Below are 57,671 nucleotides of genomic sequence, written 5' to 3' on the forward strand. Positions count from 1 at the left end.
AAAGTATCTGCCTGATCCAATTGCTGTAATTGAGCAAATGAAAAAACTTTGGCACTGCCTTGGTTTTCATTCGCTGCATTGTGTTGCGCGCCATTTTTAAAAGCAGCAGCTTGAACATGGTAATGCTGTTCGATATATGCAATTACATCTTTAAACTGGATTTGTCCTGCTTTTAATTGCGCTAAAAGTTCGTGTGCCATATGCGTCTCAAAACATGAAATTTGCCGAGCAGCATAGCATTTAATCTATTTTTCTTAAAAGCATGTTGCTTGAATTTAGCGATAAAATATTGAAATGTCATGTATGCTGTTCTCAGAAAAAATACACGCCATTTTAAAGTGTTAAAGAGATGAATAAGCATCAACTGAAACTAGATCATTTACCCAGAATTACCCGTTACCTCCTGCAATTTTTGACTTGGCATGGTTTTATAAAGGCTCGGCGTTGGCTTATGCGTTACGTGCCGTTTATGAAGTTAAAAAGTGATGTCACCGATGTTGTGTATTTATCTTGGTTGGTCGATGTTAATGCGGTGATGGCAGAATATCCTGATTTTGTGCCATTTTGGCAAAAAGAGGGCAAAACCATTTTTACCATTTTAACCTATCAGCATCATCATTTTGGTTTGGCATTTTTAGGTCCGCTACGTAAATTTTTCCCTTCTCCAAAACAAAGTAATTGGCGTTTTTATTTAGCGCGATTGCATGCCAATCAAAGTGTTATTTTTGAGCAGGTGATTGTCGATCAATTGCTTTACGTTTTTGGTGGGCGCTTGGCCAGCGATGTCATGCCGGCTCAACTTGCGACTCAATTTAAACATCAAGTGAAGCAAGCGGCAGAGCAGACAAAAATTTCAACACAGATTGAATTGGACGATCAATATTCCTTTGCCGCAGAAGTCCATACAACCGATCAAGCTCAATTGCCTCAAGCATGGCAAGATTTGTTTAACAATTGGCAAGAAGCGGTACTGTTTTTAGCAGACCAAGCGCATGCATGGTCGCAGTGGAGTGATGATCCTACGCAGATGTCGCAAGGCGATATTATGATGCCAATTCAACTGAATCAGATTTCACCAGCACAAGTTAAAACCATAAATCCACCAGAAATTTTAAAACAATGGACAACACAGCCTGAACAAGAGGTGTTTGCTTTTGTGGTGTCTGATCTGTGCTTTCATGTACAAGGCGAGCGTGAATTATTCCAAAATAAAAAGAAGAAATAAAAAAAAAGCCTAAGAGGAGGGGCTTAGGCTTATGAATTAGATTTATTTTAGGAACGCTAACTTAAGCCAAAATTAAGAAAATGCTTCAAACTGTGCGGCTTATGTACGTGTTTCGTTGCAAATGTAAGTTTTGTCACGCATCACGATTTAAACCGTGGGTTTTGGCACAAGATCGCTCAATAAATCACTTAAATCATCCTGCATTTTTAAATGAATTAAATTCCAATAATGTCCAGAAACTGTACGATTGATCATCAGCGTCTCTGCTGAGGGTTTAAATACATCCCAATATTTGAGTGATTGTTTGGCCAGAATCATTGCATCGTGATGCGATGAATTTTCCTCGAAATTATACTGTGTTGTTAATGGTCTGAGCAGCACTTCTAGCCATTGCTTATACAGCATTTCTGGAAATTTACCCGTTTCTTCAATTACTTCGAGTTGTTTTAAATGTTGTTCAAGTTGTGGAATATTCGATTCTCGTGCAGCGTTAACTAAGGCACGATAATGCTCAACGGTTTGCTCGGATAACTGTTTAATACTACCGTAATCGTAAATAATGACGCTGCCATCTTCTCTAAAGGCAAAGTTACCTGGATGAGGGTCGCAATGAAACCGTTTCAGGTAGAAAATTTCTTGTCCAATGGCTTGAATTAAACGCCGTCCGAGTTGATTGCGTATTGGCAATGCCCATGTACTGGCCGTTTCAATCGATTCGCCCATTTCTAAACTTAAGGTGAGAATATGCCGTGATGAATATTCATGGAATACCTGTGGGATAATAATTTTTGAATCAATCGCTTGATGAAAATTGCGTGCAATTTCTAAATTATGCGCTTCAATTTGGTAGTTGAGTTCATTGTCTAGGCTGTCTTGAATTTCTGCAAAAAGCTTGTCCTGCAAGGTTTTATCAATTTTTAGCAGTCCCATCATGCGTAGTGCTAGGCGAACTTGTTTAAGGTCGCTTGCACAAGCTTCGTCCACACCGGGATACTGTACTTTCACAACAACCTGCTGGCCTGTATGTAAGGTTGCCCGATGCACTTGTCCAATTGAAGCTGCGGCAAAAGGTTCGGGCTCGAAGTCTGAAAAAATATGCGTAAGTGGTTTCCCTAAAGCGGATTCAACTTGCTTTTGAATGTCGCTAAAAGGCATGGCGGGTGCTTGCCGTTGCAGCTTGGCAATGGCATTGGAAACTTCTTTTGGAAACAGATCTTTGTATTGCGAGGCAATTTGCCCAACTTTCATCACCGCGCCTTTCATCTCACCTAATGTATCGGCAATTTGGATGCCAATTTCTTGAAAAAGCTGACTTTTTGCTGAGGTTTTGGCCTGATCATCAGCCTTAATGTTGCGGATAGAATGTGTGATGGTTTTACTGGCAATGGTTGCAGTCATTCCTGCGAGTTTTAGGAAACGACGCGTTGGGGTACTTGCAGATTTTGCCATGGTTCAGTCAGTCCTTTTGTTGGTATTATTGCTGGCATAATGATTTAAACTTAAATGAATTCTAGCATATCTGCTATGCGCTTTATGTTACTGCGCTTGCAGCAGATAAAACTTAAAAAAGTGGGCCTGCATTTAAACGCAAATTGAAAGATCAGACATAAAAAAAAGCGACCCCGAAAGGTCGCTTAGCCGTGCTTAAAATTAAGCTTGGCCTTCAGCCGCAGCTTGAGCATGTTGCATATTTGCTTCAAACTCTGCGTCAAAGTTGATTGGGGTTAATAGTAATTGTGGGAAGCTGCCTTTAGTTACTAATTCATTCACCGCTTCACGAAGGAATGGGAATAAAATATTTGGGCAGTATGCACCTAAGATGTATGGCAAGCGATCATCTTCAACGCCATCAATTAAGAAAATACCTGATTGGGTGACATCAACTATAAATGCAGTTTCGCCCGCATTTTGTGCTTGCACCACAACTTTCAAAGAAACTTCGAAGTGGTTAGCATCAATTTTTTCTGCTGCAGAAGAAAGGTTGATGTTTAATTCTGGTTGCCATTCTTTGGTAAAAACTTGTGGGCCTGGTACTTCAAATGAAGCGTCTTTAACATAAATGCGTTCTAATGCGAGTTGAACTTGTTGTTCTTCACTCATTGTAAAAGTCCTTAATTGAAGTGAGATTTAAACTAATAATTCATCTAATTTGCCATCACGCTCTAGGGCGTATAGCTGGTCAAAACCACCAATAAATTGGTCGTTAATAAAAATTTGCGGCACAGTACGGTGGTTGGTGCGTTGCATCAATTCTACGCGTACTTCAGGTGCTTCATTAGAAAGGTTAATTTCTTTAAATGCGACGCCTTTGCGCTCAAGCAATTGTTTAGCACGAACGCAGTAAGGGCATACTGTTGTCGAATAAATTGTTACTTCAGCCATTTGATGAATCCTTCTGGTCGATTATTTTGCTTTCACTAAAGGTAAGCCTTGAGCTTTCCAGTTTGCAACTCCACCGTCTAAGCGGTAGCTGTCGCGGTGTGCAACTTGTTGTAAAGCACTTCCTGCAACTTGTCCGATATTACAAATGAATACAAGCGGACGTTCAGAGGTTTTTAGCTCGTCAAGGTGGCTTGAAAGTTGGCTATATGGAATATTACGGCTACCACTGATGTGTCCTTCACGGAAATCTTTGGCATCGCGTAAATCAATCAGAATGGCATTTTTAACTTTCACTAAAATACCAAGTGACTGTGGGGAAATCTTACGGCCGCTACGTTGTCCTTCAAATACAAAGAATAGAACAATTAAAACCGCAAGCACACCAAACAAAAAGGGGTGATGCCCCATAAATTCAAACCAACGTTCCACAAAGTCACCTTATTACTATTTCTAAATGCGCTAGAGTATATCGTATATTAATAGTGATCAAAATCACTGCTTCAAGAGCAAAGCTCAAACAAATTTAATTTTTTTGCTGTGCATCCGAAATTTCATCATATAAACGTAAAAAACTGTCTAAACGGCGCGGTAAAATCTTGCCTGCTGTCGCTGCATTTTGAAGTGCACAGTTTTTAGCATTTTTATGGGTACAATTACGGAATTGGCATTGCCCTAATAAATCTGCAATTTCTGGATATCCTGCTTCAACCGCCGCTAAATTTAAATGCCACAGGCCAAATTCACGAATGCCGGGCGAATCAATTAATGCACCATTTTCACCAAAATCGACCAAGCGGGTCGAGGTTGTCGTATGTTGCCCAAGTGCTGAATTTTCTGAAATTACATTGGTTTTTTGCAAGGCATGCGGCGCGATGGTGTTAATAAGAGAACTTTTTCCAACCCCAGATTGTCCTACAAAGGCTACCGTTTCACCTTCTAAACGCTGTGCAAGATGACTTAAATCTGCTTTGGCGCTGGTTTGCATGACCTCATAACCTAAGTCTTTATATTCTTGTACTAAATTTAAAATAGGGTCATTTGGGGTCAATAAATCGGCTTTGTTTAAGACCAATAATGCGGGAATATCTGCATTTTTACAGGCCACCAAATAACGGTCGATAAGCATGGGCGCAGGTTCAGGTAATGCAGCAAAAACAATCACAATTAAGCTAATGTTTGCGGCAACAGGTTTAACTTTATGGTACCGGTCGGGGCGAGTGAGTAAAGAGCGTCTTGGATGAATTGCCGTAATAACGCCTAAACCCGTATTCGGATCGGCTTGCCATTTGACTCGATCGCCGGTCACGAGTAATTCTAAATTGGTTCGGGTATGGCAACGCCAAATACTCCCAATCTCAATTGGTTTCCAAAACGGTTCAGGTTCACCTTCAACAAATACAGGGGCAATCGGATGTGGGTCAGGTTGCGATAGGGCTTTTACTTCAAGCTGTCGGCCATAATGTTGCACCACCAAACCTTCCAAGTCTTGTGACGTATCGACTTCTTCTTGGCGAGATTGATGTTGTTTTTGAATCCGTCGTTGTTGTTGCTCAGTTAAACGACGTTTACGGATGAGAGCCATTCATATCCTAAAACCTGCATAAGAGAGAGGCAAAATAGCATGATGGGGCGTTAAATTACAGCCAAGAAGCGATAAATTTGTTAATATTGATGTTTTTAAACCGATAAGAACTGACCACATGGCGAGCACCCCAGAAACACGTTTAATTTGGATTGATCTTGAAATGACCGGTTTAGACACCGATAACGATCAAATTATTGAAATTGCAACCATTATTACAGATGATAATTTAAATGTGTTGGCAGAAGGGCCGGTTTTGGCCATTCATCAAAATGACCAAATTTTAAACGCAATGGATGAGTGGAATACTCGCCAACACGGGCAGTCTGGCTTAATTAATCGGGTTCGCCGTAGCCAACTCACCGCGCGTGATGCGGAACTACAAACCCTTGAATTTTTAAATAAATGGGTATCGCCAAAATCATCGCCGATGTGTGGGAATTCAATTTGCCAAGATCGCCGATTTATGCATCGTTTAATGCCTGAATTAGAACAATTTTTTCATTATCGTAACTTGGATGTATCATCGGTTAAAGAGCTTGCAAAACGCTGGCGCCCAGAAATTATGAGTGGCTTGAAAAAAGAAGCATCTCATTTGGCATTGGATGATATTCGCGATTCGATTCGTGAATTAAAGTATTACCGTGAATACTTTTTCATTACTAATAATTAAGTAATTCATTTAAAAAAAACAGCTTATTAAAAGTTAAAAATAAGCTGTTTTTTATGGTTAAAACAGACAATCACATTTTATTCAGATAATCAAAAAGTTAAATATAAAAAACTTAATTATTTTTATTACAATATGTTTTTTTTAATATCATCAAATGATTAAGCTAAGATTAATGATTCTATGTTTTAATTAAGATCATAATTTTAATTGCTTTAAATACATCGAACTAAAATTTTAAATATGTTTATTGGGGATACTTTTGTTTTCTTTAAAGAATAGCTTTGTAAACTACTGGTTGGTGGATTCTTATTCTGCTTTTGCGAAAAATTCATATAGTAAATATATCAAATACATCTTTAGATATATAGCGAATGGCTCTGTTAATTATCAGTGGTCGAAGTTTATTAATTCGACAGAACAGCATAAGCGATGGACCAATTATTATGGATATAGCTTTTTGCGCAAAATGCAATATTCTTATTTGAGTTTACACTTGAGTAAAAAAGAGCAACTGAATATTTTGCAGCAGCATTACAATTGGCTTTTTTCTAATATTAAAGAAGAATCGTATTACCGTGAAATTAGCCTCTTTAACTCTACTTTTACCGATAATTTAGACAATCAGCATTTGGTCGAGATTATTTTACAGTGTAATAGTACCTTTGAATATGAAGGTGAAATGAGCATGCTCATGAAAGTGAATGGTAGTATTCAATATACGCTGACATTTTCAAGCATGTTAGATCATCAAAAATCATGTTTCTTTATTGGTGGTTTGCAAGCTGGAAAGCAAGATGTGACAACACTGGATAGTTTGAAAGTATTAACAAAAACAATGCATGGTTTAAGACCCAAACAATTTATTTTGCATGCTTTATCTATTTTGGCGAATCAATTTGATGTTGATTCTATTTTTGCTATATCGAATAAAAATCATGTGTTTAATGGTTTGCAAAGACTATGGACGAAAAAACAAGTAAAAGCATCACTGGATGGTTTTTGGGAAGAATTTGATGCTCAAAAGATTGCAAAGGGAAATTATTGTTTTAAACCACTATCTAGTACGATTGATTTAGAAGAAATTGCATCTAAAAAAAGAAGTCAATATCGTAAGCGACAACTGATATTAGATGACTTAAATGAACAAATTGAGAAAAATATCAATCATGTTCGATGTGTTGCTTAAAATTATAGGCTTATTTTTAAACCTGTCATAATCACATGACAGGTTTTTATATGCAAATGGATTAGCTCAAATACCAACCCCACGTTTCAGCGCTCTGAAAAGTGGTGATTTGTTTGACTTCTAAGTAATTTTCTAGTCCCCAAATTCCCAGTTCTCGCCCAATGCCACTTTGTTTGTAACCGCCCCAAGGCGCTTGGCTAAATGTCGGTTGTGAGCAATTAATCCAAATAATGCCAGCACGCAAGGCACGTGCCACACGATGACAGCGATCTAAATCTTTAGACATGACTGCGCCAGCTAAGCCAAAAATCGAGTTATTGGCACTTTGAACCGCTTCAGACTCTGTTTTAAATGACCGAATACTAACCACAGGGCCAAAAATTTCTTCATTCCACAGGGGGTGATCCTCTGGCACATCAGCAAAGATGGTGGGCTGCACATAATATCCTTGACTGAACTCGGTTGGTCGATTTCCACCGGAAACTAGTCGAACGCCATCCTTCACGCCACGTTCAATTGCAGCGAGGACGTGATGGTATTGTTTTTGGTTGACCAAAGGCCCTAATTTAACTTCTGTATCAAATCCCGCGCCAATTTTGATCTTTTCAGCAGCGGTTTTTAGACGCAGCAGCAATGTTTCGTAAATATCTTCGTGGATAAGCACCCGTGACGTTGCGGAGCAAACTTGTCCTTGATTCCAGAAAATCCCAAACATAATCCATTCCACCGCGGCATCTAGTTCGCTGTCTTCAAAGACAATAAAACTCGATTTTCCACCCAATTCAAGGCTAATATTTTTCACCTGATGCGCAGCACTTTGCATGATTTGTTTGCCCACAGGAACACTGCCTGTAAATGCCACTTTATCGATGTGAGGATGTTCGGTTAATGCCGGACCAATGTCAGCACCAATGCCAGTTAAAATATTCAGCACGCCTGCGGGGAGTTGGACTTTTTCGGCAATTCTGCCGAGTTCTATTGCTGTCAGAGAGGTGGCTTCGGCTGGTTTTAAAATTAGAGTACAACCTGCAGCCAGTGCAGGTGCAACTTTCCATGCCGCCATGAGCAGTGGATAATTCCACGGAATAATTGCACACGCCACCCCAACCGGTTCTTTACGTGCCACACAATGAAAGCGCACGTCGGGTAAGGCAATGTCTTGTTCACGCTGCGTGTCTAGTTCTACGGCAAGCTTAGCGTAAAAGTCGAAGCAGTCAGCGGCATCGTTAATATCCCATTCTGCTTCGGGGTAGGGTTTGCCATTGTCTTGTACTTCAAGTGAGGCAAGCTGAGTCAAATGATTACGAATTTCAGTGGCAATGGCATGCAAATAGTGCGCGCGCTGTGTACCAGATAAACCAGACCAAATGCCAGAGTCAAACGCCTGCCGTGCTGCTTCTACTGCCAGTTCCACATCGCTTGGGCTTGCTGCTGCAACTTGGGTGATAACTTGCTCATTACTCGGGTCAATGCTGTCAAAGCTTGCAGGGTGAACCGGTAAAACCCACCGACCATTAATAAACAGTTTGTCATAATTTTGCATATTGTCTTTACTCTCATTTTTATCAAGAAATTAAAATGATGTTGCACCATCTGTTATTTTTATCAGTAATAAGTGAAAAAAAATATTTAGACAAGTACTTCTTCGATACAACAAATTGCAACATAAAAGCCGATTGAGACAACGCTTTAATTGCTCTATATTGATTAAAGGCTGCACAGTAGGTTGTGCTTTTTGTTATAAAAGTGCTGCAGGTTTTACTTTTATTGCTCTTTGGCATAGGAATTGCTTTTTTTAATGTAGATAAACTGGAGTGTTTACTCGGCAAATAACTCAAAATAAATTCAATACCCTTGCTGTCGCGCGCACATAGACTCAACAAAGTGGAGGTGAAAAGGCAAAGCGGCTCATTATTTTTCTTTTTAAATTCAATCTTTCAGACCGTTACATAGAAAATTTTCAATCCATGATGTGTTCTGTGTAATACACATTTTAAAACATAACAGCTTTCTGAACCTAAATGATTTGCTTGACAATAAATGCAATTTTTGCATTGCTGCCAAGTAGATATCCAATAAAAAATCGGAGAATTTATATGTTAAAGATAAAAAAACCACATATTTTAGAAGATGTTGAATATAGGCCGAGTATTCACACGCGCTTGGATAAAGAATGGAATTGGTTGAATCCCAATTGTGCCGATATTGAACAACCTGCCAATTATTATGAAAGCTCGTTAAGCGACTGGCACAGTTTTGAAACACTCAATTGCGACCAAGAATGCGATGTAGTGGTGATTGGTGGTGGCCTGTTGGGTGCATCGACTGCACTGCATTTATCCGAGCTTGGCGTAGACACCATTTTAGTTGAAAAAAATAGGATTGGTAGCGCTGCTTCAGGTCGCAACGGTGGTCAATTAACGCCTGGACTTGCGCGTTGGGAAGCAGCTGAAATGCTCGACCACATGAGTGTAGAAGATGCCAAAAAACTTTGGCGCTTTACTGCCAATGAAGCCATGGATTTAATTGACGAAATTAGTGATAAATATGGATTATCGCTTGATCGGAAACAAGGCCATATTACCGCTGCTGTGCATGAAGGGCATTTAATTGCGTTAACCCAAGGTGCCGATGCACGTAAATTTTTAGGCGAAGATCACACCAAAATTATTGGGCAACACGAAGTGCATAATTATGTGAACAGTGAAGCTTATCATGGTGGTTTAATTGATTATTTAGGTGGGCAAATCCATCCATTGGCGTTAACACGTGGTTTAATTTATGGCTTCTATCAAAATGGCGGCAAAGTTTTTGAGCAGACAGAAGTTATAGAATTAAAAACGCAGCCTGATGGTGTTTATGTAAAAACCGCACAAGGCGTGATTAAAGCGCGCAAAAGTGTTGTGTTGGCGGTACATCACGCATCGTTTAAATTATTGGAAACGCACAATCACACCACCATTCCACTGTTTACTTATGTCTGCACCACATCGCCTTTAGAAGTTGATTTAAAAGAAATTATTCCTTCTGATTATGCGGTTTACGATACACAATTTGCACTCGATTTTTATCGAGGCGTGTCTAAAAATCGTCTATTGTTTGGTGGAGAGGGTACAGGAACCTGTTGGAGTGAACAAAAGGCCTACCAATATTTATTGGGGAGGATTAATCATGTTTTTCCACAACTTAAGTCAGTTGACTTAGAGTTTGTTTGGAGTGGTGAAACCGACCTGACCTATAATGGTGCAACCGATTGCCGTAAGTTTGGTGACAATTATCCAATTTATGCGGTGCATGGTTGGAGTGGGCATGGCGTTGCACAAACAGTTCGAATTGGTAAGGCAATTGCAGATGACTTTATTGGAATTTCACACGATTATGAAATGCTGACCAAGATTCCACATAAAGATATTTTATTTGGTCGCGAACTCGCCCCTTTTGCAATTCCGTTAGCCAAAGGCGCATACGAAATTAATGCTTTTTTTAATCCTGCAAAATTGATTTCGTTTTAAGCAATTTTCATTTCAGAAGGCTTGTGGCAACACAGGCCTTTTTAATTACTTATCATTTGATAAACTTGCGTTACAAATTAATAAGAACAAGACTATATTGGTGGGGATGAAAGCTTTAAAATCTAAAGTGTTCATCCTAAATAAAAATATGAGTTGATGAGAAATGCAAAGTAAAAATCCTATTTTAACGCGTGTGGAAACATATGCCGATATTTCTAACCCGATGACTGTTCAAGGAACAGTTCAAAAGTCAGTCATGCTTACTGCAATTGCCGCTGTAGTGGGAATTGTACTGTTCTTTTATGCCGCATTTACGGGCAACGTTACGCTAGCCTATGCTGCAAGCGTGGTGGGTATGTTTGGTGGAATTATCCTTGCTTTAATTACCGTATTTAAACCTGAAACGGCACGTACACTTGCAATACCTTATGCTTTGTTTGAAGGTGCATTTTTAGGTGGAATTTCCTTTGTATTCCAATTGAAATATCCCGGCGCGCCATTACAAGCATTGTTAGCGACTTTTGTGACTAGCTTTGTTTTATTTGGCTTGTATAAATTCCAAATTATTCGTGCCACTGAAAAATTTAAATCTGTGGTGATGTCGGCCACCATTGCCATTGCGATTGTATTTTTTGTTCAAATTATTATGCGTTTACTGTTTAGTTCAAGTATTCCATATATCTTTGAAAGCAATTGGTTAGGATTAGGCTTAGCGGCATTCGTTGCGGTGATTGCATCCCTGAATTTAATTTTAGATTTCGATATGATTGAAAATGCAGCCATGCAACGTGCGCCACAAAGTTTTGAATGGACGTGTGCAATTTCGCTATTGGCAACATTGGTTTGGATGTATATTTCATTCTTGCGTTTAATTGGTTTGGTTCGCGACTAAAATCTGCGAACTTAAAAAAGAAAAATCGCGCCGAATTCGGGGCGATTTTTTATCATAGAAATATGTAAAAAGGCGCATTATGCAATTTCTAAAACTGTAAAGAATTGGCATTATGCATCTTATATTTTGGCTGAGAGAAAATTCATGGCACAAGGATTATTAGCAGGTAAACGTTTCTTGGTTGCAGGTATCGCAAGTAAGTTATCCATTGCATTTGGTATTGCACAAGCTTTACACCGCGAAGGTGCTGAACTGGCATTCACCTATCCAAATGAAAAATTAAAAAAACGTGTAGATGATTTTGCAGCACAATTTGGTTCTAGCTTAGTTTTCCCTTGCGATGTTGCCGTTGATGCAGAAATTGACAGTGCGTTTGCTGAACTTGCCAAACATTGGGATGGTTTAGATGGCGTGATTCATTCCATTGGATTTGCTCCAGCGCATACTTTAGATGGTGACTTTACCGATGTGACCGATCGTGATGGCTTTCGTATTGCACACGATATTAGTGCTTATAGTTTTGTCGCAATGGCACGTGCTGCTAAGCCTTTGCTTCAAGCTCGTCAAGGTTGTTTGCTCACGTTGACCTATCAAGGTTCTGAACGTGTGATGCCAAATTACAACGTGATGGGCATGGCCAAAGCATCGCTTGAAGCAGGTGTGCGTTATTTAGCGTCAAGTTTAGGTGTAGATGGCATTCGTGTAAATGCGATTTCGGCAGGTCCAATCCGTACTTTGGCGGCTTCTGGGATTAAATCTTTCCGTAAGATGCTCGATGTGAATGAAAAAGTATCTCCATTAAAACGTAATGTCACCATTGAGGAAGTGGGGAATGCAGCACTATTCCTTTGCTCACCGTGGGCTTCGGGTATTACGGGCGAAATTATGTATGTTGATGCAGGCTTTAATACCGTTGGCATGAGCGATAGCATGATGGGCGATGATTAATTAGATTCATTGCAAGCATGAAAAAGCCGCTTTTAAAGCGGCTTTTTTATAATGTCGGGTTATGCCAACAATCTTGACATAGCTTCATAACGCTAGAGCGATGCTTTGATAGGACTGCCACCCAAGGCCTGCATCAGTGTCACATAGGCATTGTATTGAGTCTGTTTGCTATTCACTAAAGCCAGACGAGCGGTGCGTGTGGTCTGTTGTTGATCCAGTAAATTCTTCAGTGGAATGGCACCATTCCGATACCGTATCAGCGTTAAACGTTCGGCTTTTTCTGCAAGTGCTAAATTTCGTTGCTGAAATTGCACTTGCTGATCCAGTTCAGTCCGCGCAGAAAGCGAGTTTTCAACATCAGCAAAAGCCTGATAAAGGGTTTGACGATATTGGATAATGGCTTTTTCATAATCCAACTGGCTAATCGCAATATTCTTTTTCATGTCGTTATATTGCAAGAAGGGCAGACTTAAATTTGCACCTAAAGCCAAGATTGGATTTTTGACCAATTCAGTTAAAGAAGTACTGCTTGCACCTAAACTGCCCGTCAAACTAATCGATGGATAATAACTCGCAGTTGTTGCATCTTTTTGCGCAAGCGTCTCTCTTAAGCGTAATTCCGCTGCTTTTAAATCGGGTCGACGCGATAAAATATCTGCAGGTAAACCAGCTGCGATCTGCGGTAATTGGACTTGAGGGAGCTGTTGCGGTTCTTGCACATTTAATTGTTGCACTGGAATATGTAAAAGCACAGCCAACGCTGTTCGGGTTTCGACCAAGCTTTGCTGAATTTGACTTAAATTTGCTTTTTGACTTTGTACAGATTGTTCAGCTTGGGTAAGATCTAGGCCTGACACTGCACCCGCTTTATATTGGCTATTGACTAGGCTATACAGCTTCTCAGAGGTGCTGAGACTTTGTTGTGCAGTGGCTAAACTTTCGTTTAAGTAAGCCAATTGCCAGTACAGTTTAGTGGTGGTTCCAATCAAAGTTTGAGCGGTTGCCTGTAAATCCTCTTCAGTGGCTAAAGCTTCCCATTTTGCAGCTTCAGTTTGGCGTGATAATTTTCCAAATAAATCCAGCTCATAACTGACTCCCGCACTCAGAGATAGCCCGTCGGAACGATCATTTCCCGAATTTAAATCAAACTTGTGACCTGTGGAGACACTTGAATTGACACGTGGACCTTGCTGATCGGCGGCTAAGCCTGCTTTTAATCGTGCTTGTTGAATTGCGATTCCAGCAACGGCTAAATCCGTATTTTTGGCAATCACGTGATCAATCAATTGATTGAGTTGAGTATCACCAAATAATGTCCACCAATGATCTGTATAAGCTTGATGACTCGCTTGTACGTGTTTTTGTTCATATTGGAACTGTGCAGGTGTTTTTACGCTGGGTGCTTGATAAGGTGTTTTCACCATTGCAGCACAGCCCACAAGCGTAGAAGACGTGATCAGCATGGCACATAATGTATTGAGTTTAGATAATGACATGATGAATCCTTTATTCTCTAGACAAGGCTGCGACAGGATCAAGCTGTGCGGCATTTTTGGCAGGTAAAAATCCAAACACCACCCCAATTAAGGTCGAGCAAACAAATGCAGCAATGATAGATGTGGTCGAATACGCCACAGCAAAATTTCCGGCTGCTATTTTGTTGATAAGTTGCCCAAGCCCCAAAGAAAGCAGGACGCCTAATATCCCGCCAATCAGACAGACCAAAATCGCCTCAATCAAAAATTGTTGCAAGATATCACTTTGACGAGCCCCGACAGCCATTCGAACGCCAATTTCTTGGGTTCGCTCAGTCACAGAAACCAGCATAATATTCATCACACCAATTCCACCGACAACTAAAGAAATTACGGCAATCGCTGAAACGAGTAAGGTCATGGTGCTGGTGGTTTTCTCGATGGTCTGACGAATACTGTCACTATTCATGGTAAAAATATCTTGCTGACCATGGCGCAAGGTGAGTAAGTTGACAATGGCGTTTTCGGCTGCACTGGTCGAGTATTGATCATTAATCTGCACAATAATATTGCGCACATGTGCCTGACCTAGCATGCGACTCATCACAGTGGTATAGGGCATATAAACATTCAGGCTATCGTCTGAACCCATGGCACTGGTTTGCGGTGCAACGATGCCTATAATTCGAGCGGGTACACTGCCCAGTAATACGACTTGCCCAATCGGATTGGTACCATCTGCAAAAAATTGTTTTTGGGTATTGGTATCGATGACCACGTCTTGTGTTCTGTCGCGGACACTACGGACATCAAAACTTTGACCATCCTTAAACGTTAAACCTTTTACATCGAAATAGTCATTTCCCACACCATTAATGGTTGCAGTGGCTTCATTTTCCTTATAGCGAATCGTTTTTGAGCTACTGACCATGGGGGTGACTGCTGTAACATAAGGCTGATTGGCTAAAGCATCAGCATCACTCGGAACCAAGGTTTTAAAGTTGGCGGTTTTTGAATTATCACCAAAACCACGCCCCTGAAATACGGTAATGGTGTTGGTACCTAAACTACTAATATTTTGAAGAATTTGTTTTTGTGAACCATTGCCTAATGCAACGACAGTCACGACCGAAGCAATCCCGATGATAATCCCCAGCATGGTCAAAAATGTACGCATACGGTGAGCATTCATTGAAATTAAAGCCATTTGAAAAGCTTCTGATAAACGATCTAGCATCGAACGCAGGGTGGAAACACTTTTTCCTTTGGCTTTTTTGTTGACTAAGGCAGGCGCTGAATCTGAGGAAATGTTTAGCTCAGACGTATATTCGGGTATATTTTGTCGATCAGCGATGATTTCACCATCACTGATTTCAATAATTCGTGTGGCATTTTTCGCAACTTGCATATCATGCGTGACGATAATAACCGTATGCCCAGCCGCATTCAGCTCGCGTAAAATACGCATGACTTCTACGCCACTATGTGAATCGAGTGCACCTGTAGGTTCATCGGCTAAAATAACGTCGCCACCGTTCATTAAAGCACGTGCAATAGAAACACGTTGTTGCTGACCACCTGAAAGCTGGCTGGGTCTGTTTTGGGTTTTACTGCCTAAGCCCAGTTCAGTTAAAAGGGCAGTTGCACGTTGTTTACGTTCGGATGGGTTAACTCCTGCATAGACCGCAGGAACTTCGACATTGCCCTCGGCGGAGAGGTCACCGAGCAAGTGATATCGCTGAAAAATAAAACCAAAGTATTCACGGCGTAATTTAGCAAGTTGGTCTGGTTCAAGTTGACCTGTTTCTTGCCCATTGACTTTATAACTGCCATGCGTTGGACGATCAAGGCAGCCAAGAATGTTCATCAGGGTTGATTTCCCTGAACCTGATTGACCTACAATGGCGACCAACTCACCTTCATAAATGGTGAGATCAATATTTTTTAAGACCTGAATGGTGCTATCACCAGCGGGAAACTCTCGAATCAGATGACTGACTTCAAGCAATGCCTGTTTAGTCATAGTTACATTCCCATTGGCGGGCCATTACGGCGTTTACTGTTTGCTGTCGCCGCAGAGGTATCTGAACTATCGGCAATGACAATTTGATCACCTTGTTTTAAACCTGCTAAGACTTGTGCACTGACCCGATTATTAATTCCAATTAAAACTTGTTTCGCTTGGGCCGGGCCATTTGCTTGTAAGACACGAACCACGCTCAAAGTCGCTTTGCCATCCTCAATTAATTTTTTCTGATCGGCTGTTAAATTTAAACGTTGCAGATGTGGTTTTTTTTGATCATCTTTTTGGTTCGATTGATCTGTAGCTACCGCATTGTTTTTATTTCGATTTGATTGATTCTGTGAGCCTGTCCGATGAGTAGACAATGCAGATGATGGTACCAATAAAGCATTTTTTACCGCATCGAGCACAATATATACTTGCGCGGTCATATCAATGCGTAATTTCCCATCTACATTCGGAACATCGAATAAGGCATTGTAATAAATTGCGGTACTGCTCGATGAGCTAGATGAGTTCGAACTACTGGTTGAGTCGCTTGAAATAGAATCTGGTGCAGGTTCAATTTGACGCAAGGTCGCATAGCGTTTTTTATCATCGCCTAAAGTTGTAAAGTAGACTTGTTGTCCCTTTTCAACTTTCATAATGTCAGCTTCGCTGACTTGCGCTTTAATGGTCATATTTTGCAATTTGGCAATTTTGACAATGGTCGGAGCTGATTGGTTTGCGTTTACTGTTTGACCTTCTTCAGTCACAATCGCAACCACAGTACCGTCAGTCGGGGCGACGATTCGTGTATAACCTGTATTGGTTTGTGCTGTTGCACGTGTCAATTTAGCGGACTCAATTTGAGCATCAATCGCTTTAATTTGGGCTTGGGATGTTTTATATGCCGCTTCAGCCGATTCTAATTCTGCTTTGGATGTCGCATCTTGAGCATACATTTGTTGCTGACGACGATATGCCAACTGCGCTTCAGTGAGGTTCGCTTCTTGTTGTAAACGCTGCGCCGCAAGGTTGCGGATATTGGCTTCTGCTGTTTTTAAGCTATTTTCTTGTGTGGTTGAGTCAATTTGGGCAATCAATTGACCTTGTTTGACTTCATCGCCCAATTGCACATACATTTTTTTGACTTGACCAGAAACCTGTGCGCCCACGCTAATCAGTTTTGTGGCATCTAGGGTTCCGGTTGCCAAAACAGTGTTTTCCAGATCCCCACGACTGACTACTTCGGTAATATATTGGGGCTGTTCTTGTTTAGGCTTAAGGTAATACCATCCAATTGCAATAAGTATGAGAAGAATAACTAGACTGACAAGCAACTTAAAAGGTTTTATTTTCTGCAACATCGCCATAATTCGGATATAAATAGAACAATATGGCAGTATAAAATTTAATTAAGAATAAAACATGAATATTATTTAGAAATCATTCTTATTTTTGAAATAATGGTTGTTGGCATATTTCCACAACGGCTTGCAAGGCCAGTTGTTCGGCATTGTCAGCAGATAATCCTTTAATGGACGCATCCAATTTTAACAGTAAATTTGGCCAACCTAATAATTGCTGTGGTGCTATTCTGCGTAACGCTTGCTGATACAAATGGACTTTGGTTTTCCAAATGCCCAGTTGTAACGCATTCTGCGGTTGTTCAAATAACAGCATCAATAAGCGCATTTCTTTACTGAGTGTCCATAAAATCAGGCTCATGGCTTCGCCAGTTGCGAGTAAATATTGATAAATTTTAATCGCCGTGGCTAAATCGCCTTTGAGTAAGTTATCACTCAAATCATAAAGACTGTAACGAGATTGGTCGTTTAAACAGCTTTGTAAATCTTCAACATGAATTTGGCTATGTTCTGCAAAGGTATCGCTAACGCGGATTAAACTATTTTTGGCAGCCAATAAATTGTGTTCGTGGTGTTCAAGTAACCATTGCCATGCTGCCGAATCGAGGCTGATACCTAATTTTTCCGCTTCAACGGTTAAAATCCGTTGTCGATCTTGCGGATAGGGCGCATTTAAACTCACTAAAACTGCATTGGCTTCAATGAGTTGAAAAAATGCAGATTTTAAACTTTGGTTGTCTTGTTTTGGCATGACCACAACAAGTAAGTTTTGCTCGTTATGTTGTAGGTAATTTTTGAGAAGTTTTAGGCTAGCGGCATCAGGTTTAATTTTGCCATGCGCTTCAATCGCCAATTGCTGCGAAAACAGCGACAAACTATTTAAAGCATTAAAAACGGTTTTCCAATCGGAAACACTTTGTATTTCGTAGCGTTGTCTTTCAATGCCTTGGCGTTGCCAGTGCTGTCGTAGCTGATCTAATAAATTATGTTCTAACAGCGGTTCTTGACCTTGAAGCACCCACGCGCCTTGGGCATTTTCAATTCGTTTGAGTGCTTGCAGATAGTCAATTTTCATAAATCAGTTAAGGAGTTACGCTGCTAGATGGAGTGCTTGTGCTTTGAATTAATGGTAAGCGATTGGTTGAAATTTGGCGAGCCATTTGCTGTGCAACGTCATCAATCAGCATATTAATTAAATAATCTTGTTCGTTATCATCAACGTTGACCGTTGCAACATTATATTGATAGCTTTTGGTACTTGAAATGGTGCGCGGTTCAGTAATTGGCTGACCATTTTTATCTTCGATTTGGAAGGTCACATTCAAATGTAGAAGAACTTCTGCAACACGCCCACTGAGTTTTTGACGGCGGTAGTTATAGTCAATCACATGTAAAGTATATGCTTCGCTATTGTTGTCGAATTTAACTCCATCACCTGTCAGGTAAATTTTAAGCTTATCGCCTAAAACACTTGAGCTAGACGGTAAATTGAGTTTCATGTGTTGATATGCCAATGGTGCGTTATGAGTACCACGGTCAACCAAATGAAATCCACAACCAGTTAAGCCTGCACCTAAGCCGAGTGTGAGTACAATCGCAGCAAAACGAGGGGCGAAGCGCATAGAACATCCTCTACATGTAATGAATCCCCCTCGCGACCGAGGAGGATGGATTCTGCTTGGGGTTAAAAATTACACCACCAAATTGACAAGTTTATTTGGAACAACAATTTCTTTTTTGCTTGGGCCTGTCAAAAATTGTTGAACTTCAGGTAATGCTTTGGCTTGCGCTAATAAATCTTCTTTAGAAATATCAACACTTACCTCTAATTTACCACGAAGCTTACCATTAACTTGTACCACAATTGTTTGCGTGTTACGTGTCAGTGCCGATGGATCGACTTGCGGGAATGCCGCAGAGGTCATATCAATCCCAAATTTAGCCAATAATGCTTGGCTTAAATGCGGTGCAAAAGGCGCAAGTAACGTAAGTAATGTAATGACGGCTTCACGGGCAACGGCTTTGTCATTGTCAGTTTTTGCATCAAATTTACTGATGCTGTTTAACAATTCCATTTGTGCTGCAATGGCGGTATTGAACGCATAACGGCGTTCGATATCATCACCAACTTTAGCAATGGTTTCATGCACTTTACGGCGCAAGTCTTGTGCTTCTTTAGACAGATTTGCCGTATCAATTGCGCTGTTGCTGTCGCCTTGTTCAAGCAAATTGCTGCTTAAACGCCACACGCGTTTTAAGAAACGGTTTGAACCTTCAACCCCTGCATCTGACCATTCTAAAGATTGATCGGGTGGGGCAGCAAACATCATAAATACACGGGCTGTATCTGCACCGTATTGGTCAATAATGGCTTGTGGGTCAACGCCGTTGTTTTTCGACTTCGACATTTTTTCTTGTCCACCGACCACAACGGGTTGTCCATCTGCTTTGTATGTTGCAGATAAAACACGGCCTTTGTCGTCACGTTCAAGTTCGACATCGGCAGGGTTGAACCAAGTTTTTTTGCCTGATTCATCTTCACGGTAGAAGGTGTCTGCAAGCACCATGCCTTGCGTAAGTAAGTTGGCAAAGGGTTCGTTACCTTGTACCACGCCTTCGTCACGCATCAATTTATGGAAGAAACGCGCATACAATAAATGTAAAATCGCATGTTCGACACCACCAATATATTGGTTGACAGGCAACCATGTTTGCGCCGCTTCAGGCTTAATCATGCCTTGTTGATAATCTGGCGATGCATAACGCGCGTAATACCAAGATGATTCAACAAAAGTGTCAAGCGTATCTGTTTCACGTTTTGCTGCTTTACCACAACATGGGCAAGTGGTTTCATAAAACTCTGGCATTTTTGCCAATGGATTACCTGAACCGTCTGGCACCACATCGGTTGGCAAGACGACAGGTAATTGTTCTTCAGGAACAGTGACTTGACCGCAATCGTCACAGTTAATCATTGGAATTGGGCAGCCCCAATAGCGCTGACGCGACACGCCCCAATCGCGTAGACGGAATTGAACTTTTTTGCTTGCAAGTTCTTGAGGCGCTAATTTTTCAATAAAGGCATCGAAGGCTTGTTGGAAGTTGAAGCCATCAAATTCACCTGAATTGACCAACACACCGTCTTTACTGCCGTACCATTCTTGCCAAGTGGTTGCATCAAAATCGGCATCGTCTGCTTTTTTCGCATCAATCACTTGTTGAATTGGCAAACCAAATTTATTGGCAAATTCAAAGTCACGCTCATCGTGCGCGGGTACCGCCATCACTGCACCTGAACCGTAGGTCATTAGCACGTAGTTGGCAATCCACACTTCAACGTTCTGACCTGTAATTGGGTGCTGAACGAATAAACCAGTGGCACGACCTTTTTTCGCGGCTGTGGCTAAATCTGCTTCGGCAACCGAACCGTGACGGCATTCTTCAATAAACGCATTTAATTCTGGGCGCAGTTCAGCCGCTTTTTTCGCTAAAGGATGATCTGCGGCAACGGCAACATACGTCACGCCCATTAAGGTGTCTGGGCGGGTGGTATACACCACCAATGGGTCGGCATAAATGCTGGCATCTGCAGAAGGGAAAGTAATTTCCATGCCTTCAGAGCGACCAATCCAGTTACGTTGCATGGTTAACACTTGCTGCGGCCAACCGTCTTTTAACTGTTCTAAATCGTCTAATAATTCTTGTGCATAATCGGTAATGCGGAAGTAATACATTGGAATATCGCGTTTTTCAACCAATGCACCTGAACGCCAACCACGACCATCCACCACTTGTTCATTGGCCAATACGGTTTGATCGACAGGATCCCAGTTTACGGTTGAAAGCTTGCGATAAATTAAGCCTTTTTTATACAACTGCACAAAAAGCCATTGTTCCCAACGATAATATTCTGGGGTGCAGGTGGCAATTTCACGGTCCCAATCAATGGCTAAACCTAAGCTTTTAAGCTGATTACGCATGTAATCAATATTTTCAAAAGTCCATTTTGCCGGTGCAACTTTATGCGCAATCGCTGCATTTTCTGCCGGTAAACCAAACGCATCCCAACCCATCGGTTGTAATACAGTTTCACCTTTTAAGCGATGAAAACGGCTGATTACATCTCCAATAGTATAGTTACGCACATGCCCCATATGCAGTTTTCCGCTTGGATAGGGAAACATGGAGAGAATATAACGATGTTTCTCTTCTACGGTGTCTGCAACTTTAAAGACTTTGCGATCATTCCAATCTTGTTGGACATGAGGTTCGATCGCACTGGCTTGATATTCAGGGTCAATGTGAGATGTAGTCATAAACTTAATTTGAAAATACAGATAAATTAAAATAGGAGAAGATCATAGCGCAAAACACGTCTAAATGTGAGTGTTGTGCAAAAAATCTAGCAGGATAACGGTATTCTATTGAAGAATACCGCCTAAACATTACTTCGCTTCAGCACTGTTTGGTTGCGTTGGTGCTTTGCTTGGCGCACCTTGAGGCAGCTCAATCACGGTATTGGGGGTATCGCCAGTGGTTTTTTGCGGTTGATTGCTGCCTTGTGGCAATGGTTGTGAGGTTGCTGGTTTATCTTGCGAACTTACGCCTATGCCATAAGTTTGGATTTTTCCATGGTTCTTAATTCCCTTCACTTTGGGTGGCGGTGTCGTTGTATAATGGGTCGATCCTTGAGCATCTACCCATTTGTAATAGTCTTTGGCAAATCCCGTTGTATTGACGGCACTTAAGCCCACCCCGAAACAAAACAGAATCACTGCTTTAATTTTCATATTTCACCCTACGTGAATTGTTATAGATCGTTATTGCTGCATTTTAACGCGCTTTTTTCTGAAAACCTATGTAACGAACAAGATTATTCGATGATTTTTTTTTAAGTGCATGACTAAAAATAAAATAGATTTTTTGAAAAAATGCATCGGAGTCTTGACAATTATGGATGAAACAACAAGAATGCTAGGCTCATTATCTGATCACCCTTCAGATATATGATGCTGCTGCAATAAGCATATGGCTCTAGCCGAGTGATATGTCCAATTATAAATGTGTTTATCCCAACATATTTATTTATGAATACGCCAAACGAACAGCCTGCACTGCTGTGGTGATATTTTTTCTTATTGCAGACCTGATGCATTAAATTTGTGCTATAACAGCATGGTTGTATGAAATTAAAGTTATGGATGTCTCCCATCGCATAACAAAAAAAGATTAGGGTGAATCACGTTGGAACTTTTATCAGGTGGTGAAATGCTCGTTCGCGCCCTTGCGGACGAGGGTGTTGAACATGTTTTTGGTTATCCAGGTGGTGCGGTACTGCACATCTACGATGCGTTGTTTCAACAAGATAAAATTCAGCATTATCTAGTCCGTCACGAACAAGCAGCAGGGCACATGGCCGATGCTTATTCTCGTGTTACGGGTAAAACTGGTGTTGTTTTAGTCACATCAGGCCCCGGCGCAACCAATACAGTCACAGCCATCGCTACGGCGTATATGGATTCAATTCCAATGGTGGTCTTGTCGGGTCAAGTGGCTTCGCACTTAATTGGTGAAGATGCATTTCAGGAAACCGACATGGTTGGGGTATCACGCCCAATTGTGAAACACAGTTTCCAAGTTCGTCATGCCAGCGAAATTCCTGCCATGATTAAAAAAGCATTTTATATCGCAGCAAGTGGCCGTCCTGGACCTGTTGTCATTGATATTCCTAAAGATGCGACCAATCCAGTCGATAAATTTGCCTACGAATACCCAGATAAAGTGAAGATGCGTTCGTATCAACCACCGTATCGCGGTCATTCGGGACAAATTCGTAAAGCGGTAGATGAGTTAATTAGCGCCAAACGCCCAGTTATTTATACTGGTGGTGGTGTAGTACAAGGCAATGCTGCTGCATTACTGACTGAACTTGCACATTTACTCAATTATCCTGTCACCAATACTTTAATGGGCTTAGGTGGCTTTCCGGGTACAGATCCACAATTTGTCGGTATGCTTGGCATGCACGGTTGTTATGAAGCCAATATGGCCATGCATAATGCCGATGTGATTTTTGCAGTGGGTGCGCGTTTTGATGACCGCGTGACCAATAATCCTGCAAAATTCTGTCCAAATGCCAAAGTCATTCATATTGATATTGATCCGGCAACTATTTCTAAAACCATTTCGGCGCATATTCCAATTGTGGGTGCGGTTGAACCGGTTTTACAAGAAATGTTGGCACAGTTGAAACAGTTGGATGTATCGAAGCCAAATCCTGAAGCGTTAGCAAGTTGGTGGGATCAAATTAACGAATGGCGCAAAGTTCATGGTCTACGTTATCAGCCTGCCAATAATGGTGGCATGAAACCACAGCAAGTGGTGGAAGCGCTATATAAAATTACCAATGGCGAAGCGATTATTACCTCGGACGTTGGTCAGCACCAAATGTTTGCTGCGTTGTATTATAAATACGACGAACCGCGTCAATGGATTAATTCGGGTGGTTTAGGCACCATGGGTGTAGGCTTGCCGTATGCGATGGCTGCGAAACTTGCCAAACCTGAAAAAGAAGTGGTGTGTATTACCGGTGAAGCATCTATTCAGATGTGTATTCAAGAGCTTTCGACCTGTAAGCAATATGGCTTGAATTTCAAAATTTTGTGCTTGAATAACCGTGCTTTAGGGATGGTTAAACAATGGCAAGATATGAATTACGAAGGTCGCCATTCAAGTTCTTATGTTGAGTCACTGCCTGATTTTGCCAAATTGATGGAAGCTTATGGGCATGTAGGTATTCAAATTGATCATGCAGATGAGCTTGAATCTAAACTTGCTGAAGCAATGGCGATTAAAGACAAATGCGTGTTTATTAATGTGATGACTGACCGTTCAGAGCATGTTTATCCAATGCTCATTGCAGGACAATCGATGCAAGATATGTGGTTAAGCAAAGGAGAGCATACCTAATGCGTCATATTATTTCGGTGTTGATTGAAAATGAATCGGGTGCGCTGTCTCGTTTAGTGGGTTTATTTAGCCAACGTGGTTACAACATTGAGTCACTTAATGTTGCCCCAACAGAAGATGAAACCTTGTCACGTTTAACCTTAAGCACCTATGGTGATGACCATAAAATTGAACAAATTACCAAACAACTGAATAAATTGGTTGAAGTGGTAAAAGTGGTCGATTTAACTGAAGGTGCGCATATTGAACGTGAGTTGATGCTGATTAAAGTCAAAGCATCGGGTGCAGCACGTGACGAAATTAAGCGCACTGCCGATATTTTCCGTGCCTCAATTGTTGATGTAACCCCAACAACGTATACGGTGCAAATTGCAGGAACCACCGAAAAACTCGATGGTTTTATTGATGCTCTAGCTGAAAATACCATTTTAGAAGTGGTGCGTTCTGGTGTATCGGGCATTGCACGTGGCGAAAAAGTTTTAACTGTATAACTGAAATATTTTAGAAAGAATTTTACTGGAGACAACAAATGCAAATTTTTTACGATAAAGACTGCGATTTATCTATCATCCAAGGCAAAAAAGTAGCAATTATTGGCTATGGTTCACAAGGCCATGCACATGCACTTAACCTTAAAGATTCGGGTGTAGATGTAACCGTTGGCTTACGTGCTGGTTCAACATCTTGGAAAAAAGCTGAAAATGCGGGTCTTAAAGTTGCTGAAGTTCCTGCCGCTGTAAAAGGCGCAGACTTGGTAATGATTTTGACACCAGATGAATTCCAGTCACAACTTTATCGCGATGTGATTGAGCCAAACATTAAAGAAGGCGCAACTTTAGCATTTGCGCATGGTTTCTCGGTTCTTTATAACCAAGTTGTTCCACGTAAAGATTTAGACGTGATTATGGTTGCACCAAAAGCACCGGGTCACACTGTACGTTCAGAATTCCAACGTGGTTCAGGTGTACCTGACTTAATCGCGATTCACCAAGATGCGTCTGGTAACGCGCGTAACGTTGCATTATCTTATGCGTCAGGCGTAGGTGGTGGTCGTACCGGTATTATCGAAACTTCATTCCGTGAAGAAACTGAAACTGATTTGTTCGGTGAGCAAGCAGTTCTTTGTGGTGGTGCGGTTGAATTGGTTAAAATGGGCTTTGAAACTTTGGTTGAAGCGGGTTATGCTCCAGAAATGGCGTATTTCGAATGCTTGCACGAACTTAAATTAATTGTTGATTTAATGTTTGAAGGCGGTATCGCGGATATGAACTATTCAGTATCTAATAATGCTGAATATGGCGAATACGTAACAGGCGTTGAAGTGATCAACGAACAATCTCGTGAAGCAATGCGTAATGCCTTGAAACGTATCCAATCGGGTGAATATGCAAAAATGTTCATTCAAGAAGGCGCGTTGAACTATCCTTCTATGACTGCTCGTCGTCGTCAAAATGCGGCGCATGGTATTGAAGTGACTGGTAACAAACTTCGCGCGATGATGCCTTGGATTCAAGCAAACAAAATCGTTGATAAAGAGAAGAACTAATTTCTCGAATCAAACGATTTGAATGCGAAGACCCACTCTAATTGAGTGGGTTTTTTATCTTTATGATTAGGTGTGCAGTTACGTGCCTCAAAAATATGAAAGCAGCACTTGCATATTTTTTCGTACCTTGGATTCAAGCAAACAAAATCGTTGATAAAGAGAAGAACTAATCTCTTGAATCAAATGATTTGAATGCGAAAACCCACTCTAATTGAGTGGGTTTTTTATCTTTATGATTAGGTGTGCAGTTACGTGCCTCAAAAATATGAAAGCAGCACTTTCATATTTTTTCGTACCTTGAATTCAAGCCAATAAAATCGTTGATAAAGAAAAGAACTTAGCTCGAATTTAACTGCACATTTTTATTTTACTTGTTATAAGGCGGCAATGCCTAAATAATGTGCATGCGGTTGCTGTTTAAAATAAGCCCATAATTGATTGCCGAAGTCAAAGTGCCACCATTCAGAAGGTAAATTGCTAAACCCTGCATCTATCATGGCCCAATATAAAATTCTTCGTAATTGCTGTGCCGAATGTTCTGCTGTGATTTCAAGTGCTGCTGTCCAACTTTGCTCAACGGGTGAATCAAAGGCTGTGCCTAAATCTAGTGGGTTGCCATTATCATCACATAAGGTTACATCGACTGAACCGCCGGTCATGTGTGGGCTCGGTTGTTGTGGATCTAGGCTGGGTGCAGAAACAAATAACGAGAGTATTTTTTGTTTTTCTAGCGCAGAGCAGTTGGGGTAACGTTGGCTAATTTCAGCATTAAAACTTTCAACCAGTGCAGCTTGCAGGGTATACGGTCTCCAGCTATCCAGTAGCATTAAATGAATACCTTGCGGTAGATTTTTAGATGCCAGATGCAGTTTTTCTAAAACTTCTTCACGAATATAGAAATCAGTGCTGGCTCCCGTCATTTGCTGATAAAAATAATACGGATGCAAAATGAGATTGCCTTGATTGTGTTGATCAATCTTGATTAAGGCATTGTGATTGTCTTGAATTGGTGTGCGCTGAATTTGATCCCAGTTCACTGTGTCGTGCTGTGGAATTTTACGATTTGAATGAAAATGCAAAGAGGTCGTCATTGTTCTAATACATGGAGTGAGCGATTAAAATACGATGTTTTAAAATTATAAAACGGATGCGCGTATTGCAACATCATGCGCTCAATTGAGTCTAAGCGTATTGGTGGTTCAGCGCAATCAATTTGTATAAAGCAATGAACAGCCCTAAGATTCTCTTAGGGCTGTTCATTAATTACACGCCAGCATCGGTTGGACGGCGCTGTAAATTTAAATAAGAGCGGTTCGGTGCCATATTTAAATTAATATTTTTAGGGGGAATTGCGGATTGGAACCATTTGCGGTAAAGCTTCATCATCTCGCCCGATTTCCATAAGCCAATAATGGTGCTATCTGCCAGCGCCTTAAGTTTTTCATCACCTTTCGGTAGCATAACGGCATACGGTTCTGAAGATAGAACTGGTCCAACAATTTCATAATCATCGGGTTTGGCACTTTTGGCAATTAAGCCCGCTAAAATGTTATCGTCCATCACAAACGCTTCCGATTTACCTTTCACCAGTAAATTAAAGGAATCGTCCATATCGTGACCATAAATTGTGCGTACGGTCACATCTCTACCGCGTGAATCGCGCTTAATGTATTGGGTTGATGTGGTGCCTGCCGAGGTGGAAACCACCTTGTTATTTAAATCTGATAAATCTTCAAAATGCGTGCTCTTTTTAACCGCCATTCTAACTTCGGTGTAATAAAAGTTGGTTGAAAAAGACACTTGTTGTTGGCGCTTGTAAGAGTTTGTGGTTGAGCCACACTCCATATCAATGCGGCCATTCATAATCGCATCCATACGTTGGCCTGGGGTGAGTGGAATGAACTCAATTTTTAAGTTTGGCGCATTTAATTGTTTGCGAATATTGCTAGCAATATTGCGACAAATGTCAATTGCATAGCCTGCGGCAGCACCATTGACCACATAAGAAATCGGCATGGATGTATCGTTGAATCCGATGTTAATTTTTCCACGCTCCTTAATTTGATTTAAGGTGTCGACTGCATAAACTTGGCTTGCCCCAAAAGATAAAGATGCCAATACAACGGTTGTTAGTGTTGATTTTAGAATATTGTTCATGTGTGGCCTTAATTCAGCTTTTATAAAGATAAAAATTGCGCCGAATACTAAGCAAAAGCAGTGCCATTTTAGGCGAATTGCGCTGCTGCCTTGTTTTTTAGTGCTTGATTTTAAAAATGATAATTCCATGTTTTTGCATATGGTTCTTTTTAAGGCAACAGTGGTGTTGTTTTAGTGCAATATAGTTTTTTGCTTTATTTTTGTGCATATGTGGTGCTGGGCTTGGTGTCAGGAAACTGTCATCAGGACATCATGAAACTGCAAAGATTAACTTTTAAGCTGCATGCATAACAACAAAATATCAGGTGATGATGATGTCGCTGAGTCAAGTGTTAAAAGGTCAGTCGAATTTTTGGAATATCTTCGGATTAAAGTCCATTCATAATGTACATGCAATACAACTCCCCCTAGTTTCCGATCAAAAATTAAAGATTGCAATAGTGACTGAAACATGGCCACCCGAATTGAATGGTGTGGCGCAATCACTGATGCATTTGTGCCAAGGTTTACAGCAAAAAGGGCATCAAATTTTATTGATTCGTCCTGAACAAAGTCACACGACCGAGCAGTTTATTCCCGATCAACAATGTTTGGTCGCTGCGCAGCGCTTACCGAAATATCCAAATTTAAGTTTTGGCATGCCGCAGTATCGTAAAGTCCGCCAAGCCATTAAAACATTTCAACCCGATATTATTCATGTGGTCACGGAAGGTCCTTTGGGCTTATTGGGTTTACAACTTGCCCACTTAGAACGCATTCCGTTATCGAGTGGTTTTCATTCGCCCTTTGATGAGTTTAGCCGCTTTTTTGATTTGGCTTTTTTGGTGAAGCCAATCCAGCATTATCTGCGTTGGTTTCATAATCAAACCCAATTAACCTGTGTGCCCAGCCCACATACTGCGGATGCACTACGTCAATATGGGGTTCAATGTCCTTTGGCTGTGGTTGGGCGTGGCGTGGATTCACAGCATTTTTCACCTACTTTTCGTTCGGATGCGCTGCGTCAATCGTGGCAAGCCGATGAACAAACCACGGTTATGTTGTCGGTTGGGCGGTTGTCGCCTGAAAAGCAAATTGATGATGTTATTGCCGCTTATATTGCACAAAAACAGCAGGGCGTTGAACACTTAAAATTGGTGATTGTTGGTGATGGCCCTGATCGGGCGCGGTTAGAAAAACTAGCCGAGCTGCATGATGTGATTTTTACAGGAGCACTTCGCGGGAAAAAACTTGCCGAAGCCTATGCGAGTGCTGATGTATTTGTATTTCCAAGTCAGGTTGAAACCTTTGGCAATGTGGTTTTGGAGGCAATGGCCAGTGGTTTGCCTGTGGTGGCGTACGATTATGCCTGCGCTCATCAATATCTTGAACATACCGTTACCGGTTGGAAAATTCCTTTGCAACAGCCAAAGTTATTTCAACAACAACTGGCACAGTTTCCAAGCTTAAAACAATTACATGCCATGGGGCGGCGGGCGCATCTTGCAGTACAACATGTGGGATGGGCGCATCCTGTTCGGCAATTTGAGCAAGCATTACAAGGTGTGGTGCAGCGCTTTCATTATGGTTTCACTTAAATTTAGGTGGCGTATATGAATATGCAGAATTTAAAAATAAAAATTTTGGCGCTCGATTTACAAGGCTGCTTGTATTTAAATCATTTCTCGCAATTTTCTAAAGTCAGCTTGTTTTTTAAGTGGGTGAGTCGCTTAGGTGATGGTTGGTTTTGGGCTGCAATGCTGTTGCTGACAGCCTTGATGCAAGCGTGGCAGAGTGTTTTGCCTGTGCTGTATATTTTAATCACAACCTTATTTTCAACAACGGTTTATAAATTATTAAAACGCAAAACCGTCAGACCGCGGCCGTATCAGGTTCATCAAGTGATTGTTTTGGGTGAGCGCCCGCTCGATCATTTTAGTTTTCCCTCTGGACATACTCAACATGCAGTGATGTTTAGCTGTATTTTGGGTGCAATTGAGCCTCTCTTATTAATTCTGATGCTGCCATTTACCTTGTTGGTTGGGCTATCAAGAATGGTTTTGGGGCTACATTATCCAAGCGATGTGCTGATGGGTGCGACATTAGGTGTATGTATTGCAGGCTTGAGTTTGTGGTTGGCACCAATTTATGCAATACAACTCTAAGCTGCACCCCGATACAAAATTTTGTTAAAGTAGCCCATTGGTTATGCTTAGGGAATAAATATGGCTTTACGTTGGTCAGACAGTATTGATATTGCAATTGAATTATTAGAAGCGCATCCAGAGGTTGATCCGCAGTGGGTGCGCTTTACCGATTTACACGCATGGGTATGTGCTTTACCCGATTTTGGTGATGATCCGCAGAAGTCGACCGAAGGTTTACTCGAAGCCATTCAGATGGCTTGGATTGATGAAGCCAATTAAAACTGTAAAAAATTAAACTTTTACATATTAACTGCTGATTATTCCCCTATTCATGGGTATAATGCGGCAAAAATTTATCTCTAATATTTGAGTTGAGGAGCCTAATCATGGCAATTGAACGTACTTTATCGATTGTAAAACCAGACGCAGTTGCAAAAAACCACATCGGTGACATTTTTGCACGTTTTGAAAAATCTGGTCTTAAAGTTGTTGCAACTAAAATGAAACACCTTTCTCAAGCTGAAGCTGAAGGCTTCTACGCTGAGCACAAAGAACGTGGTTTCTTTGCTGATTTAGTTGCGTTCATGACTTCTGGTCCAGTCGTTGTGTCTGTACTTGAAGGCGAAAACGCTGTACTTGCTCACCGTGAAATTTTAGGTGCGACAAACCCTAAAGAAGCGGCTCCTGGTACAATCCGTGCAGATTTCGCTGTAAGCATCGACGAAAATGCTGCTCACGGTTCTGACTCTGTAGAATCTGCTGCACGTGAAGTGTCTTACTTCTTTGCTCAAACAGAAGTTTGCCCACGTACTCGTTAATCGAGATACTTAAAACCAGATAAGTGTTATACTGCTTATCTGGTTTTTTTATTCCTTAAATTTCTCTGACTGCTTGAACAGTCCTTTTTTTCTCCTCAATCGTGTTTAGGTATTTACATATGGCTATTGAAGCAGTGGGTTCGTCTTTGGTTTTAGATGAGCAGAACAACACCGCCACATTGCAACAACCTGCAACGCCTGTGCAAAAAGTCAATTTGCTTGGGATGTCACGGGTTGAACTTGAACAATTTTTTGAAAAAATGGGTGAGAAGAAGTTCCGTGCCGGTCAGGTGATGAAATGGATTCATCAGTATTTTGTGACTGATTTTGCTGAAATGACCAATATTTCAGGCAAATTAAGAGAAAAACTAGAAGCAAAATGTGAAATTAAAGCGCCAGAAGTGGTGCATCGTAACTATTCTAAAGATGGAACCCGTAAATGGGTGTTTCGTGTTGGTGATGGCGCAGGTTCTTTGGTTGAAACCGTGCTTATTCCTGCCGAAGATAAAACCGGTTCACGTAAAACCTTATGTATTTCTTCCCAAGTGGGCTGTGCACTCGATTGTTCATTTTGTTCAACCGGTAAGCAAGGTTTCCAGCGCGATTTATTACCCGATGAAATTATTGGGCAGCTTTGGGTCGCAAACCAGTCGTATATGGAAGATGTGCCTGTAGCAGAGCGTGAGCGTTCAGTCACCAATGTGGTGATGATGGGCATGGGTGAGCCATTACTCAATTATGACGCTGTTTTAAGTTCGATGACCATTATGTTAGATGACTTTGCTTATGGCATGTCGAAGCGCCGCGTGACTTTATCAACGTCAGGTGTTGTGCCGAAAATTGACCAACTTGCACAAGATATTGATGTTGCTTTGGCAATCTCATTACATGCACCCAATGACGAACTGCGTAATGAATTGGTGCCAATTAATAAAAAATATCCATTAGAACAACTCATTGCTGCGTGTCAGCGCTATATTACTAAAGATGGTAATGAAAGCTCACGTAAGCATGTGACCATTGAATACGTGATGTTGGATGGCGTGAATGATCATCCTGAACATGCACAACAAATGATTAAACTGTTGAAAAATTTACCAAGTAAAATTAACTTAATTCCATTCAATCCATTTCCGCATGCGCCTTATGGACGTTCAAGCCGAAACCGAATTATTGCTTTTCAAAAGACCTTGTCGGATGCTGGTTTTGTTTGTACGATTCGTCAAACACGTGGCGATGATATTGATGCAGCATGTGGTCAATTGGTTGGGCAAGTGGCAGACCGTACTCGCCGTGCTGCACAATGGCAAAAGAAAATTTCTGAGAAGAATGAGATTATGCGCTCTCAGGGGTGATTCTCAAGTTTAGGGGTAATTTGAGTGTGAAAAATAACAGCATAAAACAGATGGCTGCATTGGTGGGGCTTGGGATTTTTACCTTGGGTTTACAAGGTTGTCAGGGGCTCACCATTACAACAAAAGATCAGCAAAAAAATTATCCTGATATGAGTGTACAGCCGACCAAGTTTAAAAAAGACCCGAAAAAGGCGGCTGAAATTCGAACTCAAATTGCAGCAGAATATTTACGTAATGGTGAATTAGATGCGGCAAAACGTGCATTAGATGAAGTCTTTGAACAAGACAGCCGTAATGTGCAAGCCAATATGCTGATGGGCATTTTGCTACAACAAGAAGGCAGCCCTGAAAATTTAGCCAAAGCAGACAGTTATTTTAAACGTGCAATCTCTTTAGACTCGACCGATGCACAAACCCGTAACAATTATGGGCGTTACCTGTTTCAATTGGGTCGTTATAATGAGGCGCTCGAACAGCTAAAAATTGCAGGTTCAACCTTAGGGTATGAGCAGCGCGGAATGGCGCTTGAAAACCTTGGACAAGCATATATGAAGCTTGGTGATGTGTCGAATGCTGAAAAAACATTCAAACAGGCATTGCAAGTCAATCAAAGCTCAAGTGTTTCAATGTTAGAGTTAGCGGAAATTTTTTACCTGCGCCAAGACAAGGCTTCTGCAAATGATGCTTACGATACCTATGTGCGTATCGTTGGCAGTAAAAATCAGTCTGCGCGTGGGCTATGGGTCGGTATTCGCATTATGCGTGCAAATGGTGATAACATGAGCATGCAGGTCTTGGTGAACCAATTAAGGGCATTATTCCCTGAAAGCCAAGAATATCAACGTTATTTGCAATTACAGTACAGTACTGAGGCGGTATGGAAGTAAATCCAAATTCACAACAATCGACGGCTACCCCAACAACCCCTAATACATTAGGCAATGTTCAACGTCCAGGTGAATATTTACGTCATATTCGTCTTAATCAAAAACGCGAGTTGGCTGACGTATCTAAAGCATTAAGCTTGCCTGTAAAAACATTGGAAGCTTTAGAAAAAGACGATTATAAATCGTTGCCTGAAGCCACCTTTATTAAAGGCTATTATCGCACCTACGCAAAATTTTTAGATGTCGATGCTTCGACCATTATTCAGCGTTTTGACGAAATTTATGCCAACGATACCGGCTTATTGCCGAATCATGCCTTAAAAGATTCTCCAATTAAAATTATGGGGAAATTGCAAGGCTCGAATAGCGATCGCAATAAAAAATGGTTAAAACGCGCAGCCTATCTGGTCGGTGCGTTAGTGCTATTGGCGTTGGTGGTGATGGGCATTCAAAAGTGGTCGGCGAAGCACCGCCAAGCGGCACAACCTGCTGCGGGTCAACAGACGAATACTGAAGTGCTTTCGGTCGATCAAAATGCATCGACAGCCAGTGGTGATGAATTGGTGCTTAAATTTGCTCGTCCAACATCGGTCAATATTGTCGATTCGACTGGCAAAGTACTTGCAAGTGGTCGTCAGGCCGACAGTTTGGATTTAAAAGGTGTTTCACCTTTTCAAATTCGTTTAGATGATGCAGAAGCTGTGGCTTCATTAAGTTTAAATAATGAAGTGATTTCATTGTCACCTTATACGGTGAATGGCAAAGCAGATTTCCGTCTGTCACGTTAACCGATTAAAGCCGAGCTGAGTCATGATAGAAAATCCAATTAAACGCCGCCCAACACGTAAAATTCGTGTTGGCTCGGTATATGTGGGTGGTGATGCGCCAATCAGCATTCAAAGCATGACCAATACTGAAACATGCGATGTCGATGCAACTGTGGCGCAGATTCAGCGCTGTGCAGATGCCGGTGCAGACATCATGCGGGTTTCAGTGCCGACGATGGAAGCTGCCGAAGCCTTTGGTGCGATTCGTAAACGCGTGACTGTGCCATTGGTTGCAGATATTCATTTCGATCATCGTATTGCGCTTGCCGTTGCCGATTATGGCGCAGATTGTTTGCGAATTAACCCAGGTAATATTGGTTCAGATCAAAAAGTACGTGAGGTGGTTGCTGCGGCACGCCATCATGGTATTTCTATCCGTATTGGTGTAAATGCGGGTTCACTTGAAAAAGATTTGCAAAAAAAATATGGCGAACCGACAGGGCAGGCGTTGCTTGAGTCGGCAATGCGCCATATTGATATTTTAGACCGTTTAGATTTTCACGAATTTAAAGTCAGCGTAAAAGCCTCGAATGTATTTTTAACCCTCGATGCATATCGCTTGTTGTCGCAACAAATTGATAATCCACTGCATTTGGGTGTCACCGAAGCGGGTATTTATCGGACCGGTTCAATTAAATCTGCGGTGGCTTTGGGTGGTTTGCTCATGGAAGGCATTGGTGACACCATGCGTATTTCATTGGCGGCAGAGCCTGAAGAGGAAGTTAAAATTGGTTTTGATATTTTAAAATCATTAAGTTTACGCTCGAACGGCATTAACTTTATTGCGTGCCCAAGTTGTTCACGTCAAGAATTTAACGTGATTCAAGTGATGCAAGCGTTAGAAGCACGTTTAGAAGATGTGCGCACGCCGATGGATGTGTCGGTGATTGGCTGTAAAGTCAATGGGCCGGGTGAAGCCAAAGAAGCCGATATTGGTGTGGTGGGGGCAAGTCCACGTTCATTGGTGTATCGAAATGGTGAAAAAAGCCATTTAATTGATACCCATCAATTGGTTGATGAAATTGAAAGTATGGTTCGTCAACGTGTTCAAAAGCTTGAAGAAGCGAAAGCCAAAGAAATTATTCGTACCAGTTTTGAGTAAGTCATGAGTTCAATTGTTGCTATTAAAGGTTTTAACGACATTCTGCCAACGCAAACACCTGCGTGGAGACGTTTGGAACAGCATTTATCTGCGTTGATGGATGCGTACGGCTATCAGCAAATTCGCTTGCCGATTGTTGAGCATACGGGCTTGTTTAAACGTGCAATTGGTGATGCCACCGATATCGTTGAAAAAGAAATGTACACCTTTTTTGATAAAGGCAATCCACCTGAATCTTTGACTTTACGTCCTGAAGGGACTGCCGGTTGTGTTCGCGCCATGCTTGAAAATAACTTGCTGCGCGGTGCAACACCACGTGTTTGGTATATCGGGCCAATGTTCCGTTATGAAAAACCGCAAAAAGGCCGTTATCGTCAATTTCACCAATTTGGGGTAGAAACCTTTGGTGTAGCAACACCTGATATTGACGCAGAGCTCATTTTAATGACCGCGCGTTTATGGAAACGCATGGGTGTGTTAGATAAAGTTCAATTAGAATTAAATACCTTGGGCGAGATGGATGAGCGTAATGAATATCGTCAAGCCTTGGTGGAGTTTTTAACTGCGCATAAAGAGGAGTTAGATGAAGATTCTCAGCGCCGTTTAACCACCAACCCACTGCGTATCTTAGATTCTAAAAATGAACGCACACAGCAAATTTTAGAACATGCACCGAAATTGCATGACTTCTTAAAAGAAGACAGCTTGCAGCACTTTTCACAATTACAGCAATATTTAAGCGATGCAGGTATTGCATTTGTCATCAACCAAAAATTGGTTCGTGGCTTAGATTATTACAACAAAACTGTGTTTGAATGGACCACTACCTTCTTAGGTTCACAAGGTACAGTGTGTGCCGGTGGTCGTTACGATGGTTTGGTGGGTCAGTTAAAAGGCAAGCCTGACCAGTCAGTTCCTGCAGTAGGTTTTGCGATGGGAATGGAGCGTTTATTGTTGTTGCTTGAGCAAGTAGAAGCACAACAAGCCGCGCGTGATTGTGAAGTGTTCTTATTGGCAGATCCTGCTTATCAAGGTAAAGCGTTGCTGTGGGCCGAGCAATTGCGTGATCAGCTGGAACAATCAGGTGCGTCAATTCGTCTTAAAACGGGTTCACAAGGTAGTTTGAAAAGCCAAATGAAAAAGGCCGATCAATCCGGTGCTGTTTTTGCACTTATTTTAGGTGAACGCGAATGGGAAAGTCAGCAGGTTGCGCTTAAAACCTTGGCAACTGCGGAACAAAAAGACTTGGCAATTGCCGATGTTCTTCCATTTTTAATGCAATATTTTGCTCAATAATTTATAGATTTAGCCAAAAAGGATCATGCAATGAATGCGCTAACAGAAGATGAGCAGCTTGATAATCTTAAATCATTTACGAAAAAATATGGTTCTGCGGCGGTAAGCGGCGTTCTAATTGCGCTCATTGCTTTTTTTGGTTGGAACTATTGGCAGAACAAAAAACATCATCGTTTGCAAAATGAAACTGCACGAGTTCAGCAGTTGATCGATCAAGCACAAAGTGCGGCGGGCGATACAAAAGCCTATACGCAGCTTGCACCGATTGCTGACACTGTGTTTAAAAAAGCGCCTGACTCAGCACAAGCCATTCAAGCTCAATTTGTCATGGCGAAAGTGGCTTTTGATCAAGGCAACTATGCTGCTGCAGAGCGTGAATTGAAAAAAGTGCAAGCTTCAAAAGTGGATGATGAAGGTTTGTTACAGTTGGTCAATCTTCGTTTGGCATATGCGCAAACAGCACAAAAAAAATATGACGATGCGTTAAAAACCTTAGATTTAGTCACTGTTGATGCATTTAAGGCGTCTGCAGATGAAGCACGTGGTGATATTTTTGTTGCTAAAAATGATATGGCGAATGCTAAGAAAGTGTATCAAAGTGCATGGGATGCAACAATTGCCCGTAAACAAGAACGACAAATTTTACAAATTAAACTCGAAAGTGTTGGCGTTTTAGTTGATGATCAAAACATTGAACGCCCAATTTTGAAAACACAGGTGGATGAGTCTTAAAATGGATAAAAAATTTACACTCCCGTTTGCACTAACAATCGTTGCTGCTGCATTGGTTGGTTGCTCATCAAATAAAGTCAAAGAAGAAAACACCAAGCCCAATGCATTGCCGAAATTGGTGCAATCGAAACAATTGGTTCCTGTATTCTCACAAAGTGTGACTGCAAGCAATAAAAATGACGATTTGAACTTACAAATTGCAGCCGATCAAGGGGTATTGTTTATTGCAGACCCGAAAGGAATTGTTGAAGCCTACAAAGGCAAACAACGCCTATGGTCAACCAAAGTCTCTAAAGACGAAGGCTTAAGTGCAGGCGTTGAAGCTGCAGATGGCGTGGTGATTGTTGGAAATCAAAAAGGTCAATTAATTGCCTTAGACCAAACTAGCGGTCAGGTAAAATGGACGGCACAGCTTTCTGGTTCAATTATTACTGCCTCTCATATTCAAGCGGGTCGTGTAATTACTGTAAGTAACGATGGTAATGTTTATGCGCACGATGAAAATTCTGGCCAGCAATTATGGACGTATCGTTTACCGAATGTGCCATTAAGCTTACGTGGTCAGGCAGCACCCGTTCAGCTCGACCCAAATAACGTGCTGATTGCCACTGCAAATTCATATGTTTACGGTATTGATGTGATTAGTGGCGTGCCGCGTTTACAACGCCGCGTTGCTGTTGCAGAAGGACGTTCCGATGTACAGCGTTTAAATAGCGTGAGTACACCTGTTATGATGGGACAGTTTATGGTCACAACCAGCTATCAAGGCCAAGTGACTGTGACTGACCTTCAGCAACAACAAGTGGTTTGGAGCGATGATGTGAGTAGCCGTCAGCGCCCTGAAGTCACTCAAAGCAAAGTCTTTGTTAGTACCGATGATGGTAAAGTGATTGCTTATGATTTAATGAGTGGTCAAAAATTATGGGAAAATGACCAACTGTTACGCCGTAATTTAAGTAATCCTGTATTGCTCGGTTCAGACCTTGTAGTGGGTGACTTTGATGGCGTCTTAAGTCTAATTGACCCGAACACTGGTAATTTAATTGGTCGATCGAACACCAAAGGACAAGTAAGTTCTTTGCGTGTGATTGACAATCAACTTTATGTTTCAACTCAAAAAGGCGCGTTAAGCGTTTGGCAGAATCGTTAATCTATGAAACCCGTTATTGCGCTGATTGGGCGTCCGAATGTTGGAAAATCAACATTATTTAATCAAATCACAAAAAGTCGTGATGCACTTGTTGCTGACTTCGCGGGCCTGACGCGCGACCGAAAATATGGTGATGCGGTTTATCAAAACAAATCATTTATTGTGGTTGACACCGGCGGTATTGGTGAAAATGAAGGCGGTATTGACTCTTACATGGCTGAGCAGTCAAAAACAGCCATTCATGAAGCTGACATTATTGTTTTTGTGGTCGATGCGCGTGCGGGTTTATTGGCGTCTGACGAGCAAATCGCGCGTGAATTACGTACTTTGGGCAAAAAAGTATACTTGGTTGCCAACAAAGTCGATGGTGTGCATGCTGAAGCGGCTTTAGTTGAGTTTTATAAACTGGGTATGGGCGAACCAATGCAAGTGGCTGCAAGTCACGGGCGTGGTGTGCAGCAAATGCTTGAAGATGTATTGGCTGATGTACCGGAAGATGAAAATCCAGAACTGCATGACAAAAATACAGGCTTGCGTTTAGCCATTATTGGTCGTCCAAATGTGGGTAAATCAACATTAGTTAACCGTTTGTTGGGTGAAGACCGTGTGGTTGCATTTGACCAACCGGGCACAACGCGTGATTCTATTTATATTCCCTTTGAACGCGATAGTCGTCAATACACTTTAATTGATACCGCAGGTGTGCGTCGTAAAGGTAAAGTGGATGAAATGATTGAGAAGTTCTCAATTGTGAAAACGCTTCAAGCCATGAAAGATGCACATGTGGTTGTGGTTGTGGTGGATGCACGCGAAGGCATTGTAGAACAAGATTTACATTTAATTGGTTACGCTTTAGAAGCAGGTCGTGCCATGGTTATTGCCATTAATAAATGGGATAACATGACCGAATACGACCGTAAGCAATGTAAGTTAGATGTAGAGCGCCGTTTTGACTTTATTCCTTGGGCGAAAATCCATTTAATTTCAGCATTACATGGTACAGGTGTAGGCGAGCTTTATCCTTCAATTCACCGTGCTTATGAATCTGCAAATTTGAAAGTTTCACCTGCGAAATTAACTCAGATTCTTAATGATGCAACCGATGCGCACCAACCACCAATGATTTCGGGCAAACGTATTAAAATGCGTTATGCACACATGGGCGGACAAAACCCACCAACGATTGTTATTCATGGTAATAAGGTTGATAAAACCCCTGCGGATTATCGTCGTTATTTAGAAAATGTGTTCCGTAAAGTCTATAAACTGGAAGGAACACCTGTTCGTGTTGACTTTAAAACTTCTGAAAATCCATTTGAAGGGCGTAAATCGCAAGTGGATGAACGCGTCGCTGCACGTAAGCGCCGTTATGTTCAGAAATTTAAAAAGGCTGAAAAGAAATATAAGCGTTAATTTTGAATTAAAAAAAGCTATCGATGGATAGCTTTTTTTATATGAAAGATATTAGGTTATTTATTTTTTGTGATTTTTTGGCTGTTTTTAGATCAATTGAGTAGCTATGAATCACCGCTTAAGTTTGCATTTACAATTAGCCATGCGAAATGAGAATAATTAAATGTATTTTTTGTTAATTTAACCATGACTTTTCTTTATAATAGCGTGGTTTTTAGTTTCAGCTTTAGGGTCGCGTGGTGCATTTACAATTACAGCAGCTTTATGCAACAACATCATGCTCAGACCTGAGGTTGCTAAATCATGTCCCTGCTATGCAACGCCGCCGTCTTTCAGCTTTGGCAAAACTGGCATTTAATAGTGTGCTGCAAGCCGCCGATTCACATCAGTTTGACTATATCGTTTGGGTGTCTAAATTTGGCGATGAACAAAAAACTTTAGATATTCTCAGAGATATTTTAACGGATCAAACGCCATCACCTACGCAGTTTTCTACCTCGGTACATAATGCGATTGCTGGTTTGTACTCTATTCTATTTCAAGATGCGACCCCATCGACCAGTTTAAGCTGTTCTTGGGAAGAGGCCATGATAGAAGCGTATGCTTTTTTAAAAACACAGCCTCATGCGCAGTCGGTGTTGGTCGTTTACTATGATGCACCATTGCCCGACATTTATGCCAATAGAGAAACTCAAGAAGCTTATTCTATGGCGGCTATTGTGAGTTTAAGTACACCGAATATTTGTTTAGATATCAAAAATATGTCTGCGCAAACAATACAACAGCCTCAGCTATTCTTTAATTTTTGGCAAAATCAGACACAAGAAGAACTGGGGTTGTGGCAAAAATGTTAAATTTAAAATACAAAAAGAAAATCAATTATGCTTGGCGAATGCTGGCAACCAGTTTTAGCTTTACCAGTTTTGGTGTGGGTGGTTTAGCTGTAGGTTGTATCATTGCACCTGTTGTGAAGCGCTATACGTCAGATCCAGAAAAACGTATTCATTTAACCCAACAAGTGATACGACATAGTTTTCATGGGTTTATTGAAATGATGACCAAATTGGGAATCATGACCTACAGTGTTGAAGGGCTTGAAAAATTACAAAATAGTCAGGGTGAATTATTAATTGCCAATCATCCCACCTTAATTGATGTGGTGTTGTTGATTGGATTAATGCCAAAAGCCAATTGTGTTGTTAAGCAAGGATTATGGCGTAATCCATTTACCCGTGGCCCAGTACAAAATGCAAAATATATTTTAAATGAAGGCTCTGAGCAATTTATTCAGGACTGTGTACAGCGATTACAAGAACCCGATGCTGCTTCGTTAATTATTTTTCCAGAAGGAACACGCACAGCAGAAAATCATATCATTAATGATTTTCAGCGCGGTGCTGCCAATATTGCTTTACGTGCGCAAGTGCCGATTCGACCTGTACTTATACGCTGCACGCCATCCACATTAACTAAAAATGAAAAGTGGTATCACATTCCTTCTCAGGCATTTCATATACAAATTGATGTTTTAGACCCCGTACATGTGACCGATGCTTTAAATGAGCTTGAAGTAACACCCAAAAATGTACGCCTATTAAATCAATTTTTTTATCATCTATTTAAAGGAGCATTGAGTAAACATGAGCAATCTTGCTGATGAGCTAAAACAAATGATTATTGATGTTTTGGTGTTAGAAGACATTTCTATTGCGGATATTCAGGATGAAGCACCGCTATTTAATGAAGGTTTAGGCTTAGATTCAATTGATGCCCTAGAGCTCGGTTTGGCGTTAAAAAAACGCTATAACATTCACTTGAGTGCTGAATCTGAGGATACTAAAAAATATTTTCAGTCTATTCAAAGTCTCGTTAAATTAGTAGAAATGCAGGCAAAATAAGGAATTATCATGTTAACTCAAGAACATATATTGGAACAGTTGCGTGCATGGATGGACGAATTATTTGAAATTGAGCCTGAAAAAATTCAGCCAGATTCTAATTTATATTCCGACCTCGATGTCGACAGTATTGATGCGGTAGATTTGATTGTTAAAATTAAGCAATTAACGGGCAAGCAAGTACAGCCTGAAGATTTTAAAAATGTGCGCACCATACAAGATGTTGTCGTTGTGATTCAGAACATGACCAAATAATGTCTAAGCTCATCAAACTATTCACAGCTTTAATTTTGATTGCCTATCCCTTTTTAGTGGGATGGAGTTTGTCACATGGAAAGCTGTGGGAGATGAGTATTGCGCTGATGATTCTGGGCATCGTCCGTTATTGGACAGGGCGAAACAGCCCCATGCTGCCTTTGACGTATTTGGCGATTTTAGCAGGTGGCTTAAGTTTGGTGTTTAAAGATCAGACTTGGTTAAAGTTTTATCCTGTGGCGATGAGCTTAGGTTCGCTCAGTATTTTTCTACTGACATTATGGCGACCACCATCGATGATTGAGCGCTTTGCACGCGTGTTTGAACCCAATCTGCCTGAATCGGGTGTGCAATGGACGCGTAAAGTGACTATGGTTTGGTGCGGTTTTTTTTTAATCAATGCACTGATTGCACTGTATACCGTTTTCTTCGCACCAATGAAAATATGGGTGCTTTATAATGGATTCATCTCTTACTTGTTGATGGGTGGTTTACTTGTTGGCGAGTTTATTTTGCGTAAATATCAACAAAGAAAGCATTAAAAATGAAACTTTGCCATTTTAACGATTATTTAACTGCAGACACAATTTTGTGTTTTGATGCAGAATTACAAACTATTTCATTTTCTCGTTTTTGGCAAGATGTCAGCCATCAAGCTACTGCAATTTCAGCATTCAAAGCGACAGCTTTTGCCTTGTGGGAACCAGATAGTTACGAATTTTTGGTCTTGTTCTTTGCGTGTTTATATGCAAAAAAACGCTTAATTTTACCGCCCAATCGTGTGCCACAATTACAGCAACAACTTGCCGAAGAGGGCATCGAGTTTATTCAACGCCAAGAGTGTGCTAATGCACCCAACATCCAGCCTTTTACCGATGAAGACTTGAGTCAAAGCCAAATTGTATTTTTTACTTCTGGGTCGACTGGCGAACCTAAAAAAATTCATCGTACCTTGCAGCAGTTATTATCTGAAGTGCAAGGGCTTGCGCAGAGTTTTAACTTACCCGCTCAGGCTGTGGCGATTGCCACCGTAAGTCATCAGCATATTTACGGTTTGCTGTTTAAAGTGCTATTGCCACTTGCCACGGGACGCGCATTTTATCGCGAGCAATTTATTTACCCAGAATATGTGGTGCAATTACAGCAACAATTAAATGCCTTGCAATTGAGTAATTATTTGGTGACCAGCCCAGCATTATTAAAACGCTGGTCGGCAGAGCTTCAGTTGCAGCATTGTGTAGCCTTGTATTCATCGGGTGGAAAGCTTGATTCAGGCATTCGTGGAAATATTAATGTGACGGTGACAGAAGTCTTTGGCAGTTCTGAAACTGGTGGCATTGCTTATCGCCATGCCGATGACGCACTTTGGCAACCATTTGCCGATGTTGATGTGTCAAGCGATGCACAACAGCAATTGTCTATTCGAAGTTTGCATGCTTGTGATACAACTGATTGGGTGGCCACCGGCGATCGTGTTGAATTAATCCAACACGATGATTTAAAAAGTCCTTTTCGATTGTTGGGGCGAGTTGATCGAATTGTAAAGCTGGAAGAAAAACGCTTAAGTTTGGATGAAATTGAGCATAAAATTGAAGCGTTGAGTCAAATTAATCAATGTCATGTTTTACTTGTGCCGCATGAGCAGCGTGAATTGTTGGCATGTGTTGTCGCCTTAAATGAAGACGAAATGTTATCGCTGCAGCAGCAGGGCAAGCACAGCTATGTGCGTCAGCTAAAACAACAATTGCAAACGGTATTAGAACCGATTGCGATTCCTCGGCAATGGCGTTTTTTATCGCAACTTCCACGCAATAGCCAATCTAAATTAAATAAGCAAGATATGACCAATCTATTTCAAGATGCCCAATATCCGGTGGTGTTAAGTTACCAACAGCACACCGATCAGGCGATTTATCAGCTTGAGTTTCCACCAGAGTTAATTTGCTTTAAAGGGCATTTCCCGAATCAACCGATTTATCCCGGTGTGGGTCAAATTGCGTTTTTACGCCATTTTTCGATGAATACTTGGGCCGATTTAGGCCAATGTTTGGGATTTGAACAGCTTAAATTTCAAGATTTAATTTGCCCACATTTTGTTTTAACGCTGACCTTGGTGCGTAAACAACATAAGGTCAGTTTTGAGCTTAAACACCAAGACAAAGCCATTGCATCTGGGCGATTATTGTTTGCCTGTCAAGAGAGTACGCCGTGATGACACATCGTATTGTTTGCGTGATTCCTGTTTATAACCATCCGCATTATCTTGTCGAGCTGATGGCTTATATCAGCACATTATCTTTACCTATTATTGTGGTGAACGATGGCAGCAATGCTCAAACCTCGAGTGTATTAACTAGCTTAGCGCAGCAATATCCGCACCTGACTTTGGTTGAGCATTCACACAATATGGGCAAAGGCCAAGCGGTGATGACCGGGCTAAAACAAGCACAAAAAATGGGATATAGCCATGCTTTGCAGTTAGATTCAGATGGTCAGCATGATTGGTCGGATATTCCCAAATTTATTAATTGTTCAGAGCAACACCCCAATGATGTGGTGATTGGCAGCCCTATTTTTGATGAAACTGTACCCAAAGGCCGTTTGTATGGCCGTTATGCAACCCATATTTGGGTCTGGATTAATAGTCTGTCTTTACAAATTAAAGACAGCATGTGTGGTTTTCGGGTCTATCCGTTGGCCCCAACACTTCAGATTATTCATAGTATTAAATTGCCCCAACGCATGGGATTTGACAGTGAAATTTTAGTACGTCTGTGTTGGGCTGGACTCGATTTTCGCAATATTGAAACCGCAGTGATTTACCCTGAAGATGGCATTTCACATTTTCGTGCATGGGAAGACAACTGGATTTTGACCAAAATGCATTCTAAATTGTTTGTGGGCATGTTGGTGCGCTTTCCAAAACTTGTTACACAGCGCTTGAAAGGACGTGATTAATGTCGAGTCAGCCCAATCCGAAATGGAATGAGATTAAAGAAAAAGGCGGAATGTTCCCCTTATTATTGATCTTGTTTTTGTATCGCATTTTTGGGCGTGGGTTCATTCAGTCAATTTCGTATTTTATTGTGATGTGGTATTGGTTGTTTTCATCGCATGCACGTCAAGCATCCTTAAGTTATTTAAAAAATTTACATGTTTTTGCTCAGCCACATTCACCATTTAAACAGACACCAACGTGGCTACAGAGTTATCAACATTTTTTACATTTTGCTGAAGCCATTGTGGACAAAATGCAAGGTTGGTTGGGAGAAATCCCTGAACAGGCATTAAAAATTTATGGTCACGAGCATTTAAGTCGTCACTATGGAAAAGGCTTGGTCATTGTGGTGTCGCATTTTGGCAATATTGAGTTATTACGTGCGTTAAAGTCAGCCACAAATCAGAAAATAAATATTTTGGTTTATCAAAACCATGCACAGGCGTTTAATCAATTTTTAAAAAAAATGAATCACCACAGCACGGTGTCCTTAATTGCAGTTGATCAATTGGGGATTGATACCACGATTTTATTGCAAGACAAAATCGAGGCGGGTGAATGGGTGATTATTGCCGCTGACCGTGTGCCAGCACATTCGCAGCGGACGCAAACACTGTCCTTTTTAGGACAGCCCGCCCAGTGGCCACAAGGCGCATGGATTTTGGCAAACTTATTGAAAGTGCCTGTGGTTGCGAGTTTTTGTTATCGTCATCAACAGCAATTAGAGGCACATTTTCATGCTTTAGCCGAGGTGATTGATTTGCCGCGTCAGGCGCGAATGCAACAGATGGCACATTTTACGACGCAATATATCCAACTATTAGAACAGCATTGTATTAAAGCGCCGTATCAATGGTTTAATTTTTATCAGTTTTGGAAGATTCAAGAATGACTGCATCGATGCTGGGTGAGCCATTTTGTCGTGTTGAGCACGCAGCCAAACTGCATAAAACCAATGTGTTCGATGCGCAATTCGCGCAATTTCAAGCATCGCCCTTAGATGTTTTTCCGTGGATTAAAGACAATCGAACAATGCAAAACAAGTTACAACAATTGGACGCTTTAGAATGGATAAAGTGTACATGGTTGAAGCAAGAGGAGACGCAGCATGTATGCTGAGGTAATTATTGATGTCCCTTTTCATGATGTCGATACTATGAACGTGGTATGGCATGGGCATTATTTAAAATATTTTGAAATTGCGCGCTGTGCGTTGCTCGATCAATTTAATTATAACTATATGCAAATGCAGGCTTCTGGCTATGCATGGCCTGTGATTGAAAGCCATGTTCGTTATGTGTATGGTATTCAATTTCAACAAAAAATTAGAGTGCGTGCCATTTTAAAAGAATGGGAAAATCGTTTAAAAATAGATTATTTGGTTTTCGATGCAACTACAGGCAAGCGTTTAACCAAAGGCTATACCACACAAGTTGCAGTCCATATTGCTACTCGAGAGTTGTGTTTAGAATCGCCAAAAATTTTACTGGATTGTTTAAATGCATGGGCCGATTTTAAGCCGACAGGAATAAAAAATGAAACTTAAGTTACGTATTGGGAGCCTTGTGCTGCTAGGCATTATCTCGACATTGCAATGGTGTGTTGCAGCACCGTTAAATCAAGCAAGTGAAATTTTTAAGCAAGTGTCGGCAACGCCAATAGTACATGCCCAGTTTGAACAGGAAAAAAAATTGACTGCATTGAACCGAACTTATGTTTCTAAAGGCAATGTGTTGTTTAGCAAACAGCAGGGTGTGTTATGGCAAATGCACAGCCCAGTTCAGGCCGATTTAATCGTTACCCCTGAAAAACTGGTGCAAAAAACGCAGCGCACAATGAGCCAAATTGATGTTAAACAATCGCCTTATGGTTCGGTTGCAACGTTATTTTTACAATTAATGGCCGGCGATGAAAAAGCATTAGCCAGTCATTTTAATGTGTTAAATGTACAAAAAAATCCTCAAGGTTGGATGGTAGCATTAAGTCCGAAAAGCAGTTTATTTAAGAAATTATTTAACCAAGTGAACGTTCAAGGTGGACGTTTTGTGAATCAAATTGTCATTCAAGAAAAAGATGGCAACATCACACAAATTCATTTTAGCCAGCAAACGACTCAACCACAGACATTAACAGCTCAAGAATATGCACTTTTCCAATTGGCAAAATAAAGCCACAGCCATTTGGCTGGTTATTTTACTGTGTTGCAGTATTTTTATGGGCTGGCTTTGGCTGAATAAAGATATTCATATTCAAACCAATATTTTTGCATTATTGCCTAAATTAAGTCAGCAGCAAGATTTGGCTGAAACTCAGCAATATGTGAATCAACAATTAAATAATAAATTATTTGTGGTTTTAGATGCGGCCGATAGCCAAACGCTTGATCGCGCGACCCAACAACTTCAGCAGCAAATTGCTCAACAACAGTGGATTGCACCGCTGCGTCCACAGTTTAATGCCGAGCAGTTTGGTCATGTGTTGTTTGCGCATCGGGCGGGCTTGTTAAATACGCAAGATCAGCAAATATTACAGCAAAAAGATTATAGCGCGTTGTCTGAGCAAAGTTTATTGCAAGTCATGAGTCCGGGCATGCCCTTGACTGCACAGTTATTCAAACAAGATCCTTTATTGTTGTTTCCACGTTATGTGATGGGGTTGGCGCAGCACAACACGCAAAATATTCAGCTTGAACAAGGCTTTGCCACCGTGCACGATGGCAATAAAGTCTCTCGTTTGTTGGTGCTAGAATTAAAAGACAGCCCATATAATATTGATTACCAAGAAAAAGTTTCGGCATGGATTACACAGGCTAAAGCAAGCTTGGCAAAACAACAGGTCACGAGCCATTGGACAGGCACTTTAATCTTTACCAGTTTTGGCACTCAATCTGCACAGCAAGAAATTTCAACCATTGGTTTGGGTTCAAGCTTAGGACTGATTTTTTTGGTGTGGTTTGGCTTTCGTTCATTACGCCCAATGCTGACCGAATTTATTACCGTGACCAGTGGCAGTTTGGTTGCTTTAACTGTAACCCATACTTGGTTTGGCGAAATTCATTTAGTCACTTTGGTTTTTGGGGCAAGTTTAATTGGTGTTTGTGTCGATTTTTCTTTTTATTTTATGGCATTGCAGTCACAACATCGCAACTTAAACGGATTCCAAATTTTAAAGCCGTTATTGCCAAGTTTATTTATGGGCTTAATGACAACGGTCGTTGCGTATTTGGTTTTAAGCTTTACTCCATTTCCAGGGTTTCACCAAATTGCTGTTTTTTCAGTGGTGGGACTGATTGCCGCATGGATCACCAGCATTTTATTGCTACCACGCTTACCTGCGCTAAATGCAGAACCTGCGATTGAACGCTTACATTGGATTGGTAAGGCACGCACATATTTTCAAGCCAAAACCACATTGCGTTATACGGTCATGGCTGTGATTTTATTGGTAAGTGGCTTAAGTCTGCTTCGTTTACAAAGCAATGATGATATCCGTAATTTGCAAAGTATGGATGCACAGCTTAAACAAGAAGACCAATATATTCGCCAGCGTTTTGCACAACAGCAAGCCAGCGATTACTTTGTGATTCAAGCCACATCTACGGCTATGCTGGAGCAACAAGAACAAACGCTGATTCAACAATTACAGCAGTTACAACAGCAAGGAAAACTACAAGGATTTCAGGCTTTAGGTCAGTGGTTGCCTTCACAGCAACAACAACAGCAAAATCGGCAATATTTAATCAATATTCCAAAGTCTGAACTAGCGAACTATGCCGAAGTCCTGCATTTACCAACAGCAGATGTTTTGGCGTGGCAGCAGCATTTAGCCGCGCAGCCCTTATTAACTGTGCAAGATTTTAAAACACATCCGCTGTATTTTTTAGCAAAAAGTCCGCAGCAACGTTTGGTGTTATTACAAGGTATTGCTGATGTGTCGGCACTGAAAAAATTGCAAACCGACAACATTCACTTGCAGCAGCCGATTGTTACCTTGTCGAATATGTTTAAAGATTACCGCGAACACGCGCAAAAATTATTATTGGTGGCTTTAATGGGTTTGGCCGTGGGCTTAGGCATCATTTATGGTAAGCATTCCATCTTGCCTTTGGTCATGCCAGTCACTTTAGCTTTACTGTCTACCTTTGCGGTTCAAGCATGGTTGGGTGTCGAAATTAATGTGTTTAGTATTATGGGCACATTCTTAATTATTGGCATTGGGGTCGACTATGCAATCTTTTATCGACATGGGCATGACCATCCTAAAGTGGTGAGCATGGCATTACTATTATGTATGTTATCGACTTTACTTGGTTTTGGTTTATTGTCGTTCAGCCATACTTACGCCATTCACTGTTTCGGATTAACGGTTTTACTCGGGGTGGTTTTTTCCTTTATTTACGCCACCTTATTTACTATGGCCGATTCAAAATACCAAATGATTCGAAGTTTAAAGATAAAACAGGAATTAAATTAAAATGATGATACAACAAACAGATATTGTGATTATTGGGGCTGGCCCAGCAGGAGCATCAGCAGCAGCCTTGTTGCGCAAAAAAGGACATCAGGTTGTTATCTTAGAAAAACAACATTTTCCACGTTTTTCGATTGGTGAATCCTTGTTACCGCAAAGCATGGTGTTTTTAGAAGAAGCAGGATTGCTAGATACCGTACGAGAACATGCCGATCGCCTGAATTTCCAATATAAAAATGGCGCAAGTTTTTTACGTGGACAGCAACGCAGTTTCTATGATTTTCGTGAAAAATTTAGTGAAGGGCCGGGCACCACTTGGCAAGTCAGACGTGCCGCTTTTGACCACTTACTGGCCAATCAAGCAGAAAAATATGGTGCAGATATTCGCTATGGACACGATGTGATTGCTGTTGATGTGGCAAGTGAGCATCCCATATTAACCGTTGCCGATGAAGTAGGATTAGAATACCAAATTCAGGCGAAATTTTTATTAGATGCCAGTGGCTTTGGTCGGGTGCTACCTAAAAAATTAGATTTAGAAAGTCCGTCCGACTTTCCGATTCGCCGTGCTATTTTTACCCATATTGAAGATGGCATTTTAGATGATCCAAATTTTGATCGTGAAAAAATTCTGATTAGCGTACATGAAAAAGATCGCCGTGCATGGTATTGGTTAATTCCTTTTGCCGATGGACGCTCATCTTTTGGTATTGTGGCAGAGCAAGATTTTTTTGATGCGTATGGTTATACAGGTGACGATAGTGCCGAAGTATTAGAAGCATTATTCAAAAAAATCTTACAAGATGAACCGGCGTTATCGCAGGTGCTCAGCCGAGCAACATTTGATACGCCAGTGCGAACTTTGGTCGGCTATTCAGCCAATGTGAAACATTTGGCAGAGCGTAATTATGCGCTATTAGGCAATGCGGGTGAGTTTTTAGATCCGGTATTTTCTTCAGGTGTGACCATTGCATTAAAATCGTCCAGTTTGGTGGTGCCGCTTGTCGAGCACGTGTTACAAGGTCAATCGGTCGATTGGATGCAAGAATATGAGCGACCACTGCGCCAAGGTATTCAAGTGTTTCGGGCTTATGTAGAAGCTTGGTATAGCGGTGAATTCCAAGATGTGGTGTTTAGTACGAATCAGCAAGTGCAAATTCGTGAAATGATTTCTTCGTTATTGGCCGGTTACGCGTGGGATGTGAATAATCCCATTCATAAAAATGCCAAACGCCGTTTAAGCGTAATTGCAGAATATTGCCGTGAAGGATTAAACATAGCGCCTGTGCTAGAGAGCTAATATGTCAAAAATCGCGCAAATAATTGTACTTGCTTTGGTATTGTCTTTGGGGGCTTGTCAGTCGTTTTATCCCCAAGCACCTGCCTTGGCTGCACCACATTGGCCTGCGCAACAGTATCAACGCCAAGATCAGGTTGAGGTGAAGTGGAAGCAGCAAAGTTTTAGTTTTTTGTTGTATCAGCAGCAGCAAGGTCAACAACTTTCTATGCTTGGGCTGAGTCTCACTGGGCAAATATTATTTAAACTGAATTTTGATGGTAAAACGGTTAAGGTGGAGCAGCGTATGCCACAAATGCGTTTGCTGCCCTTCGACTTTTTAGTGCGCGATATTTTATTTGCGACGTATCCAAAATTTGCGCAGGCAGGACAGGCGAATATCACCATTCAGCAGATAGACAACCAACAACAAATTTATATTGCGCAGCAGCATGTGTTAAACATTACGCAGCAATCGCAGCAAAGCATTCAACTTGAAAATTTACACGTACCTTATACGATTGTGTTTAGTCCAATCGATGAAGCTTTACAGGCGGGAAATTAATGTTTCAGCAGAGTCAACATGCAGGGGCAGTCGGCATACAATTCAGTGCAAGCGTATCTGCTTTGGGCAAAACTGCACAAGATGTTCGTTACGCTTTAACCCAAACCAGCAGTTGTTTAACCCAACGAGACGATTTGCTGCTAGATCAATCTTGTTTGGTTGGTGCATATCATCAAGATTTAACTGCAATTGAAATTAAAGCAGATTTACAGCAAATTGATTCGCGCAATTTACGCTTAGCCATTCATGCATTACAGCAAATAGAGGCGCAAATTCACGACTATACGCAAGCCTTCCCACGCCATCGCTTAGCAATTGTTGTTGGTACGTCAACCTCAGGTATTGCCGATAACGAGCAGGCATTAAAAGCGCATTTTTGCGGACAGTCAGAGCAACGGATTGCCCACGAAAAACAAGAAATGAATGCCTTGGCTCAAGGTTTACAACGTTATTTGAATTGGGATGGCATTGCCTACACCATTTCCACGGCATGTTCATCTAGCGCCAAAGCCTTTGCAGCCGGTCAGCGCTTATTGAATGCCGATTTAGCCGATGCTGTGCTAGTGGGTGGTGTTGATAGCTTGTGTAAATTGACCCTTAATGGATTTTATAGTTTAGAGAGTTTGTCGAGCGGAGTTTGTCAGCCGTGTGGGGTGAGGCGAGATGGAATTAACATTGGTGAAGCCGCCAGTTTATTTTTGCTCAGCAAGCGCCCATCTGCGGTGATGTTATTGGCATCCGGTGAATCTATGGATGCTTGGCATATTTCAGCCCCGCATCCTGAAGGGCGAGGCGCACAACAAGCCATGCAAAAAGCGCTCGATGCAGCGGGGCTGCTTGCAGAGGACATTGATTATTTAAACTTGCACGGCACGGCTACGCCACAAAATGATGCTATGGAAATTAAAGCCGTGCGTCAGGTTTTTAAGCATCAACCATGGTTAAGCAGTACCAAACATCAGACCGGACATTGCTTAGGTGCCGCAGGGGCAGTGGAGGCATTTATTTGTCAGCAAGTACTACAAGACCAAGCATGGTTGCCGTTACATCAAGCCGGTGAAATTGATCCTGAACTGGCAGATCAGCGCTATGTAGAGCAGCCTGATATTGACCAGCCGATTCGTTATGTGATGAGCAATTCTTTTGCTTTTGGGGGCAGTAATATCAGCTTAATTTTTGGCCGAGGTGATATTTAATGCAAGATGCCACGTTATTGATTCCACACCAAGCTCCCATGATTTTTGTGGATGAACTCTGTGAAACTGGGGATGACTATGTGATTACCCAATTAACTATTCGTCCTGAACTGATGTTTTATGAGCCAGAAGGCCTTCCAAGTTGGGTGGCAATTGAAATTATGGCGCAAAGCATTGCAGTATTTGCCGGTGTGCAAGGTAAAAAAAATCAGCAGTCGCCAAAGGTGGGCTATTTACTTGGAACACGTAAAATGAACCTGCCCATTTCTCATTTTAAACCCAATGATGTACTAAAAATTAAAGTACAGCAGCTTTATTTACATGAAGGTTTAGGTCAATTCCAATGTGAATTAAGTAATGCAGAGCAAACTCTTTCGGCCGTTTTAAGTGTTTATCAGCCATAAATATCAATATTAGGAACAAAAAATTAAATGAGTAAACGAATCTTAGTCACAGGCTCTAGTCGCGGAATTGGACGTAGCATTGCTTTACAACTGGCAAAAGCAGGGTTTGATGTGACGGTTCATGCACGTTCACGCATGCAAGATGCTGAAAACGTTGTGCAAGAAATACAGCAGTTGGGGCAGCAAAGTCATGCCTTACAATTTGATGTGAATGACCGCGATACCGTTCGCACTTGCCTTGAGCGTGATATTGCTGAACATGGTGCATTTTATGGCATTGTTTTAAATGCCGGCTTAACCCATGACGGCGCTTTTCCTATGTTGACTGGAAACGATTGGGATGAAGTAATTTCAACCTCTTTAAATGGCTTTTATAACATTATTCAGCCACTGGTGATGCCGATGATTCATTTACGCCAAGGTGGGCGTATTGTCACCATTTCATCGGTTTCTGGAATTATGGGTAACCGTGGTCAAGTCAATTATAGTGCGGCAAAAGCAGGATTAATCGGTGCCAGTAAAGCACTGGCTTTGGAATTGGCCAAACGTAAAATTACCGTCAATTGTGTCGCACCGGGCTTAATTGAAACCGAAATGGTTACCGAAGAAGTCAAAGATCATGCTTTAAAAATGATTCCAATGCAGCGCATGGGGCAAGTTGAAGAGGTGGCCAGTTTGGTTAAATTCCTGTGTTCAGATGAAGCAGCATATATCACCCGTCAAGTCATTTCTGTGAATGGAGGATTGGTATAATGAAACGTGTTGTCGTGACAGGAATGGCCGGTATTACTTCATTAGGTGAAACCGCAGACCAAATTTTTGAACAATTCTCTTTAAAGAAAAGCGGCATTCGATATATGCCAGATTGGGAAAAATATGCAGATTTACGCACAAAACTAGGTGGCCCAGTCGAAAACTTTACGGTCCCTAAGCATTTTAACCGAAAAGTTACACGTGGTATGGGGCGCGTGGCACTCATGTCGGTGGTTTGTGCTGAAACTGCGTTAATCGATGCTGGTTTGTGTGGCAGTCCACTGTTAAATAGTGGCGATGTTGGCGTTGCGTTTGGCTCGTCTGCGGGCAGTGTGGATGCAGTACGTGAATTTGGTTGCATGCTGATTGATAACGACATGACCCAGTTAAATGCCACCACCTATATTCGAATGATGTCGCATACCAGTGCGGTCAACATGACGGTATATTTTGGTTTAAAAGGATTAACTTTACCTACATCAAGTGCGTGTACCTCTGGTTCAATGGCCATTGGCCAAGCCTATGAAGCGATTAAATACGGCAAGCAAACGGTGATGTTAGCGGGTGGTGCAGAAGAACTCAGTGCGGCAAGTGCCGCCGTTTTTGATGTCTTACTTGCCACCAGCGGCATGAATGAACATCCAGAAAAATCACCGCGTCCATTTGATGCCAAACGTGATGGATTGGTCATTGGTGAAGGTGCAGGGTGTTTAATTTTAGAAGAACGTGAACATGCCTTGGCGCGTGGCGCAAAAATTTATGCAGAAATTATTGGCTATGGCAGCAATACCGATGGTCAGCACGTGACACGTCCAGACCAAGCCATGATGGCGCATTGTATGCAACTGGCCTTAAAAGATGCGCAGGTTTCAGCAGAGCAAATTGACTATATCAATGCGCATGGGACATCCACCGATCAGGGCGATATTGCAGAAACTAATGCCACAATGCAGGTGCTGGGTAAAAAACCAATCAGTTCGCTTAAAAGCTATTTTGGTCATACCTTGGGCGCATGCGGTGCGATTGAAGCGTGGCTCAGCATTGAAATGATGCAGCGCAATCAATATATCCCCACATTAAATTTGGATGAGATTGATCCACAATGCGGAGATTTAGATTATATTGTCGAGCATCCACGTGCATTAGATGCCCAAATAATGATGAGTAATAACTTTGCATTTGGTGGGATTAATACTTCTTTAATTCTAAAACGTCATAACTAAGGACAATTTGTCATGATAAAAAAAATATTTTTAATTCCACTTTTGGCCACGGCCGTTGGATTATCTGCGTGTTCTACTCGACAGATTGCTCCGGCATCGACGCTGATCGTGAATCCACAAGTACAAGATCAGGCGATTGCCAATAATATTGCATCGACCGTGCAAAGTATGGCGCGACATGGTTGGGTGGTTCAAAAAATTGAATCTAACCGTGTTGTGGCAAGTTTTAATCATGGTGCGCGTTATTTACAAGTCACTTACCTAATTCAGCAACATCAAGTATCTTCTAAAATTACAGATAGCCAATATCTTTCTCAACGAGGAGATAAAATTCATCGTAAAGCGTTGAAGTGGAAAGCGGGTCTTGATCGCAGAGTGTTTCAACGTTTAGCAAGTTTAAATTTATCATCGAACAAATAAGGAAAAAATCATGCTACAAAAAATCATCATCGCGACGACTCTAACTATGGCTGTGACCGCAGCAGCGCAAGCAGCAGACGATACCTATAACTTAAATTTTAATGAAGCTGTACAACAAGCGGTTGCTGATGGCACGCTAGACGGTTCGGTTAAGTTTTATTTAGCGTCGAAAGGCCGTGGGAAAATTATTCAAAGCGGTGTGGTGACCAATAAAAAAACCAATAGTTTTGGTAAGTCACCAGAAGTTGCTTGTGATTGGGTACTACGTTCAGCACTGATTCAATTGCAAAATACAGCAAAGAAAAAAGGGGCAAATGCTGTAACTAATATTGTGAGTTATTATAAGTCGAAAGAAACACGTAGCTCGACCACTTATGAATGTCATAAAGGGGCTGTTATTGCCGGTGTTGCGTTAAAAGGCGATTTGGCGCGACTTTAAAATAAGGTGGTTGGGATAATGACATTACAAATCACGATGTATTTTGAGTTGTTGTCCCAACTTGTACCGCCAACGGCGCAAGACAACTTAACTAAAGCTGAATTAAAAGCCCATCAACAAGACTATATCCAAAAATATCGCGCACAGCGCTTAGCAGAAAAATTATACAGCACACCTGAAAAGCTCATTTTTGCACGCCACGAATTGGGTAAACCATATTTAAAAAACAATCCTACGCTTGCATTTAATCACTCTCATGGTCGAGAACATTATGCCTTGGCAATTAGCCAAAATGTAGCCGATATCGGGGTAGATATCGAGTCGCTACAACGCAAAGTTCGTTTTGATGCGCTTGCACAGCATGCCTTTCATCCACAAGAATACCAAGCATGGAAAGCGACAGGGGAGGATACTCGCTTTTGGTTTCAAGTTTGGACCACCAAAGAAGCCGTTTTAAAAGCCTGTGGTTTGGGCATTCGTATGGATTTAAATCAGCTGAATACACAAGTAATGTTGGGGCAAAACAACGGAAGCTGTGAACATGCAAACTTAGGCAGATTTAGCTATCAGCATTTTGAATACGCAGGGGCGATGGCAACGCTTGCATGGCGGGAAATAGAACAGGAAATGCCCGAGATTATTTTGCACTTCGCTTAAAAATGTGGATAACTTTTACGCAACTGTGAATAACATTTTTCCAAAAAAAACAGCATCCGAAGATGCTGTTTTTTATCATATATTCATTAAGGAATTGGCTGTTCATCTTCAAATTCGGGTTTGACTTGAACAATGAAGTCCTGACGGTTCAAACCACGCCACAGCGCATAGGCCGTTGCGATATAAATTGAAGAATAGGTTCCTGCAAATACCCCAATAATCATGGCAACAGAGAACCAACGTAAGCCTTCACCGCCCATAATCAGCATAGCAACCACAACCAACAATAACGTCATTGAGGTATGCACCGTACGGCGTAAAGTTTCGGTTAAGGCAATGTCGATAATTTCGCGTGGGCTTGCACCGCGAATTTTACGGAAGTTTTCACGGATACGGTCTGACACAACGATATTATCGTTGAGTGAGAAGCCAATCACTGCCAGTACCGCTGCTAAAACGGTTAAGTCAAACGGCCATTGCATGAATGCAAATACGCCTAGAATCACTAAAATATCGTGGAACAACGATAAAATTGCCCCAACCGCCAGTTTGAACTCGAAGCGAATGGTCACGTAAATCAGCATCAAGGCCAAGGCCAAAGCCACCGCACCTGCCGAACGCAAGTAAAGTTCATTTCCGACTTGTCCACCCACCGAATCTACTTTGTGTACGGTTGCCACATTATTTGGCAATTGCAGCACTTTAGAAATGGTGTTGTTTAAGTCTTCAACTTTGACATTTTGTGCAGGCATACGCACGAGTAGGTCAGTATTACTGCCTAAAGTTTGTACCACAGCATGTTGAAAACCTGCATTTTCAAGCGATTTGACAATTTGGTCTTGATCGGCTGCTTTTTGATAAGTTACTTCTGCTGAAATACCGCCTGTAAAATCAAGCCCTAAATTCAGCCCGTGAAAAGCAATCAAAAAAACACTGGCAATGGTAATGAGAATAGAGGCGATGCCGGCAGGCTTCGCAATTTTCATAAACCCGATGACGTGTTCATCATCTGGTCGGCCGTATTGTTTTGATTTTGGTTGAGTCACATCAGTCATTTTGAATCTCCTATATGCTCAACTTTTTCAAATTACGGCGTTTACCATAAACCAATTGGACAATGGCACGCGTTACAGTAATCGATGTAAACATCGAACACACAATACCAATCATGTGCGTGACCGCAAAGCTTTTAATTGGGCCAGAGCCGATAGCAAATAGAATAAATGCCACAATAAACGTGGTTAAGTTCGAGTCAATAATGGTGTTATAGGCACGGTCATAACCTGCCACAATGGCTTGTTTTGGCGATGCCCCCCATTTAATTTCTTCTCGAATCCGCTCGCAAATTAACACGTTAGCATCGACCGCCATACCAATGGTGATGATGATCCCGGCAATACCCGGAAGTGATAATGATGCGCCTAACCACGACATAACCGTTAAAATCATGGCAAGGTTAAATACCAAGGCAAAGTTGGCAATTAAACCAAAT

At 41.4% G+C, this 57,671-nt stretch carries 60 protein-coding genes (2 of these 60 cut by a window edge); 42 read left to right on the plus strand and 18 right to left on the minus strand.

What is annotated here, in order from left to right; genetic code table 11:
• A protein-coding gene (locus I2F62_RS04280) for a HopJ type III effector protein (protein WP_324625786.1) crosses the window boundary here: on the minus strand, window positions 1-200 show its 5' portion. 136 nt of this gene lie to the left of the window's left edge; only the first 200 of its 336 coding nucleotides appear in the window; its start codon is at window positions 198-200; its stop codon lies beyond the left edge, outside the window.
• A gap of 149 nt (window positions 201-349) precedes the next feature.
• On the opposite strand from I2F62_RS04280, the gene I2F62_RS04285 reads away from it, so the two are divergent.
• Entirely contained in the window at window positions 350-1,225 is an 876-nt protein-coding gene (locus tag I2F62_RS04285) for a hypothetical protein (protein ID WP_324625787.1), read from the plus strand.
• 147 nt (window positions 1,226-1,372) lie between these two features.
• Here I2F62_RS04285 and I2F62_RS04290 read toward each other — a convergent pair whose 3' ends face one another.
• From I2F62_RS04290 to rsgA, 5 genes are all read right to left on the minus strand, one after another.
• Entirely contained in the window at window positions 1,373-2,674 is a 1,302-nt protein-coding gene (locus tag I2F62_RS04290) for an AarF/ABC1/UbiB kinase family protein (RefSeq protein WP_324625788.1), read from the minus strand.
• A gap of 201 nt (window positions 2,675-2,875) precedes the next feature.
• On the minus strand, window positions 2,876-3,325 hold the full coding sequence (gene secB / locus I2F62_RS04295) for a protein-export chaperone SecB (RefSeq protein WP_324625789.1): 450 nt from the start codon (window positions 3,323-3,325) through the stop codon (window positions 2,876-2,878).
• Between the two features lie 27 nt (window positions 3,326-3,352).
• A complete protein-coding gene (gene grxC / locus I2F62_RS04300; RefSeq protein ID WP_324625790.1) occupies window positions 3,353-3,607 on the minus strand; it encodes a glutaredoxin 3 in 255 nt (84 codons plus the stop codon).
• Window positions 3,608-3,628: 21 nt separating this feature from the next.
• Window positions 3,629-4,036, minus strand: a complete 408-nt coding sequence (locus I2F62_RS04305) for a rhodanese-like domain-containing protein (RefSeq protein ID WP_324625791.1) — start codon at window positions 4,034-4,036, stop codon at window positions 3,629-3,631.
• A 94-nt stretch (window positions 4,037-4,130) separates the two neighbouring features.
• The gene (gene rsgA, locus I2F62_RS04310; protein ID WP_324625792.1) at window positions 4,131-5,189 is read right to left on the minus strand and encodes a ribosome small subunit-dependent GTPase A; all 1,059 of its coding nucleotides are present in this window, start codon (window positions 5,187-5,189) and stop codon (window positions 4,131-4,133) included.
• A gap of 118 nt (window positions 5,190-5,307) precedes the next feature.
• Between rsgA and orn the strand changes: the two genes are divergently transcribed.
• Complete coding sequence (gene orn, locus I2F62_RS04315) at window positions 5,308-5,862, plus strand: oligoribonuclease (RefSeq protein ID WP_324625793.1); 555 nt, start codon at window positions 5,308-5,310, stop codon at window positions 5,860-5,862.
• 259 nt (window positions 5,863-6,121) lie between these two features.
• Complete coding sequence (locus I2F62_RS04320; RefSeq protein WP_324625794.1) at window positions 6,122-7,048, plus strand: VirK/YbjX family protein; 927 nt, start codon at window positions 6,122-6,124, stop codon at window positions 7,046-7,048.
• A 61-nt stretch (window positions 7,049-7,109) separates the two neighbouring features.
• Here the strand turns inward: I2F62_RS04320 and I2F62_RS04325 are convergent, their stop codons facing one another.
• Window positions 7,110-8,591, minus strand: a complete 1,482-nt coding sequence (locus I2F62_RS04325; RefSeq protein WP_324625795.1) for an aldehyde dehydrogenase family protein — start codon at window positions 8,589-8,591, stop codon at window positions 7,110-7,112.
• A gap of 553 nt (window positions 8,592-9,144) precedes the next feature.
• Here I2F62_RS04325 and I2F62_RS04330 point away from each other — a divergent pair.
• The 3 genes from I2F62_RS04330 (at window position 9,145) to I2F62_RS04340 (ending at window position 12,400) form a co-directional block, all read left to right on the plus strand.
• The gene (locus I2F62_RS04330; RefSeq protein ID WP_324625796.1) at window positions 9,145-10,560 is read left to right on the plus strand and encodes an FAD-dependent oxidoreductase; all 1,416 of its coding nucleotides are present in this window, start codon (window positions 9,145-9,147) and stop codon (window positions 10,558-10,560) included.
• A 163-nt stretch (window positions 10,561-10,723) separates the two neighbouring features.
• Window positions 10,724-11,452 carry a Bax inhibitor-1/YccA family protein gene (locus I2F62_RS04335; protein ID WP_324625797.1) on the plus strand — a complete coding sequence of 243 codons (729 nt, stop codon included), beginning with the start codon at window positions 10,724-10,726 and terminating at the stop codon, window positions 11,450-11,452.
• A gap of 144 nt (window positions 11,453-11,596) precedes the next feature.
• On the plus strand, window positions 11,597-12,400 hold the full coding sequence (locus I2F62_RS04340; RefSeq protein WP_324625798.1) for an enoyl-ACP reductase: 804 nt from the start codon (window positions 11,597-11,599) through the stop codon (window positions 12,398-12,400).
• A gap of 92 nt (window positions 12,401-12,492) precedes the next feature.
• Here I2F62_RS04340 and I2F62_RS04345 read toward each other — a convergent pair whose 3' ends face one another.
• From I2F62_RS04345 to I2F62_RS04375, 7 genes are all read right to left on the minus strand, one after another.
• Window positions 12,493-13,896 (minus strand): efflux transporter outer membrane subunit, encoded by a 1,404-nt coding sequence (locus I2F62_RS04345; RefSeq protein ID WP_324625799.1) that lies wholly within the window; start codon window positions 13,894-13,896, stop codon window positions 12,493-12,495.
• A 10-nt stretch (window positions 13,897-13,906) separates the two neighbouring features.
• Window positions 13,907-15,898, minus strand: coding sequence for a MacB family efflux pump subunit (locus I2F62_RS04350; RefSeq protein ID WP_324625800.1), 1,992 nt, complete (start codon window positions 15,896-15,898; stop codon window positions 13,907-13,909).
• Window positions 15,899-15,900: 2 nt separating this feature from the next.
• Window positions 15,901-17,244 carry a MacA family efflux pump subunit gene (locus I2F62_RS04355; protein WP_324625868.1) on the minus strand — a complete coding sequence of 448 codons (1,344 nt, stop codon included), beginning with the start codon at window positions 17,242-17,244 and terminating at the stop codon, window positions 15,901-15,903.
• Between the two features lie 88 nt (window positions 17,245-17,332).
• Entirely contained in the window at window positions 17,333-18,322 is a 990-nt protein-coding gene (gene holA, locus I2F62_RS04360; protein ID WP_324625801.1) for a DNA polymerase III subunit delta, read from the minus strand.
• 7 nt (window positions 18,323-18,329) lie between these two features.
• The gene (gene lptE / locus I2F62_RS04365; RefSeq protein ID WP_324625802.1) at window positions 18,330-18,869 is read right to left on the minus strand and encodes an LPS assembly lipoprotein LptE; all 540 of its coding nucleotides are present in this window, start codon (window positions 18,867-18,869) and stop codon (window positions 18,330-18,332) included.
• A 69-nt stretch (window positions 18,870-18,938) separates the two neighbouring features.
• Window positions 18,939-21,563, minus strand: coding sequence for a leucine--tRNA ligase (gene leuS, locus I2F62_RS04370; RefSeq protein ID WP_324625803.1), 2,625 nt, complete (start codon window positions 21,561-21,563; stop codon window positions 18,939-18,941).
• A gap of 129 nt (window positions 21,564-21,692) precedes the next feature.
• Complete coding sequence (locus I2F62_RS04375) at window positions 21,693-22,037, minus strand: DUF4124 domain-containing protein (RefSeq protein ID WP_324625804.1); 345 nt, start codon at window positions 22,035-22,037, stop codon at window positions 21,693-21,695.
• 454 nt (window positions 22,038-22,491) lie between these two features.
• Between I2F62_RS04375 and I2F62_RS04380 the strand changes: the two genes are divergently transcribed.
• Genes I2F62_RS04380 through ilvC form a run of 3 tightly spaced genes read left to right on the plus strand, consistent with a single transcriptional unit; the run spans window position 22,492 to window position 25,762 of the window.
• On the plus strand, window positions 22,492-24,216 hold the full coding sequence (locus I2F62_RS04380) for an acetolactate synthase 3 large subunit (protein WP_324625805.1): 1,725 nt from the start codon (window positions 22,492-22,494) through the stop codon (window positions 24,214-24,216).
• Window positions 24,216-24,707 (plus strand): acetolactate synthase small subunit, encoded by a 492-nt coding sequence (gene ilvN / locus I2F62_RS04385; protein WP_324625806.1) that lies wholly within the window; start codon window positions 24,216-24,218, stop codon window positions 24,705-24,707. Before I2F62_RS04380 ends, ilvN begins: the two co-directional genes overlap by 1 nt.
• 38 nt (window positions 24,708-24,745) lie before the next feature.
• Complete coding sequence (ilvC, locus tag I2F62_RS04390) at window positions 24,746-25,762, plus strand: ketol-acid reductoisomerase (protein WP_324625807.1); 1,017 nt, start codon at window positions 24,746-24,748, stop codon at window positions 25,760-25,762.
• A gap of 374 nt (window positions 25,763-26,136) precedes the next feature.
• Here the strand turns inward: ilvC and I2F62_RS04395 are convergent, their stop codons facing one another.
• Entirely contained in the window at window positions 26,137-26,853 is a 717-nt protein-coding gene (locus I2F62_RS04395) for a M15 family metallopeptidase (protein ID WP_324625808.1), read from the minus strand.
• Window positions 26,854-27,025: 172 nt separating this feature from the next.
• Window positions 27,026-27,919: an amino acid ABC transporter substrate-binding protein gene (locus I2F62_RS04400; RefSeq protein ID WP_324625809.1), complete on the minus strand. Its 894-nt coding sequence runs from the start codon at window positions 27,917-27,919 to the stop codon at window positions 27,026-27,028.
• 308 nt (window positions 27,920-28,227) lie between these two features.
• Between I2F62_RS04400 and I2F62_RS04405 the strand changes: the two genes are divergently transcribed.
• From I2F62_RS04405 to I2F62_RS04565, 33 genes are all read left to right on the plus strand, one after another.
• Window positions 28,228-29,496, plus strand: a complete 1,269-nt coding sequence (locus I2F62_RS04405; protein WP_420713715.1) for a glycosyltransferase family 4 protein — start codon at window positions 28,228-28,230, stop codon at window positions 29,494-29,496.
• Between the two features lie 15 nt (window positions 29,497-29,511).
• Entirely contained in the window at window positions 29,512-30,063 is a 552-nt protein-coding gene (locus tag I2F62_RS04410; RefSeq protein ID WP_324625811.1) for a phosphatase PAP2 family protein, read from the plus strand.
• A 60-nt stretch (window positions 30,064-30,123) separates the two neighbouring features.
• The gene (gene iscX / locus I2F62_RS04415) at window positions 30,124-30,324 is read left to right on the plus strand and encodes a Fe-S cluster assembly protein IscX (RefSeq protein ID WP_324625812.1); all 201 of its coding nucleotides are present in this window, start codon (window positions 30,124-30,126) and stop codon (window positions 30,322-30,324) included.
• 107 nt (window positions 30,325-30,431) lie between these two features.
• On the plus strand, window positions 30,432-30,863 hold the full coding sequence (ndk, locus tag I2F62_RS04420; RefSeq protein ID WP_324625813.1) for a nucleoside-diphosphate kinase: 432 nt from the start codon (window positions 30,432-30,434) through the stop codon (window positions 30,861-30,863).
• 134 nt (window positions 30,864-30,997) lie between these two features.
• Window positions 30,998-32,218 carry a 23S rRNA (adenine(2503)-C(2))-methyltransferase RlmN gene (gene rlmN, locus I2F62_RS04425; RefSeq protein ID WP_420713721.1) on the plus strand — a complete coding sequence of 407 codons (1,221 nt, stop codon included), beginning with the start codon at window positions 30,998-31,000 and terminating at the stop codon, window positions 32,216-32,218.
• Window positions 32,219-32,268: 50 nt separating this feature from the next.
• Entirely contained in the window at window positions 32,269-33,105 is an 837-nt protein-coding gene (gene pilW, locus I2F62_RS04430) for a type IV pilus biogenesis/stability protein PilW (protein WP_324625869.1), read from the plus strand.
• Window positions 33,096-33,893 carry a helix-turn-helix domain-containing protein gene (locus tag I2F62_RS04435; protein WP_324625815.1) on the plus strand — a complete coding sequence of 266 codons (798 nt, stop codon included), beginning with the start codon at window positions 33,096-33,098 and terminating at the stop codon, window positions 33,891-33,893. Before pilW ends, I2F62_RS04435 begins: the two co-directional genes overlap by 10 nt.
• 22 nt (window positions 33,894-33,915) lie before the next feature.
• Complete coding sequence (gene ispG, locus I2F62_RS04440) at window positions 33,916-35,034, plus strand: flavodoxin-dependent (E)-4-hydroxy-3-methylbut-2-enyl-diphosphate synthase (protein WP_324625816.1); 1,119 nt, start codon at window positions 33,916-33,918, stop codon at window positions 35,032-35,034.
• 3 nt (window positions 35,035-35,037) lie between these two features.
• On the plus strand, window positions 35,038-36,330 hold the full coding sequence (gene hisS, locus I2F62_RS04445) for a histidine--tRNA ligase (protein WP_324625817.1): 1,293 nt from the start codon (window positions 35,038-35,040) through the stop codon (window positions 36,328-36,330).
• A gap of 30 nt (window positions 36,331-36,360) precedes the next feature.
• Window positions 36,361-37,062, plus strand: coding sequence for a YfgM family protein (locus I2F62_RS04450; RefSeq protein WP_324625818.1), 702 nt, complete (start codon window positions 36,361-36,363; stop codon window positions 37,060-37,062).
• A 1-nt stretch (window position 37,063) separates the two neighbouring features.
• Window positions 37,064-38,212, plus strand: coding sequence for an outer membrane protein assembly factor BamB (gene bamB / locus I2F62_RS04455; protein ID WP_324625819.1), 1,149 nt, complete (start codon window positions 37,064-37,066; stop codon window positions 38,210-38,212).
• Window positions 38,213-38,215: 3 nt separating this feature from the next.
• Window positions 38,216-39,625 (plus strand): ribosome biogenesis GTPase Der, encoded by a 1,410-nt coding sequence (gene der, locus I2F62_RS04460; RefSeq protein ID WP_324625820.1) that lies wholly within the window; start codon window positions 38,216-38,218, stop codon window positions 39,623-39,625.
• 236 nt (window positions 39,626-39,861) lie between these two features.
• Window positions 39,862-40,479 (plus strand): beta-ketoacyl synthase chain length factor, encoded by a 618-nt coding sequence (locus tag I2F62_RS04465; RefSeq protein WP_420713716.1) that lies wholly within the window; start codon window positions 39,862-39,864, stop codon window positions 40,477-40,479.
• A complete protein-coding gene (locus tag I2F62_RS04470) occupies window positions 40,473-41,282 on the plus strand; it encodes a lysophospholipid acyltransferase family protein (protein ID WP_324625821.1) in 810 nt (269 codons plus the stop codon). The genes I2F62_RS04465 and I2F62_RS04470 overlap by 7 nt, the downstream gene beginning before the upstream one ends.
• Window positions 41,266-41,523, plus strand: coding sequence for a phosphopantetheine-binding protein (locus I2F62_RS04475; RefSeq protein WP_324625822.1), 258 nt, complete (start codon window positions 41,266-41,268; stop codon window positions 41,521-41,523). Before I2F62_RS04470 ends, I2F62_RS04475 begins: the two co-directional genes overlap by 17 nt.
• A 3-nt stretch (window positions 41,524-41,526) precedes the next feature.
• On the plus strand, window positions 41,527-41,778 hold the full coding sequence (locus I2F62_RS04480) for an acyl carrier protein (protein ID WP_324625871.1): 252 nt from the start codon (window positions 41,527-41,529) through the stop codon (window positions 41,776-41,778).
• Window positions 41,778-42,320, plus strand: a complete 543-nt coding sequence (locus tag I2F62_RS04485) for a septation protein IspZ (protein ID WP_324625823.1) — start codon at window positions 41,778-41,780, stop codon at window positions 42,318-42,320. Before I2F62_RS04480 ends, I2F62_RS04485 begins: the two co-directional genes overlap by 1 nt.
• Window positions 42,321-42,322: 2 nt before the next feature.
• Window positions 42,323-43,990 carry an AMP-binding protein gene (locus I2F62_RS04490; protein WP_324625824.1) on the plus strand — a complete coding sequence of 556 codons (1,668 nt, stop codon included), beginning with the start codon at window positions 42,323-42,325 and terminating at the stop codon, window positions 43,988-43,990.
• Complete coding sequence (locus I2F62_RS04495) at window positions 43,990-44,736, plus strand: glycosyltransferase family 2 protein (RefSeq protein ID WP_324625872.1); 747 nt, start codon at window positions 43,990-43,992, stop codon at window positions 44,734-44,736. Before I2F62_RS04490 ends, I2F62_RS04495 begins: the two co-directional genes overlap by 1 nt.
• Window positions 44,736-45,668 carry an acyltransferase gene (locus I2F62_RS04500; protein WP_324625825.1) on the plus strand — a complete coding sequence of 311 codons (933 nt, stop codon included), beginning with the start codon at window positions 44,736-44,738 and terminating at the stop codon, window positions 45,666-45,668. Before I2F62_RS04495 ends, I2F62_RS04500 begins: the two co-directional genes overlap by 1 nt.
• The gene (locus I2F62_RS04505; protein ID WP_324625826.1) at window positions 45,665-45,895 is read left to right on the plus strand and encodes a hypothetical protein; all 231 of its coding nucleotides are present in this window, start codon (window positions 45,665-45,667) and stop codon (window positions 45,893-45,895) included. Before I2F62_RS04500 ends, I2F62_RS04505 begins: the two co-directional genes overlap by 4 nt.
• Window positions 45,885-46,322, plus strand: a complete 438-nt coding sequence (locus I2F62_RS04510) for a thioesterase family protein (protein ID WP_324625827.1) — start codon at window positions 45,885-45,887, stop codon at window positions 46,320-46,322. The genes I2F62_RS04505 and I2F62_RS04510 overlap by 11 nt, the downstream gene beginning before the upstream one ends.
• Window positions 46,312-46,944 (plus strand): outer membrane lipoprotein carrier protein LolA, encoded by a 633-nt coding sequence (locus I2F62_RS04515; protein WP_324625828.1) that lies wholly within the window; start codon window positions 46,312-46,314, stop codon window positions 46,942-46,944. Before I2F62_RS04510 ends, I2F62_RS04515 begins: the two co-directional genes overlap by 11 nt.
• A complete protein-coding gene (locus I2F62_RS04520; RefSeq protein ID WP_324625829.1) occupies window positions 46,919-49,249 on the plus strand; it encodes a hypothetical protein in 2,331 nt (776 codons plus the stop codon). Before I2F62_RS04515 ends, I2F62_RS04520 begins: the two co-directional genes overlap by 26 nt.
• 1 nt (window position 49,250) lies before the next feature.
• Window positions 49,251-50,546: an NAD(P)/FAD-dependent oxidoreductase gene (locus tag I2F62_RS04525; RefSeq protein WP_324625830.1), complete on the plus strand. Its 1,296-nt coding sequence runs from the start codon at window positions 49,251-49,253 to the stop codon at window positions 50,544-50,546.
• Between the two features lies 1 nt (window position 50,547).
• Entirely contained in the window at window positions 50,548-51,087 is a 540-nt protein-coding gene (locus I2F62_RS04530; protein ID WP_324625831.1) for a DUF3261 domain-containing protein, read from the plus strand.
• On the plus strand, window positions 51,087-52,283 hold the full coding sequence (locus I2F62_RS04535; protein ID WP_324625832.1) for a beta-ketoacyl-[acyl-carrier-protein] synthase family protein: 1,197 nt from the start codon (window positions 51,087-51,089) through the stop codon (window positions 52,281-52,283). Before I2F62_RS04530 ends, I2F62_RS04535 begins: the two co-directional genes overlap by 1 nt.
• Entirely contained in the window at window positions 52,283-52,687 is a 405-nt protein-coding gene (locus tag I2F62_RS04540; protein ID WP_324625833.1) for a 3-hydroxylacyl-ACP dehydratase, read from the plus strand. Before I2F62_RS04535 ends, I2F62_RS04540 begins: the two co-directional genes overlap by 1 nt.
• A gap of 27 nt (window positions 52,688-52,714) precedes the next feature.
• Entirely contained in the window at window positions 52,715-53,440 is a 726-nt protein-coding gene (locus tag I2F62_RS04545; RefSeq protein ID WP_324625834.1) for a 3-ketoacyl-ACP reductase FabG2, read from the plus strand.
• The gene (locus I2F62_RS04550) at window positions 53,440-54,663 is read left to right on the plus strand and encodes a beta-ketoacyl-ACP synthase (RefSeq protein ID WP_324625835.1); all 1,224 of its coding nucleotides are present in this window, start codon (window positions 53,440-53,442) and stop codon (window positions 54,661-54,663) included. The genes I2F62_RS04545 and I2F62_RS04550 overlap by 1 nt, the downstream gene beginning before the upstream one ends.
• 12 nt (window positions 54,664-54,675) lie before the next feature.
• Window positions 54,676-55,083, plus strand: coding sequence for a hypothetical protein (locus I2F62_RS04555; RefSeq protein WP_324625836.1), 408 nt, complete (start codon window positions 54,676-54,678; stop codon window positions 55,081-55,083).
• Between the two features lie 10 nt (window positions 55,084-55,093).
• A complete protein-coding gene (locus I2F62_RS04560; protein WP_420713717.1) occupies window positions 55,094-55,522 on the plus strand; it encodes an excinuclease in 429 nt (142 codons plus the stop codon).
• Window positions 55,523-55,540: 18 nt separating this feature from the next.
• Window positions 55,541-56,179 carry a 4'-phosphopantetheinyl transferase family protein gene (locus I2F62_RS04565; protein WP_324625837.1) on the plus strand — a complete coding sequence of 213 codons (639 nt, stop codon included), beginning with the start codon at window positions 55,541-55,543 and terminating at the stop codon, window positions 56,177-56,179.
• Window positions 56,180-56,265: 86 nt separating this feature from the next.
• Here I2F62_RS04565 and secF read toward each other — a convergent pair whose 3' ends face one another.
• Together secF and secD are read right to left on the minus strand one after the other, a co-directional pair.
• Window positions 56,266-57,234, minus strand: coding sequence for a protein translocase subunit SecF (secF, locus tag I2F62_RS04570; protein WP_324625838.1), 969 nt, complete (start codon window positions 57,232-57,234; stop codon window positions 56,266-56,268).
• A gap of 10 nt (window positions 57,235-57,244) precedes the next feature.
• Window positions 57,245-57,671 carry the final stretch of a protein translocase subunit SecD gene (gene secD / locus I2F62_RS04575; RefSeq protein ID WP_324625839.1) on the minus strand. 1,475 nt of this gene lie beyond the right edge of the window, so 427 of the gene's 1,902 nt are visible here — the last part of the coding sequence; its start codon lies off the right edge, out of view — the gene reads right to left on this strand; its stop codon occupies window positions 57,245-57,247.

Source organism: Acinetobacter sp. MD2(2019), from assembly GCF_035615615.1.
Taxonomy (GTDB): domain Bacteria; phylum Pseudomonadota; class Gammaproteobacteria; order Pseudomonadales; family Moraxellaceae; genus Acinetobacter.

Coding starts and splice junctions, on each gene's coding strand:
- iscX (WP_324625812.1), top strand. CDS start 30,124: ATGGCTTTACGTTGGTCAGACAGTATTGATATTGCAATTGAATTATTA.
- I2F62_RS04505 (WP_324625826.1), top strand. CDS start 45,665: ATGACTGCATCGATGCTGGGTGAGCCATTTTGTCGTGTTGAGCACGCA.
- ispG (WP_324625816.1), top strand. CDS start 33,916: ATGATAGAAAATCCAATTAAACGCCGCCCAACACGTAAAATTCGTGTT.
- I2F62_RS04515 (WP_324625828.1), top strand. CDS start 46,312: ATGAAACTTAAGTTACGTATTGGGAGCCTTGTGCTGCTAGGCATTATC.
- ilvC (WP_324625807.1), top strand. CDS start 24,746: ATGCAAATTTTTTACGATAAAGACTGCGATTTATCTATCATCCAAGGC.
- I2F62_RS04490 (WP_324625824.1), top strand. CDS start 42,323: ATGAAACTTTGCCATTTTAACGATTATTTAACTGCAGACACAATTTTG.
- I2F62_RS04530 (WP_324625831.1), top strand. CDS start 50,548: ATGTCAAAAATCGCGCAAATAATTGTACTTGCTTTGGTATTGTCTTTG.
- I2F62_RS04340 (WP_324625798.1), top strand. CDS start 11,597: ATGGCACAAGGATTATTAGCAGGTAAACGTTTCTTGGTTGCAGGTATC.
- pilW (WP_324625869.1), top strand. CDS start 32,269: ATGGCTGCATTGGTGGGGCTTGGGATTTTTACCTTGGGTTTACAAGGT.
- I2F62_RS04350 (WP_324625800.1), bottom strand. CDS start 15,898: ATGACTAAACAGGCATTGCTTGAAGTCAGTCATCTGATTCGAGAGTTT.
- I2F62_RS04555 (WP_324625836.1), top strand. CDS start 54,676: ATGATAAAAAAAATATTTTTAATTCCACTTTTGGCCACGGCCGTTGGA.
- I2F62_RS04560 (WP_420713717.1), top strand. CDS start 55,094: ATGCTACAAAAAATCATCATCGCGACGACTCTAACTATGGCTGTGACC.
- I2F62_RS04330 (WP_324625796.1), top strand. CDS start 9,145: ATGTTAAAGATAAAAAAACCACATATTTTAGAAGATGTTGAATATAGG.
- bamB (WP_324625819.1), top strand. CDS start 37,064: ATGGATAAAAAATTTACACTCCCGTTTGCACTAACAATCGTTGCTGCT.
- orn (WP_324625793.1), top strand. CDS start 5,308: ATGGCGAGCACCCCAGAAACACGTTTAATTTGGATTGATCTTGAAATG.
- I2F62_RS04345 (WP_324625799.1), bottom strand. CDS start 13,896: ATGTCATTATCTAAACTCAATACATTATGTGCCATGCTGATCACGTCT.
- hisS (WP_324625817.1), top strand. CDS start 35,038: ATGAGTTCAATTGTTGCTATTAAAGGTTTTAACGACATTCTGCCAACG.
- I2F62_RS04325 (WP_324625795.1), bottom strand. CDS start 8,591: ATGCAAAATTATGACAAACTGTTTATTAATGGTCGGTGGGTTTTACCG.
- leuS (WP_324625803.1), bottom strand. CDS start 21,563: ATGACTACATCTCACATTGACCCTGAATATCAAGCCAGTGCGATCGAA.
- I2F62_RS04450 (WP_324625818.1), top strand. CDS start 36,361: ATGAATGCGCTAACAGAAGATGAGCAGCTTGATAATCTTAAATCATTT.
- I2F62_RS04470 (WP_324625821.1), top strand. CDS start 40,473: ATGTTAAATTTAAAATACAAAAAGAAAATCAATTATGCTTGGCGAATG.
- I2F62_RS04500 (WP_324625825.1), top strand. CDS start 44,736: ATGTCGAGTCAGCCCAATCCGAAATGGAATGAGATTAAAGAAAAAGGC.
- I2F62_RS04410 (WP_324625811.1), top strand. CDS start 29,512: ATGAATATGCAGAATTTAAAAATAAAAATTTTGGCGCTCGATTTACAA.
- der (WP_324625820.1), top strand. CDS start 38,216: ATGAAACCCGTTATTGCGCTGATTGGGCGTCCGAATGTTGGAAAATCA.
- secF (WP_324625838.1), bottom strand. CDS start 57,234: ATGACTGATGTGACTCAACCAAAATCAAAACAATACGGCCGACCAGAT.
- I2F62_RS04540 (WP_324625833.1), top strand. CDS start 52,283: ATGCAAGATGCCACGTTATTGATTCCACACCAAGCTCCCATGATTTTT.
- I2F62_RS04405 (WP_420713715.1), top strand. CDS start 28,228: ATGATGATGTCGCTGAGTCAAGTGTTAAAAGGTCAGTCGAATTTTTGG.
- I2F62_RS04285 (WP_324625787.1), top strand. CDS start 350: ATGAATAAGCATCAACTGAAACTAGATCATTTACCCAGAATTACCCGT.
- lptE (WP_324625802.1), bottom strand. CDS start 18,869: ATGCGCTTCGCCCCTCGTTTTGCTGCGATTGTACTCACACTCGGCTTA.
- I2F62_RS04520 (WP_324625829.1), top strand. CDS start 46,919: ATGCACTTTTCCAATTGGCAAAATAAAGCCACAGCCATTTGGCTGGTT.
- I2F62_RS04375 (WP_324625804.1), bottom strand. CDS start 22,037: ATGAAAATTAAAGCAGTGATTCTGTTTTGTTTCGGGGTGGGCTTAAGT.
- I2F62_RS04435 (WP_324625815.1), top strand. CDS start 33,096: ATGGAAGTAAATCCAAATTCACAACAATCGACGGCTACCCCAACAACC.
- I2F62_RS04400 (WP_324625809.1), bottom strand. CDS start 27,919: ATGAACAATATTCTAAAATCAACACTAACAACCGTTGTATTGGCATCT.
- I2F62_RS04475 (WP_324625822.1), top strand. CDS start 41,266: ATGAGCAATCTTGCTGATGAGCTAAAACAAATGATTATTGATGTTTTG.
- I2F62_RS04495 (WP_324625872.1), top strand. CDS start 43,990: ATGACACATCGTATTGTTTGCGTGATTCCTGTTTATAACCATCCGCAT.
- grxC (WP_324625790.1), bottom strand. CDS start 3,607: ATGGCTGAAGTAACAATTTATTCGACAACAGTATGCCCTTACTGCGTT.
- holA (WP_324625801.1), bottom strand. CDS start 18,322: ATGAAAATTGACTATCTGCAAGCACTCAAACGAATTGAAAATGCCCAA.
- rsgA (WP_324625792.1), bottom strand. CDS start 5,189: ATGGCTCTCATCCGTAAACGTCGTTTAACTGAGCAACAACAACGACGG.
- I2F62_RS04510 (WP_324625827.1), top strand. CDS start 45,885: ATGTATGCTGAGGTAATTATTGATGTCCCTTTTCATGATGTCGATACT.
- I2F62_RS04545 (WP_324625834.1), top strand. CDS start 52,715: ATGAGTAAACGAATCTTAGTCACAGGCTCTAGTCGCGGAATTGGACGT.
- ndk (WP_324625813.1), top strand. CDS start 30,432: ATGGCAATTGAACGTACTTTATCGATTGTAAAACCAGACGCAGTTGCA.
- I2F62_RS04525 (WP_324625830.1), top strand. CDS start 49,251: ATGATGATACAACAAACAGATATTGTGATTATTGGGGCTGGCCCAGCA.
- I2F62_RS04565 (WP_324625837.1), top strand. CDS start 55,541: ATGACATTACAAATCACGATGTATTTTGAGTTGTTGTCCCAACTTGTA.
- ilvN (WP_324625806.1), top strand. CDS start 24,216: ATGCGTCATATTATTTCGGTGTTGATTGAAAATGAATCGGGTGCGCTG.
- secB (WP_324625789.1), bottom strand. CDS start 3,325: ATGAGTGAAGAACAACAAGTTCAACTCGCATTAGAACGCATTTATGTT.
- I2F62_RS04335 (WP_324625797.1), top strand. CDS start 10,724: ATGCAAAGTAAAAATCCTATTTTAACGCGTGTGGAAACATATGCCGAT.
- I2F62_RS04395 (WP_324625808.1), bottom strand. CDS start 26,853: ATGACGACCTCTTTGCATTTTCATTCAAATCGTAAAATTCCACAGCAC.
- I2F62_RS04290 (WP_324625788.1), bottom strand. CDS start 2,674: ATGGCAAAATCTGCAAGTACCCCAACGCGTCGTTTCCTAAAACTCGCA.
- I2F62_RS04535 (WP_324625832.1), top strand. CDS start 51,087: ATGTTTCAGCAGAGTCAACATGCAGGGGCAGTCGGCATACAATTCAGT.
- I2F62_RS04485 (WP_324625823.1), top strand. CDS start 41,778: ATGTCTAAGCTCATCAAACTATTCACAGCTTTAATTTTGATTGCCTAT.
- I2F62_RS04550 (WP_324625835.1), top strand. CDS start 53,440: ATGAAACGTGTTGTCGTGACAGGAATGGCCGGTATTACTTCATTAGGT.